At 55.4% G+C, this 57,671-nt stretch carries 34 protein-coding genes and 3 tRNA genes (1 of these 37 running past the window's edge); 28 read left to right on the forward strand and 9 right to left on the reverse strand.

The annotated features are described in order from the left end of the window. The first annotated feature begins 499 nt into the window (after positions 1–499). The 3 genes from ACFY5D_RS00005 (at position 500) to ACFY5D_RS00015 (ending at position 6,373) form a co-directional block, all read left to right on the forward strand. A complete protein-coding gene (locus ACFY5D_RS00005) occupies positions 500–2,074 on the forward strand; it encodes an SH3 domain-containing protein (RefSeq protein WP_387523274.1) in 1,575 nt (524 codons plus the stop codon). Positions 2,075–2,672: 598 nt separating this feature from the next. Then, complete coding sequence (locus ACFY5D_RS00010; RefSeq protein WP_387523276.1) at positions 2,673–4,265, forward strand: ABC-F family ATP-binding cassette domain-containing protein; 1,593 nt, start codon at positions 2,673–2,675, stop codon at positions 4,263–4,265. 1,361 nt (positions 4,266–5,626) lie between these two features. Next, complete coding sequence (locus ACFY5D_RS00015; RefSeq protein ID WP_387523279.1) at positions 5,627–6,373, forward strand: hypothetical protein; 747 nt, start codon at positions 5,627–5,629, stop codon at positions 6,371–6,373. Between the two features lie 422 nt (positions 6,374–6,795). Here the strand turns inward: ACFY5D_RS00015 and ACFY5D_RS00020 are convergent, their stop codons facing one another. Both ACFY5D_RS00020 and ACFY5D_RS00025 read right to left on the reverse strand, forming a co-directional pair. Continuing rightward, positions 6,796–8,124: a hypothetical protein gene (locus ACFY5D_RS00020; RefSeq protein ID WP_387523282.1), complete on the reverse strand. Its 1,329-nt coding sequence runs from the start codon at positions 8,122–8,124 to the stop codon at positions 6,796–6,798. Positions 8,125–8,276: 152 nt separating this feature from the next. Then, positions 8,277–9,296: a glycosyltransferase gene (locus ACFY5D_RS00025; RefSeq protein ID WP_387523285.1), complete on the reverse strand. Its 1,020-nt coding sequence runs from the start codon at positions 9,294–9,296 to the stop codon at positions 8,277–8,279. A 985-nt stretch (positions 9,297–10,281) separates the two neighbouring features. On the opposite strand from ACFY5D_RS00025, the gene serA reads away from it, so the two are divergent. From serA to ACFY5D_RS00055, 6 genes are all read left to right on the forward strand, one after another. Next, entirely contained in the window at positions 10,282–11,877 is a 1,596-nt protein-coding gene (gene serA / locus ACFY5D_RS00030) for a phosphoglycerate dehydrogenase (protein ID WP_387523288.1), read from the forward strand. 248 nt (positions 11,878–12,125) lie between these two features. After that, on the forward strand, positions 12,126–13,169 hold the full coding sequence (locus ACFY5D_RS00035) for an NYN domain-containing protein (protein ID WP_387523290.1): 1,044 nt from the start codon (positions 12,126–12,128) through the stop codon (positions 13,167–13,169). A 46-nt stretch (positions 13,170–13,215) separates the two neighbouring features. Further along, the gene (gene metG / locus ACFY5D_RS00040; protein ID WP_387523292.1) at positions 13,216–14,769 is read left to right on the forward strand and encodes a methionine--tRNA ligase; all 1,554 of its coding nucleotides are present in this window, start codon (positions 13,216–13,218) and stop codon (positions 14,767–14,769) included. A 233-nt stretch (positions 14,770–15,002) separates the two neighbouring features. Further along, on the forward strand, positions 15,003–15,668 hold the full coding sequence (locus tag ACFY5D_RS00045) for a hypothetical protein (protein WP_387523295.1): 666 nt from the start codon (positions 15,003–15,005) through the stop codon (positions 15,666–15,668). Further along, positions 15,661–19,164: a glycosyltransferase gene (locus ACFY5D_RS00050; protein WP_387523297.1), complete on the forward strand. Its 3,504-nt coding sequence runs from the start codon at positions 15,661–15,663 to the stop codon at positions 19,162–19,164. Before ACFY5D_RS00045 ends, ACFY5D_RS00050 begins: the two co-directional genes overlap by 8 nt. Positions 19,165–19,223: 59 nt before the next feature. Continuing rightward, on the forward strand, positions 19,224–21,407 hold the full coding sequence (locus tag ACFY5D_RS00055; RefSeq protein ID WP_387523300.1) for a heparinase II/III family protein: 2,184 nt from the start codon (positions 19,224–19,226) through the stop codon (positions 21,405–21,407). A 343-nt stretch (positions 21,408–21,750) separates the two neighbouring features. Here the strand turns inward: ACFY5D_RS00055 and ACFY5D_RS00060 are convergent, their stop codons facing one another. The 3 genes from ACFY5D_RS00060 to ACFY5D_RS00070 all read right to left on the reverse strand — a co-directional run bounded on the left by ACFY5D_RS00060 (position 21,751) and on the right by ACFY5D_RS00070 (position 27,882). Then, positions 21,751–21,987 carry an ATP-binding protein gene (locus ACFY5D_RS00060; protein WP_387527495.1) on the reverse strand — a complete coding sequence of 79 codons (237 nt, stop codon included), beginning with the start codon at positions 21,985–21,987 and terminating at the stop codon, positions 21,751–21,753. Positions 21,988–22,170: 183 nt separating this feature from the next. Then, positions 22,171–26,592: a glycosyltransferase gene (locus ACFY5D_RS00065; RefSeq protein ID WP_387523302.1), complete on the reverse strand. Its 4,422-nt coding sequence runs from the start codon at positions 26,590–26,592 to the stop codon at positions 22,171–22,173. A gap of 558 nt (positions 26,593–27,150) precedes the next feature. After that, on the reverse strand, positions 27,151–27,882 hold the full coding sequence (locus ACFY5D_RS00070) for a DUF6270 domain-containing protein (protein WP_387523305.1): 732 nt from the start codon (positions 27,880–27,882) through the stop codon (positions 27,151–27,153). A gap of 685 nt (positions 27,883–28,567) precedes the next feature. Between ACFY5D_RS00070 and ACFY5D_RS00075 the strand changes: the two genes are divergently transcribed. The 6 genes from ACFY5D_RS00075 (at position 28,568) to ACFY5D_RS00100 (ending at position 39,049) form a co-directional block, all read left to right on the forward strand. Next, positions 28,568–30,427, forward strand: coding sequence for a glycosyltransferase (locus ACFY5D_RS00075; RefSeq protein ID WP_387523308.1), 1,860 nt, complete (start codon positions 28,568–28,570; stop codon positions 30,425–30,427). 240 nt (positions 30,428–30,667) lie between these two features. Then, positions 30,668–31,786: a glycosyltransferase family 4 protein gene (locus ACFY5D_RS00080; protein ID WP_387527498.1), complete on the forward strand. Its 1,119-nt coding sequence runs from the start codon at positions 30,668–30,670 to the stop codon at positions 31,784–31,786. Continuing rightward, positions 31,755–33,560: a glycosyltransferase family 4 protein gene (locus tag ACFY5D_RS00085; RefSeq protein ID WP_387523311.1), complete on the forward strand. Its 1,806-nt coding sequence runs from the start codon at positions 31,755–31,757 to the stop codon at positions 33,558–33,560. The genes ACFY5D_RS00080 and ACFY5D_RS00085 overlap by 32 nt, the downstream gene beginning before the upstream one ends. Positions 33,561–33,678: 118 nt before the next feature. Then, entirely contained in the window at positions 33,679–34,911 is a 1,233-nt protein-coding gene (gene wecC / locus ACFY5D_RS00090; protein ID WP_387523313.1) for a UDP-N-acetyl-D-mannosamine dehydrogenase, read from the forward strand. A 53-nt stretch (positions 34,912–34,964) separates the two neighbouring features. Next, positions 34,965–36,149: a non-hydrolyzing UDP-N-acetylglucosamine 2-epimerase gene (gene wecB / locus ACFY5D_RS00095; RefSeq protein ID WP_387523315.1), complete on the forward strand. Its 1,185-nt coding sequence runs from the start codon at positions 34,965–34,967 to the stop codon at positions 36,147–36,149. A gap of 767 nt (positions 36,150–36,916) precedes the next feature. Next, positions 36,917–39,049 (forward strand): hypothetical protein, encoded by a 2,133-nt coding sequence (locus tag ACFY5D_RS00100; RefSeq protein ID WP_387523318.1) that lies wholly within the window; start codon positions 36,917–36,919, stop codon positions 39,047–39,049. A gap of 82 nt (positions 39,050–39,131) precedes the next feature. Here the strand turns inward: ACFY5D_RS00100 and ACFY5D_RS00105 are convergent, their stop codons facing one another. Both ACFY5D_RS00105 and ACFY5D_RS00110 read right to left on the reverse strand, forming a co-directional pair. Next, positions 39,132–39,821, reverse strand: coding sequence for a response regulator (locus ACFY5D_RS00105; RefSeq protein WP_387523321.1), 690 nt, complete (start codon positions 39,819–39,821; stop codon positions 39,132–39,134). A gap of 6 nt (positions 39,822–39,827) precedes the next feature. Continuing rightward, positions 39,828–41,027, reverse strand: a complete 1,200-nt coding sequence (locus ACFY5D_RS00110) for a sensor histidine kinase (RefSeq protein ID WP_387523324.1) — start codon at positions 41,025–41,027, stop codon at positions 39,828–39,830. A gap of 164 nt (positions 41,028–41,191) precedes the next feature. Here ACFY5D_RS00110 and ACFY5D_RS00115 point away from each other — a divergent pair, with 164 nt between their 5' ends. Both ACFY5D_RS00115 and ACFY5D_RS00120 read left to right on the forward strand, forming a co-directional pair. Then, entirely contained in the window at positions 41,192–42,250 is a 1,059-nt protein-coding gene (locus ACFY5D_RS00115) for a 3-isopropylmalate dehydrogenase (RefSeq protein ID WP_387523327.1), read from the forward strand. 99 nt (positions 42,251–42,349) lie between these two features. Then, positions 42,350–43,444, forward strand: coding sequence for a branched-chain amino acid aminotransferase (locus ACFY5D_RS00120; RefSeq protein ID WP_387523330.1), 1,095 nt, complete (start codon positions 42,350–42,352; stop codon positions 43,442–43,444). A gap of 90 nt (positions 43,445–43,534) precedes the next feature. Here ACFY5D_RS00120 and ACFY5D_RS00125 read toward each other — a convergent pair whose 3' ends face one another. Continuing rightward, on the reverse strand, positions 43,535–45,685 hold the full coding sequence (locus ACFY5D_RS00125) for a hypothetical protein (RefSeq protein WP_387523332.1): 2,151 nt from the start codon (positions 45,683–45,685) through the stop codon (positions 43,535–43,537). A gap of 560 nt (positions 45,686–46,245) precedes the next feature. Between ACFY5D_RS00125 and galE the strand changes: the two genes are divergently transcribed. The 10 genes from galE to thiL all read left to right on the forward strand — a co-directional run bounded on the left by galE (position 46,246) and on the right by thiL (position 55,576). After that, positions 46,246–47,361, forward strand: a complete 1,116-nt coding sequence (gene galE / locus ACFY5D_RS00130) for a UDP-glucose 4-epimerase GalE (RefSeq protein ID WP_387523335.1) — start codon at positions 46,246–46,248, stop codon at positions 47,359–47,361. Between the two features lie 3 nt (positions 47,362–47,364). Continuing rightward, positions 47,365–48,126: a fumarylacetoacetate hydrolase family protein gene (locus ACFY5D_RS00135; RefSeq protein ID WP_387523338.1), complete on the forward strand. Its 762-nt coding sequence runs from the start codon at positions 47,365–47,367 to the stop codon at positions 48,124–48,126. 145 nt (positions 48,127–48,271) lie between these two features. Continuing rightward, on the forward strand, positions 48,272–49,777 hold the full coding sequence (gene gltX / locus ACFY5D_RS00140; protein ID WP_387523341.1) for a glutamate--tRNA ligase: 1,506 nt from the start codon (positions 48,272–48,274) through the stop codon (positions 49,775–49,777). A gap of 14 nt (positions 49,778–49,791) precedes the next feature. Further along, the gene (locus ACFY5D_RS00145; RefSeq protein WP_387523344.1) at positions 49,792–50,574 is read left to right on the forward strand and encodes an HAD family hydrolase; all 783 of its coding nucleotides are present in this window, start codon (positions 49,792–49,794) and stop codon (positions 50,572–50,574) included. Between the two features lie 102 nt (positions 50,575–50,676). After that, positions 50,677–50,748, forward strand: a tRNA-Gln gene (locus tag ACFY5D_RS00150). 67 nt (positions 50,749–50,815) lie between these two features. Beyond that, a tRNA-Glu gene (locus ACFY5D_RS00155) sits at positions 50,816–50,888 on the forward strand. A 49-nt stretch (positions 50,889–50,937) separates the two neighbouring features. Beyond that, a tRNA-Glu gene (locus ACFY5D_RS00160) sits at positions 50,938–51,013 on the forward strand. A gap of 117 nt (positions 51,014–51,130) precedes the next feature. Further along, positions 51,131–52,933 carry a dynamin family protein gene (locus ACFY5D_RS00165; RefSeq protein WP_387523347.1) on the forward strand — a complete coding sequence of 601 codons (1,803 nt, stop codon included), beginning with the start codon at positions 51,131–51,133 and terminating at the stop codon, positions 52,931–52,933. After that, positions 52,930–54,570 (forward strand): GTPase, encoded by a 1,641-nt coding sequence (locus tag ACFY5D_RS00170; protein WP_387523349.1) that lies wholly within the window; start codon positions 52,930–52,932, stop codon positions 54,568–54,570. The genes ACFY5D_RS00165 and ACFY5D_RS00170 overlap by 4 nt, the downstream gene beginning before the upstream one ends. Continuing rightward, complete coding sequence (gene thiL, locus ACFY5D_RS00175) at positions 54,542–55,576, forward strand: thiamine-phosphate kinase (RefSeq protein ID WP_387523352.1); 1,035 nt, start codon at positions 54,542–54,544, stop codon at positions 55,574–55,576. The genes ACFY5D_RS00170 and thiL overlap by 29 nt, the downstream gene beginning before the upstream one ends. Before the next feature lie 49 nt (positions 55,577–55,625). On the opposite strand, the gene ACFY5D_RS00180 is transcribed toward thiL, so the two are convergent. Further along, the gene (locus ACFY5D_RS00180; RefSeq protein WP_387523355.1) at positions 55,626–56,345 is read right to left on the reverse strand and encodes an IclR family transcriptional regulator; all 720 of its coding nucleotides are present in this window, start codon (positions 56,343–56,345) and stop codon (positions 55,626–55,628) included. Between the two features lie 112 nt (positions 56,346–56,457). Between ACFY5D_RS00180 and leuC the strand changes: the two genes are divergently transcribed. Continuing rightward, positions 56,458–57,671: the 5' portion of a 3-isopropylmalate dehydratase large subunit gene (gene leuC / locus ACFY5D_RS00185; RefSeq protein ID WP_387523358.1), read on the forward strand. Its footprint extends 244 nt past the window's final position; 1,214 of the gene's 1,458 nt are visible here — the first part of the coding sequence; the start codon lies at positions 56,458–56,460; the stop codon falls past the right edge of the window.

The following is a 57,671-nucleotide window of genomic DNA, read 5'->3' on the forward strand; positions in this document are numbered from 1 at the left end:
CGTTGTCCATCGGAACCGTCCAAGGTCGATACGGGTAGTAATTCGAGTCTGGACACCCTTGTCTGCGCTGTCACCCCTTGGAATCAATCATCTAGATGACAACTTCAACCTTCAGGCACTGTGACGTACGTTACCAGTCTTCGCCCTTTTTGCATCCGGGTCGATTGCAAGCGGTGTGGCGGAGCGAATCTCCGGAGGCTCCCATGGCTGCCCCATTGAATCGCGGGGTGCCGAGCATAGATTTCCGCCTGATGAATGGTGCCAACCGTGGCTGATCCAGCCGGAAACCAAAAAAGACCGAGAGTTTGCCCGGTTGCGGCGCATCCTTGCCGTATCTGGGGCCGATAAAGGGGCTGGATAATCGGTACCTTTTGCAACCAATCTGGGATTTTTTGCGATGGTGAAGAGAATGTTTCAGGATTTCTACCCATGAACAAAAGTTATTAGATACTCTAAGGATCTGTCCGCTCGCCGCAAACACCTTGTCAGGAGCCCTTGGATGACGCGTAAGCACATCGGAGTAGTGCTGGCCCTTGCCGTTTCACTAATAGGTGGACCTACAGTTGTATCTGCGGCGCAATTGCCGGTCCCGGTTTTTTCGACGAATACGAACGTCAAGTTAGCGCCAGCAAAAGCGGTCAAAAAGACAACCGCGAATCTAAACTTACGCAAGAGCGCCAGTACCTCTTCAGCATCGTTGGCGCTAGTTCCGAAAGACACCACACTCAGCGTCCTGAAAGTCAGTGGAATCTGGCATCAGGTGACCTACAAGTCGAAAACCGGCTGGGTCTCGGGAGACTACCTGACGAAAGTTTCGGCGGACAAGGCCAAGGTTTACAACTACACCAAGGGCTACACCACGCTGAGGTCCAAGGCTTCAAACTCGTCAAGTGCCACCATTTCGGTGCATCGTCGCACGAAAGTCGAGGTAATCGGCATGAGCGGCAATTGGGTCAAGGTCAAGGCCTCAGGCAAGACGGGTTTCGTTCCCGCAAGCTCGTTGTCCCGCCTCAATCCTTCCGTTGTCAATCGCTGGGTCAACGGCAAGCATAAGGCATTTGTGAAAGCGAGCGCCTCGAGCAAGAGCGTGACCACATTGCCATCCAATACCAGAGTCGAATGGCTTCGTACTTCGGGCTCCTGGCAGCAGGTTAAGACTGCCGTTGGCGTTGGATGGGTGCCGTCGAAGTACCTATCCACCAAAGCCATCAAGCCGTCGGCGCCCGACATCAAGCCAACGTCCCCCAAACCGCCCACGCCACTGCCCCCGACGCTGAACTACAGCACCCCGAGATGGACCACCAATGCTGTCAACGTTCGCATCGCCGCTGGAACAAACTTCAAGAGCCAAGGGGTCATTCCGGCCGGCGAAAAGGTGCTCCAGGCTCGCTCCGCCGACGGCTGGGCAAACGTGAAAACCAGCAAGGGGGCCGGCTGGGTGAGCGAACAGTATCTTTCGGAAGTCGAAAACAAGCCCGTTGAAGTCCAATACCGCTGGGCCAGTGGCAACATCAACTTGCGTGCGGGGAACTCGACTGCGTATGAGGTGCTTGACGTTGTCCCAGCGGGCGAAAAAGTCACTTTCCTTGAATCGAAGAATGGCTGGGCCCGGGTTATTTCCAGCAAGGGCATCGGCTGGATGAGCGAAGCACTGCTCTCAAAGACAATGATTGCCACCCTGCAACCCGACACCTTGGCGGTTATGAACGCAGTTCGGGTCCGCTACTCAAGCTGGATTTCATCAATCGGCGGTATTCGCCCGGGCTCGGTGGGACACAGTGCCGGCAAAGCCGCTGACATCATGATCAAGGATTACCGGAATCCGATTAATGTCGCCAAGGGAAATGAGATGGCCCAGTTCCTGATCAATAACCGTTCGTCGCTTGGCATTTCCTACTTGATATGGCAGGACAAGATCTGGCTCGGTCCTGCTAGAGGTTGGGAAGAGTACTCAAAATCCGGCAAATACGGGCAGCAATTTTCCGGCAACTGGAACGACACCACTTTGCACATGGACCACATCCACGTGGAGACCTATGGGAATTCGGGGAGCCGCGCACCGCTGTACAAATAGATGTGGATTCTAGCCGGCGCGGAGATTGATTTCACGCAGAATTGCGCTCTGAACCAGTCGGCTGCGAACCTTCTGGGTGATCGGGCTGCCAGCTAGCAACCGTCCATGGGCGATGCTCTCAACTTTGGCTTCGGCGTGCAGCATTATCGATTCGACGTCTTGAGCCGACAGATGCTCCAAGTATTTCCAGACGAGGGCATCATGGGCCGAGCTGTCTCGTGAGCTGGTGAAATCACTGTTGGCCTCGGCGCACCTCCTTGTTCACGTGTGTCATCGGGTCCGAGTCCCCGCCAAGACCGGCATCATGCCCGGCCCGGTGATCCATTGTGTCAGCTTGAGGTGCCCGGGCGGCTTTGCCGCCGTAGAACACAAGCCACAGAACGTACCGGTGGAACCATCGAACTATCCAGGCCGGACCGATGGGGGTGTGTGTCTCGTCGGCCGGCGATCTACGTGTGGCGTCGCGGCCAGTAGAATTGATGGTGGTGTTTGGGCTCCGTGATTTGCCCATCAACACCGGACGGACTCTTACGGGAACGTGCACTCTTCAAAGCAGCCTTGCGTGTTGCCAACGACCTTCTCGATAGGACCCAACCCCATGAGCCTGATCCGGCTAAACGATGTCAGCGTGCGATTTGAAAACAACCAGATCCTGCGTGAGGCCTTCTTCAAACTTGAGGCAGGGGATCGTGTCGGTCTCATTGGCAAGAATGGCTCGGGCAAATCGACATTGCTGAAGCTCGTCCTGGATCAGGTCGAACCGGATACCGGAACAGTTGCCGTGGAGTTGGGAACGAAGATCGGTTACTTCTCGCAGTTCTCCGAGCTCAACGGATCGTCGACCATTTCAGAGGTGCTCGACGAATTGTTCGTAGAGGTCAAGGACATCGAAGTCGAGTTGGCATCCATTGACCTGGCCATTGCGGCGAACCCGAACGCCGATGAGATGGACCGGCTGATCCACCGCCAGTCCGAGCTTTTTGAATCGATGGATCGACTGGATGGTTGGGACTACCAACGTTCCATCGACACCGTGCTCACGACCCTGGGGTTTGATGAAGCGCACCGTGTTTGTTCCATTGACTCGCTTTCCGGCGGCTGGCGCAACCGGGCGGCATTGGCCAAAATCCTGCTGGAGGATCCTGACGTCTTGTTGCTCGACGAGCCGACCAACTACCTGGATGTTGCAGGCGTTGAATGGCTGGAGAACTGGTTCAAGTCCTTCAAGGGCGCCGCGATCATCGTCTCGCACGACCGCAAGTTCCTCGACTCTGTGGTGACCCGGATCATCGAGGTGGAGAACTTCCACCTGCACGAGTACCCCGGCAACTTCGCCGAGTATGTGGTTGCCAAGCAATTCAAGCTCAAGACCCTCGAATCCCAGTTTGTACACGAGTCAGAGCTTCTTGCGTTCGAGGCCGAAGGCATCTCCGATCGTCGCGAAGCAGCCAAGGCCGCCAGCAAGGGACTGGACAGCAAACTCTCCAAGATCAAGAAGTCCCGTGCCCCGCGCCCGGTGGACAAGATCATCACCGAAATCTACGGCGGCCTGCATATCAAGGACACCCTGTGCCGCGTTGAGGGGCTGAGCAAGTCCTACGGAGAGAAAACACTGTTCAACGACCTCAGCTTCGAGGTCCGCCGCGGCAACCGCCTGGTCATTCTCGGATCCAACGGCAGCGGCAAGTCGACACTGCTACGCGTCCTGACCGAACTGGAAAAGCAGGACGCCGGTTACATCACGTGGACCAAGGGCGCCGCGGTTGTCTCCTACAACCAGGTCCTTGAAGATCTGGACCCGGAAGACACGGTGACCCATGCGGTCAACGCGATGCCGAACTCGCTTGCATTCTCCGCGACCAAGAAATCCGTTAACCGTTTCCTGTCCATGTTCCAGTTCTCCGAGGCAGACCTGAAGAACCGCATCGGCAACCTTTCGGGCGGTCAGCGCTCACGCGTGGCCATGGCCATGTGCCTGCTTTCGGGTGCCTCGGTGCTGATCCTCGATGAGCCGACCAACCACCTGGACATGTCCAGCACCCAAGTGATGGAACGCGCGTTGCTGCATTTCCCCGGCGCGGTCGTCGTGGTCAGCCACGACAGGTTCTTCACCGAGAAAATCGCCACGCGGCACCTGGTCTTCGGCGCCGAGGGCGCAAAGTCGGGGGAAATCGCGGTTCGCGGGGCGTAAACCCCGATCCGCGATTGCGCCGGCGCCGTGTGTACTGCCTGCTATTCCATGCTGGCGGTACTGCGGGGTTCCAGCCTGACACAAGCTTTCGCTGATAGTGGGTAGGGGATTCCTGGCCAGGGTGGTTTGATGGAACCCGATGATCCTGACTGCCCTGCCTCTGACAGACCGTGAGAATCCCCAAGGCAGCCGTTTTTCGCAGCAGCGTTTGAGTTCGCGGTTGGCGAGCTCGCAGCAGTCGTCCTGGCCACTGTCGATGGCGCGGAACTGAAAGACGAGGTGGCTCATTTCAGGGGATAGGTACCCGTCTCTTGGCCTTGATTTTTCTCGAACGGTTCGACCTTCACGTGGCGAGAAGGACGGTGAGGGCGAAGCGGCGCCGTCAGCTGGTGTTCCAGCACTCCGGACCCACCAAATCTAATTCCACGAATCCGGGTAGCGTATCCTCAAGTCGCGCCCAGTCCTAACCCCACAAATCTCGACAGCACAGGGCGCAAATTCTTCAGACTATACCGATTCGCGGAATAGTCTGCGCAAGAAACGGTTCCGTACAGCGTGTGCATTTCCGATGGCGACGTCGTATCCACACGGGCGGGCGGGGTCCGGGAATCCGGTGTTAGCAGTCCTGAATCTCATCCCAGGTGCTTGGCGTTGATGCGTCGTTGTTGGGGAACCGTGTGGCTTATTGCTTGCTTCCAGCGCGGTTCGCTGGGCTAATGCAGGGCGCCTCCAAACGACAACTAGGGGAAAACGGGGGCAAGGACCCCGGTATCGGTGATTCCGCCCGATCGCCGGATTACCCCGGTTATTCTCGGTGAGGTCAAGGCCGGCCGAGGCGATTCGAATGAGTGAGCAGGATTTGAATGTCGTCTGATTTTCGTCGGTTTGAAGCGTTTCCCCTGGGACCCTGATGTCCTTCGTCGCCTCGCGGATCCGCTGTTCATATCGGCGACCCATAATGATTTGTCGATAAGTCTGTTGTTGTCGCGCATTGGTGTGTGTTATACACGACGTTAGCCTGTTTGAACTTGGGGTCTTAATAGCCTGGGGCCCTCTTCGGTTCGGTATTTCTCTTGGGGAGAAGACTGATGAAAAAGTTGAGAATGAGGGTCACTTCTGCGATCTTGGTGCTTTTGTTCGTAGCGTCGAGCGCACCTGGAAATACGGCAAGTCCCGCATCTTCGCGTACATTGACGCCTGATAGGTCCCTTCGGTTCGGTCCACCTGTCTCAGACAGGGTGATTCAAACGTTCGACTACGGATCCGGTGGAGATGTCTTTTTCGTGCAGCCGTCGGGCGCGGACACTTTGCTCTCAAGGTGTTCGCGCACTGCTTCGGGAAATTGCACACAGCGTGACAGTGTGAAGCTGCCGGGCTATGGACATGGCGAATCACTTGAGGTGTATACGGAAAATGGCCGAATCTATGCGTGGCTAGGGAGCGGGTCCGGGGAGACACCGCCGTTCTACCATTCGCGGGAGGTTTCACTCGTCGAGTACATCAAGGCACCCGAGGGCTCCACGAAAGCGAGATATCGCCGAGTCGGCACGCTGACAAACCTTGCGGCCGTTGCCCCGGGGAATTCCGGTCCCGCGGTACGCAGTGCAGTGGCATTGGCCGACGGAAGCAATCGGATAGCGATTCGGGTTCAGCTCGGCGGACTGCGTTCGACCACCTATTACGGCATCTACAATACGGCCAAGCTCAAGGCACTCATGAAAAAGGCGCCGGGCCAAAAGCTTTCGATTGAAAAAGCCAAGAGCCTTCTGGTGTCGCAATTCGTGGAGCCGGTTACCCCGAACAATTCCTTTCAAGGCTTTGATATCAACGGTGTGGGAACGAACACAAAGAACCTCTATGTTTTTGGCGGCTATTCAGGCCAGCCGCCCACGGTGTACCGCTACACCTGGACCAACACCGGACTTATCGCTCATGTTCGAACCTATGTCCTGACTGGCCCCTCCATCAGTCTCATCGAAGCCGAAGGCATCAAAGTCGAAGCCGATCCGATGAGCGGAGGAAGTACGCGAGTTCAAGTCGGACTCTTGCCGACCGAGCGTGACAGTGCCGGCCGAAGGGTCTCTCGACTATACCGATTCGCCGAATGAGGTGCCCACGATTCGGTCAATGGATTTGGTAGGGGCCGCATCCGTTGAAGGGTCCAAGGACTTTTCATCGACCTTTTGGCGACTAAAGCTTTCCTGCCGGAGACACGGATTTGCCCCGGAACCTTTACGGTTCCGGGGCAAATCCCAGAGATAACGTAAGTCCAGCAAGCAGACGGACAGTGCGCAAGCCTTGACAGGGCTTCACGGTCCGTTGAAACTGAGAAACTGCTGCTTAGGAACATCCATTCTCAGTTAGCGGCTGCATCATTTGTTACTCAACGTTCGGCTCGGATAAATGCGCGAGTCCAGCGTCAAATATTCTGACAGCGGGAGTCAGAGTCAAAGGTACTATCCAAGTCGGTTTCGTAGATCCGTATTTGTACCGGTCTTGGGCAGCGGCACGGCTACCAATAGGAATCTACTCAATTTGAAGCAATTTTCGAAACTTGCCTTTCTGCCACTTCCCCATCCTGCAGTGATCGCTTGGAGGCCAAGAATCGATCCGCAACAATCATGACAACGGCCATACTTGTGGCCACTGCCGCCCAGTAGGAGTACCGGTAGTCAGAAGCCGGGACTATCGGGAAGTAACCGACCAGGTACAACGCAGCTGAGCTTGCAAGCGCCACAATTTGAACGCGGAGATAATTTGCGCGCCAACCAAAAGTGATGGCTGCAATGGAAGCAACCAACCAGAACCAAGCAGAGAAGAGCCAAGGGAACGTCTTGTAGCCGAACTTGAGAACGTAGTCGGTAAGGACACTGTCAGCTTTGCCAGCGTTTACTTGATATTCGGCAGGTACGGATTCGATGTTCTGGGACGGGCGGTACACGCTTCCAGTGTCAAAGAGGAACCGAGCAAAAGTCTGCGTACGATATGCAACGTAACTCACAGGGCTTGTTACGACCTCTTGGAGCCAAAGGTTTCGAAGCTCGGTTTGCATGGCAATTGGTTCGAAAGGTTTCCCGGTCGCGCCCCTTCCATAGCATTTCCAATATGCATCCCAGATAATCCCCTTCGACTCACAGTCTCTTTGGGCGGCTATGAGTTTAGATTTCAACTCTTCTGGGGCTTCGGAACTTCGGATTCTATCGGCCGACATGGTGAAGATGACGTCATCCAGAAAAACTTGTGACAGTTGTCCGGCAGGTTCGGGTTTTGCAACTGCCGTAAATGCAGCGCCTGATAGCAAAGTCACGATACCGAAGATGGCAATCGCGGCTATTGGACCGAGGAACCGGCGTTTCCTCGACGCAGTCAACCAAGGCTTGAACCGCGAGTGGTTGCGCCAAACGACAAACAGCAAGATCACCAACGGGAGGATGGCGAATACTGCGTTCTTTCTAACCAGTACTCCGTAGAGCAAGAAGAGGAAAGCTGCCGTCAATAGAGGGGCACGGAATTTTCGAGCCCTGTCAGCCAGAAGGGTCAAGGCAACGCCGATGAAAAGTGCAATCATCATCTGGACGTCTTTCCACATAACGCCGAGGAAAGTAATGACATATGGCAAGAACACTATTCCGATGCCCAAAATAGAAACAGACCATCGGCGTGTCAAATCGTGAAGATAGATGGAAAAGAGGGTTCCAGCGAGGAATGCCAGAAGAATCTGGACCAGAGCCATTGCACCAATTTGCCCGGTTACCGTGTAGAGCAGGCGCCAGGTCTCCGTCATGATGGCCGGGTGCCAGTCATTAAGTGGGATATTCCCGAGTACTTGCTGTAGCTGAAAACTGGAATCATTGCTCATGCGGCCTGGCTTGTTTGCAGCCCACATGAACACGCTTCCCAGTAGCGCAAATACCGCTACGACCGAGATCCAAATATAGTCATTTCGCGACCATGGAACCCCATGCTCCGTTTCGATCGGGTTTGAGACGCTGTCTACGTTGGACCTGGCCTTCACGAGCTGGGCACATTTCTGTAGAGCATGGTGTCTTCAGCGGGAACGTGGGCCGGAGGGTCCAAGCGTAGATAGGCCAGGCGCGCAGCTTCCCGACGTGCCCTTCTCACCCCACTCAATAGAACGCCCACTGAACTCACCAACACGGCCATACCCATCAAAGCGGCCGAAAGGATTGCAGTCGGAAGGCGCGGAACAAGTCCCGTTTCGAAGAATTCGAATACGACAGGCAACCCCAAGATCAGCGAGAGTGCACAGGCGAGGATGGTGACAACGCCATGGAACAAGTTTGGTCGTTCGTTGCGGACCAGCTGGAAGATAACGTTGAGGATCTTCAGTCCGTCGGAGTACGTGTTGAGCTTGCTTTCGCTTCCAGCGGGTCGATCCCGGAACCCCACTTTTTCCTCCACCTGAGGAAGGCGAAGAGCCATCATGTGGACGGTAAGCTCTGTTTCAATCTCAAATTCCTTTGAGATTGCAGGGAAAGACTTGACAAATCGACGCGAGAAAACACGGTAGCCGGACAGCATATCGGATACCTGCGAATGGAACAGGAAGCTAACGAGTCTATTGAACATCCGGTTGCCCATCTCGTGGCCCGGTCGGTACGATCCCGTCTCGCTGCTGTCCTCACGAACACCAAGCACATGGTCGTACGGGCCTGCGAGAAGCGTGTCGATCATGCGGGGCAGATCCGCAGCTTCATAGGTGTCGTCCCCGTCGATGGTCACGTAGATATCCGCATCGATATCGGCGAAGGCCCGTCGGATAACATTGCCCTTACCCTTGCGGGTTTCAGACCGGACGATAGCGCCTGCTTCACGAGCAACGCGGACCGTTTCATCGCTACTGTTGTTGTCGTAAACGTAGACTTCCATGCTTGGGACGGCGGCCTTGAGGTCACGTACAACCTTCGCTACCGTTTGCTCTTCGTTATAGCAAGGTACGATTGCTGCGATCCGGTGCGCTTCGTACCGATCGTTATCGGACAATATCTTCCCCATTTTCCAAATAGTCATACCCAAGGACTGTTAATTGGGCATGCAAAACTGTGCCGCATTTTACGGAGGCACCTGTAGATATTATCCATGTCGACGACATGCGATCCAATTAGGGGTTCTGGCTTCGATGCCTACCACTTGGATTGAGCATGTGGCGTATGCAGGACAGTTGAGTATTTTGGCACGGGATCGCACCGACTTTCGGCCTGTACGATGCCATTCGTAGTGATGACAGGGACCTTGACTCTTCGTCAGGGCATGTGCCGGGGCACGCCTCGCGACTCGCAGGCTGTCCGAGAACAGTTTGTGGTTGGAATGCTTCGGCGATTCCCAAACGACAACAGTTGACGGGTGCTCCGTTGAGCTCGGGCTATTGGTGGCCGGGACATTGTTTCCGGGCAGAGCCGCTCTCGAAACCCAGGCATGCAGCTGGCGCAGTAGGCTCTCGGCGGCTACCGAAATCTACAGTTCTGACGATTTAGATGACTCTCGAAATTGCGATGGAGCTCATGCGTCGAGTTGGTTTCCAGTAACGGTGGCGTGTCAGTACCCCCCCACAGCGGGCCAATAGTGAATGGCATCAACTCATAGTGGGATTGGTAGTTGGCTACTTGGCGTGCGGCCGAGGCATTTATCTATTGTCCTATGGTTGGGGACTGCCTAAGAAAAATATTTCGCGACTACGGGTCCCCGCAATCCAGCGCTAACGTCCATGAGGTTCCCGTCAACGAACTTCGCCCGGGTGATGTGCATTGGCTAAGATTTTAGGCCCATGCCTGACGGGAAGGACAACAACGCCTACTGAGTCTTTGCTGCTTTTCCCGGCCATGAACGCACCGCAATTTCAATTTCATGTGAAGAAGTTCACAACGCGAACCTTTGGGTTCGTAACATCCTGCAGTGAACCCCGGACTATGACGCGGTGGGCGATAATCTGGCATCTGGTCCGGCTGTCGTTCGGGCCAAGCATCCAGCCCACTGAAATAGCAAAGGTGCCACCCCCGTGTCTGTAAAAAAGCCAGTCGTCCTTTTGGCCGAAGAACTCTCGCCCGCAACCGTTGCGGCCCTGGGTCCCGATTTCGAAATTCGCCAGACCGACGGTGCGGACCGCTCCCAGCTGTTGGCAGCCATTGCTGACGTTGATGCAATCCTCGTGCGTTCGGCAACCCAAGTGGATGCCGAGGCCATTGCCGTTGCCAAGAACCTCAAGGTCATTGCCCGCGCCGGTGTCGGCTTGGACAATGTTGACATCAAGGCCGCTACTCAGGCTGGCGTCATGGTCGTAAACGCCCCGACCTCCAACATCATCTCCGCTGCCGAACTGACGGTGGGGCACATCGTATCGCTGGCGCGTCGGATCCCCGCGGCAAACGCTTCGTTGAAGGGCGGCGCCTGGAAGCGTAGCTCTTACACCGGTATCGAGCTGTTCGAGAAGAAGGCCGGAATCATCGGTCTTGGCCGCATTGGTGCCTTGGTTGCCGCCCGGCTTCAGGGCTTCGGCATGGACATCCTCGCCTATGACCCATACATCACCCCTGCCCGCGCGCAGCAGCTTGGTGTCACCTTGGTTAGCCTGGATGAGTTGTTGGCCCAGTCTGACTTCATCACCATCCACATGCCAAAGACACCGGAAACCCTGGGCATGCTGGGCGCGGACGCGTTTGCGAAAATGAAGAAGTCGGCTTACGTCATCAATGTTGCCCGCGGTGGCCTCGTTGATCAAGACGCCCTTTACACTGCATTGAAGAATGAACAGATCGCTGGCGCTGGTATTGACGTTTTCGTCAAGGAACCAAGCGTCGATTTGCCGTTCTTTGAATTCGAGAATGTCACTGTCACCCCGCACCTCGGAGCATCGACCGATGAAGCCCAAGAAAAGGCCGGGGTTTCGGTTGCAAAGTCCGTACGCCTGGCATTGGCCGGCGAGCTCGTGCCTGACGCGGTCAACGTAGCGGGTGGCGTCATCGATGAAAACGTTCGCCCGGGCATCCCGCTGATTGAAAAGCTGGGACGAATCTTCAACGCATTGACCGTTGGTTCGTTGACCAGCATAGACGTTGTGGTTGCCGGTGAAATCGCTTCCCTGGATGTGAAGGCCCTCGAGCTTTCAGCTCTCAAGGGTGTTTTCATGGACGTGGTTTCGGATCAGGTCTCCTATGTCAACGCTCCGGTGCTCGCCGAACAGCGTGGCGTGGCAACACGCTTGCTCACAAGCCCGGATTCCCCTGAGTACCGCAACCTCCTCACCATCAAAGGCGCATCCTCGGAAGGTGCCCAGCTTTCCGTTGCCGGTACCCTGACCGGTCAGAAGCAGATTGAAAAGCTCGTAGGCATCAACGGTTACGAAATCGAAATTCCCGTCACCGATCACATGATCGTTTTGGGCTATGCAGACCGTCCGGGTGTCATCGGCACCCTGGGCAACGTCTTCGGCGAGCAGGGCGTCAACATTGCTGGAATGCAGGTGGCTCGCAAGGAAGAACGTGGAGAAGCCCTGGCCGTACTTGCAGTTGATTCGGCGCTGCCGGCCGGAGTGCTCGACATCGTCGGTGCGGCAATCGGCGCCACCGTGGCACGCGAAATCAACCTCGAACGCTAAACGAGTCAACCATTAGCGCATAGCGTGCCTCGCATCTGCCAGGACTTTCAGGGAACGACGTCCCGTGAGTAGTTGTGGCGGCGTGCGGGGCACGTTTTGTCTATGAGTGCTATCCGGCCAGACGGTAATAGAGCCTATGAAGCGCGGAGTGTTGGCCTGCCCCGCGGTTTACTGGGAACTCCCTGTGTAGACATGAGGTGATCCGCGCGTTTCCCCAACTCAACTGCCGAAGAGCATAGGATCAAGGCATGATGTCACAGAGCGCTATTTTCGTGGACGCAAGCTTTCTACTGGCTATCGGCGGGCACCGAACCTCTGGGACAACTCTGCGCGCAGCCTTCACCGTGAACTACGAGGCCCTGATTGAAGGAATCCTTAAGACAGCCAAGGATTTTTCCGGCTTGGAGAACCTTCGCGTCTATTGGTACGACGCCGCGAAGGACGCCATCTTCACCGACCAGCACAAACGCATTGGCCTACTACCCGGCGTCAAGGTTCGTTTGGGGCGTATTTCCTTCAACGGCGAGCAAAAAGGCGTAGACCTGAAACTAGCTCTTGACCTGGTCGGGATTGCCCGAAATCGTGCCGCTTCGGTGGCGTTCCTCGTATCTGGCGATGATGACTTGGCCGAGGCCGTCGAAGAAGCCCAGGACTTGGGCATGAAGGTGGTGCTTATCGGCGTGGAGAAGGCGGATCACCGCTTGGGCGTCGCTTCGGTTGCTGAACACTTGGCGCTACGGGTGGACAGCATTATCACCCTGCCCGAAGAACTCATTGCCTCATCCTTCATGAAGGCCGTGACTTGGGATCCGGAACATGCGGCCCAATCTGCCGCTATTGCGAGCGCAGGCACCCAAGCCAAAGGCGCCGGAGACGAAGCGGAAGAATTGCGCGCCGCGCCAAAGCCGGGAGTCCCGAAGCCGCCCTCACCGGCGCTGCTGCAATCCCGCCCCAAGGCTCAGCCCATGGCGATGTCAACGCCGCCCGATTATCAACTGGTCTACAGCTCAACACAGCAGAGCTCGGGATTCGCAACCGGCACGTCCCATGACCCTTCGGACATGGACGTGGCCGAGGAAGTCGGTGCCAGCGTCGCGCGGAACTGGCACGCCAGCACCACGCAAGCGGAGCTCAAGGACTTGATTGCAGATCGACCGCTGTTGCCTGCGGAAATCGACCGTGTGCTGCTCAAAGATTGCGCCCAGCGTATCGGCGAGTGGAAGACCGACCTGCAGGAAGTCCGCAGGGCACTGCGCATTGCTTTTTGGGACCAACTCGATCAGCTCACATAGCGATTCCGATGGGCAGATTACTGCCAAACTACGGTAGATTTCTAAGGTGACTTCTGAGCAGACTCCGTTTTATATCACCACCGCCATCTCCTACCCGAACGGCGTGCCACACATCGGGCATGCCTACGAGGTAATCGCGACTGACGCCATGGCTCGTTTCAAGCGCCTCGACGGCTTCGACGTGTTCTTCATGACCGGTACCGACGAGCACGGCCAAAAGATGTTGCAGACAGCGGAGAAGCAAGGGATCACCCCGCGCGAGCTGGCCCAGCGGAATTCTGATGCCTTCCAGGCCATGAACGACGAGCTGGGCATCAGCTACGATCGCTTCATCCGCACAACCGACTCCGACCACTATGCCGCTGCCCAGGCCATCTGGAAGCGCATGGAGGCGAACGGCGACATCTACCTGGACAAGTACGCAGGCTGGTACTCGGTGCGCGACGAAGCCTTCCACGCCGAGGAGGATACCGAAGTCCGTGAGGACGGAGTTCGATACTCCAAGGAAACAGACACCGAGGTCACCTGGACCGAAGAGGAATCGTACTTCTTCAAGCTCTCCGCTTACCAAGACAAGCTGCTTGAGCTTTACAAGTCTCAGCCCGATTTCGGCGCGCCCCACTCGCGCTTCAATGAAGTCATCCGCTTTGTTGAGCGCGGTCTGGAGGACCTGTCGATTTCACGCACGACCTTTGACTGGGGTGTTCCGGTCCCGGGCAACAAGGACCACGTCATGTACGTGTGGGTCGACGCGCTGACAAACTACCTGACCGGCACGGGGTTCCCCGACGTCGAGTCAGATTCCTTCAAGAAGTACTGGCCCGCAGACGTCCACGTGATCGGCAAGGACATTTCCCGCTTCCACGCGATTTACTGGCCCGCCTTCCTGATGTCGGCGAAGCTGCCGTTGCCCAAGCGAGTGATGATCCACGGCTTCCTTCACAACAACGGCGTGAAGATGTCCAAGTCCCTGGGCAACGTTGTTTCACCCACCGATTTCATTTCGCAGTACGGTTTGGATCAGGTCCGCTACTTCTTCCTGCGTGAGGTTCCGTTTGGCGCCGATGGCAGCTACAACCATGAAGTCATCGTGGCCCGTATGAATTCGGACCTTGCAAACAATCTGGGCAATCTGGCACAGCGCTCGCTGTCCATGGTGGCGAAGAACTGCGGGGGAGTGGTTCCCACTCCGGGCGCATTCTCGGAAGCCGACCAAAAGATCTTGGCCGAAGCAGGCAAGCTCCTCGATATCTGCCGTGACTCCTATTCGCGCCAGGAATTCAGTAGGGCCCTCGAAGCCATCTGGACCGTCTTGGGAGACACGAACGCCTACTTTGCAGACCAGGCACCGTGGGTTCTGCGCAAGACGGATGTAGAGCGCATGGAAACTGTCCTGTACGTGACCTTAGAAGTGGTTCGCCGTGTGGCGCTTCTGGTCCAGCCGGTAATGCCGACAGCTGCCGCCGCGTTGCTCGAGGTGCTGGGACAGGCCGAGGGGTCAGCGCGGGAGTTTGGTGCTTTTGACATCGAGCTTAAGGCCTCCACGGAGCTGCCGGCACCCGTACCCATCTTCCCGAAGTACGAAGCGCCAGCCAACTAAGCGCCTGGACGGCAACATTGAACGTAAACCAGATTAAGATCACAACGGATATGATTTCTATGGATTGCATACTTATCGACTAAATCTTATGGCTAATTTGTGCATGTGGCACAAGATTAAACGCAAACGGAGTTGGGCTAAATCGATCAAACATCGCACGTATCAAACTGAATCTTCGAGTAGACAACGAAACATCAAACTTGAGAATATAGAAATATATGGGGATCCAAACGATGACAGATTACGACGAAAGCACTACACCTAAGCACAGCAGAGTTCAAGAAGTAACACTCTTACATCAGCTAAACGCTCAAACAGAGGACCTACAGCGCATTCAATTGCGCAATGCCGAACTCGAGTCTCAGGTAGATAGACTTTTGTCTCAAATAAACTCTTTGCAAGGGACCCAAGAGGGCACCCTTCGTGCGCAGAGAGATGCCCTTGAACTGTCTCAACGACTGTCTGATGCCTCAGAAAATAGGACGACTCAAATCTTACGACAGGAATTGGATCTCACTGTCGAAGAAGTAATCGACGAGTGGAGAAGCATGATGATTCGTAATCAGAATCTAACTGCTGAACTCGCCGCCTCGAACCTCAAAAATGACAAGTTTATCGAAAACGTTAAAGAATTGACCATTAGCCGCGGACTATATGCGCGCAAGCTGAATAAGGCAGAAAAAGATATTTCTGCGGCCTCAAAGCGGATAGCTAGTTGCATTTCAGAAGTCGACAACTACGAACGCAATTTTACATCAATGAGTAATAGTGTTAGCTTTCAAATCGGAACACTTATCACTAAGGAAAGTAAATCACTTATGGGGTTTATTTCGCTGTTGTGGAAACTCCCAATGCTCGCCATTGAAGTGAAAAAGTCGAGAGAAGTGCACGATGAATAGTAATGAAATTTCACGAGAAAATTTGCTTTCTGAACTAGAGGCGTCCGAACGAAATTCTGTATTGCGTATGGAAATTGGACGCATCAAGGACCAACTAAATCGTACACAAGCAGAGCAGGAAAAAGTCGAGAGCCGGCTCGTTAGTGAAATTGAGTTACTGACCAAGCAGAATCAAGACTTGTCGATTGACTTGGAAGCACTTGGCCTCGTGATCAAGAGTTCAAAGAAGCGCTTGACCGAAAACACCGAGTATATCGATGGAACTTCGCTAGATTTGGGATCACGTCAGGTTCAGGCCAATGACATTTCAGAACTGCGAATCGCTGGAATCATGGACGAATTCACTGGATCTGCATTTGCAAGTGCTTGTATTCTCAACCTTCCTAAACTCGAAACTTGGCAGTCGGAGTTCATCGAATTCCAGCCAAATTTGATAATTGTCGAATCGGCCTGGCAAGGCAACGGTGGCAGCTGGGCTGGTAAAATTCATCGTATCTCCCCTGAGCTTCAAGAATTGTTGCGGTGGAGCAAAAAGAACAATGTTCCGACGGTCTTTTGGAATAAAGAGGACCCGGTTCATTACAATTCGTTCTTATCCACTGCGACACTTTTCGACTATGTTTTTACGACCGACATAGGTTCAATCGAAAGATACAAGATGAGCCTAGGCCACAATAATGTTTACCTTATGCCATTCTTCTGCCAGCCAGGACTGCATTCCCCCGTCAATTCCATAGATCGAAAATCTGGTGCAAGTTTTGCCGGCGCCTACTACAACCGCTATCCCGAGCGCTCACGTGACTTCGACAGTATTACTAATGCCTTAGATGGTCTAATGGATACTACCATTTATGATCGAAATTTCGGAGAAAATAAGCCTGAATTTACTTTTCCTGAACGTTACAAAAAGTACATTAAAGGAAAGTTGCCATATTCAGAAATTGATAAATCGTACAAAGGGTACGATTTTGGAATAAATATGAATTCAGTAAAGCAATCACAATCAATGTTTGCTCGTCGTATATTTGATCTAATTCTGTCTAATACTCATGTAATTAGTAACTACTCTCGCGGGTTACGCCTAATGTTCGGAGACCTTGTTACATCAAGTGACTACGAGCCGGACATTCGCAGCAGCGTTAAAGCATTGATTGATGAGTCCGGTAGCACTGCCATGAATGCATACTCTGCATTTGTTAGGTATGTCGCGCTTCAGAAGGCTCTGCATGAGCACACTACAGCTGACCGCCTTGAATACATGGCCAGCAAGATTTGGGTCACCCCACCAGTCAAAAGAATCCCGACGATCACCGTAATCGGTCATGCTTCGTCAAAACTCGAAGCAGAGCGTTTGCAGAGTATGTTTGAATCTCAGAAATGGGTGAACAAGAAACTCGTCATCGTCGCTTCGGGATTGACCAGGCACGACACGGTGAAAATTGATACCAGTACACGAATCATATTTGAACAGAGCGGTCAAACCATTGACCAATTGGTTGATTCTGAATTTGTTACCATCTTTGACCCTAGCGCCCGGTATGATACGGAATTTCTAAGCAATTCCATCTATATGTTTAGTTTCGGGGAACATGAAGCCGTTGTGCGTTGTCCCAATCCAGACGACAAATATGGGCTTAGGTCTGCCTTTTCCTCGATATCCAGCGCAGTAGTCTCCAGGGCAGTGTGCCGTACGGACGCTTTGGCTGGCCACAGGGTGTGGCGGTGCGAAGACAGACAGGACCGCATTGCAGGCGGTGAGTATCTAGTGATTCCTTCATTTGACTACAGCGAAATCAATGAGGATTTCAAAGAAGTTGACGACTGGGGTCAAAGTCTAAACACCGGAATTTCAATGAGCCGGCTGCTCACTGCCGCTGAGCAGATTCCACAAGTCGAACCAATCACTTCATTTTCTAGGGGTTTGAACAGTCGACAGATCCAGGAAATGTTCTCCCGAAGAGAAGTCAACACTAATTTGAGCACTGCGAGTATTGATTCCGGAGCGCGTCTTACCTCAATGCTTGATACTGAATCTCACATGTATGTTTATGCGGATTCGATGCTTACAGTAGAGAGCTTCTTGGCCCATGGAAACAATGACGGGGCAATCCATGCGGTAATGACATTAGGCCTAATGTCGTCTCTAGTAGTTCTCTATTTCGATGAATCAAGAAATCGAATTGGCAATGAGATTCTAAGCGTAAACCAAAATCACAAATTAATTATACCCGACGACTCCACGCATATTCATTTGGGAATCAGGGTGCAAGGTTCGGGTACCGCAGACATACTTGGAATTGCATTTGAGGAAATTCATTCCAGAGAGACAACTACGCCAGAGCTTAGTGTTAGTCGTCATCTCGTACTAACAAATGTTTATCCTTCGCCGTCAGCACTCTACCGAAACGGCTTTGTTCATTCAAGAGTCCGCCGTTACCAGGCGAGCGGTGTTGACGCATCAGTTTTTGCCTTCAATCCTAGAGCGAAAGCCGAGTCTTATACTTTTGATAATGTTGATGTTCAAATTGGCGGTTCTGCAGAACTTAGGCGCCTAATCGAATCAAATAACTTTGATTCGATATTAGTGCATTTTTTGGACACCGCAATGTGGGCAGTGTTGAATGACTATATTTCCCTGACAAAGATAATTGTTTGGGTTCATGGTGCGGAGATTCAGCCTTGGTATCGTCGTGAGTTTAACTACGCTAATGAAAACGAGCGCGATAAGGCTAAGTTCATTAGTGATATGCGTATTGACTTCTGGCGATCAGTTTTTCCGTACAAGCACCCCAATCTGCATTACGTGTTTGTGTCGAAATATTTCTTCGAGGAAGTCAGCGAAGATATCGGGATACGCCTTGACGAGTGGCAATATTCAATTATTCACAATTTTATTGATACTGAAATTTTTAAATATGAAACAAAACCTGCAGATCAAAGATTTCGGATTTTAAGCATTCGACCATTTGCATCTAGAAAATATGCAAATGACCTTAGTGTTGAGACTGTTCTTCTCCTTAAGGAACACCCCATGTTTAATAGTTCAGTCTTTCATTTCCTTGGCGACGGTGCTCTATTCGACGAGGTCCTGGCCCCTCTACAGGGACTTGAAAATGTCAAAGTCGAACGAAAATTCTTGAGTCAACCGGAAATCGCAGGTCACCACAAGGATTATGGAGTATTCCTCACTCCTACACGAATGGATTCCCAAGGTGTTTCCCGTGACGAAGCAATGTCCTCAGGACTTGTCCCAGTGACTACGTCCGTGACAGCCATTCCGGAGTTCGTTGATACGACGTGTGGCGTGCTAGCAGATGGCGAGAGCAGTGAAGATATGGCTCTTGGAATCATTGCACTTTGGGAGGATCCTGAGCTATTTGGGAAGATGTCAAAGGCTGCGGCCGAGAGGGTACGTCGACAAAGTGCATTTGAACAGACGATTGGGGTTGAAGTCGCTCTGATCAGTGGTGGCCCGATTTCAATTTCTGGACGTTAGAAGATACGAATTGTGCATTGTTTTCCCATACCAGGCGACTGTCCGAACGGGGCGACTGAATGCTGGATAATTTAGTATCCCGAATTGATCGGGAGCTTCTCGGCCGTAATGCGGTAGTCAGCGGATATATTGTTGCCGATGGCATTGGGGATGCTTCTGTAGGAATTCACTCATTTGGTGCACATAATCTTTCCGGTAACGGGAAATTGATTTGTGACCCATCGGCCGCATATATGAATTTCTCTGGCCCCACGGGAATATATGAACTACGTGTCAGTTTTGATGATTTTGAAGAATTAGCAAATGGGTTGACGTGCACCTATCGCTTGGACGGTTGGGATTCGATTTCCTATCTTGCCATTGGGTATTCAGCAGCCGATGGGAAATTTCGTCATATCAAGATCACGCACGTCCTTCAAGGAACGTGGCAAGACTGCAGCTATTCCGTCAATGAATTGGCGTACTTGATACAGAACCACTACGAAGTATTGCTACCAGAAGATATTCCGAATTTGCGTCTTTATGTAAAAGGCAAGCCATCGATAGATGGTGCAACAATTTCCATAAAGACTGCCTGTAAATGGTTTGCGGCAGATAGATTTCTGAGGGATGAATCCGTTAACGCTGCTTTCGTTCCGAGCGATGAACTTTGGCGATGCTTGTTAATTTTCCTTCGGAATACAAATAGCGAGTTGGAATCTCAAGTTGAAACATTCTTGAAAAGCGGCGGATTTCCGATTCATGGAAGTATAGTACTTGAATGGGATCTAGCCAACTCAATGCCCACTGGTATTGAAGAAAATCCGACATTTAGATATATCTGGAATTCGCTGTATCCAGCGGCATATATGGCCGTCTTTGCCGAAAGTTCTGGTTCTGACGCTGCTCTTTGTTCGGCTCGAGATCTCGTCACGTCCTGGCTTCGCGATAATTATTATGAGAGATCTTCAGATTTGCGTTATGCATGGTACGACCATGGAACGGCAGAGCGGTTGATCACTTTACTTCTAATCCGGGGGAGTTTTGACCGAAAAGGTGGCGATGCTCGTTTCCTTGCGCAACTTGACGAGGCGATTAGAAGCCATGCACAACTTTTGGAATCGGATTCATTCTACGCAGCGAATCAGAATTCAAGATTCCACAATCATGCCTGGTTCCAAGACATCGCTCTTCTTGCCGCCGGATTGGCGGATACAGATAGAGCGGAAGGCTTACGCTGGATTCAGAAAGCAGAGGATCGAATTCAGCTACAGTTCTCGAATCTAATTGTCCGAGATGCTGGTTATGCTATCTTTGTTGAGAATTCCATCGGTTACCATCAGGTCGTTCAGAGGCTTGTAGCTCTTGCAGGCGAAATGATTCAACTTGCGGGCGGGGCGAATAGTACTTCACAGCTTGCTGTGGAGCTGAATCTTTGGTCTCAGTATTTTCGGTATCCTGATCGAAGGCAACCGTCGCAAGGGGACACTTTCCATGTCGCAAATCCGCCGGTAGTCGCGCTTCACGGACGTACACCTTACAGCGATCCCCACGCGACCATTCTACCAATCGCCGGATATGGTGTGGCCAAGGGAAATCATATGGGTAAGCCTTTCATGCTCAGCTTCTTGGCGACATCGCTTTCTAGCACACACAAACATGCTGACAATTTGTCGATTACACTCTTTTTCGATGGGTTGGAATGGCTGGTTGATCCGAGTTTTTACTCCCATGAATATGAGGACAATATCCCGGCATATTTGCGCGGGCCTTGGGCTCATAATTCCATTGTTCTCCGAGGTCTTCAGCCCTCCATAAATCCAGGTCTTGTATCAATGGATGGTTGTCACAATGGAAGCAGGTTTATTTTTACAGGTGAGAGCATTGCTTATCAGGATTATTTAGTCCGTCGTGAAGTGCTTGGTTCTGTAGATGAATTATCTTTAACAATTACGGATTCTGTTTCTCTCGTTGAATCCATGAGAGATGCGCTCGAAGGTCGAACCGTGTTTCATCTAGCTGAAGGGGTTTCTCCACGCGCGTGTATTGAGGGAACTATTTTGACGCATGAAGAGTCGCAATATGGATTGCTGATTAGTTCCTCTGTCGAGCCATTAATTGTTTTTGGCCTCGGAGATGTTGATGAAGATACAAGTGTTATTGGTACAAGTTATGGCACTTGTGTTGAAAGCTATTCGTTAGTTTTTGTGCACAATTTCAATCACGCGTTAACGTTGACACTTTCCGCGTTTGAGGTTATTTGACAATGAATAAAATCCAGAACCCTATAGTGAACCGTGCCCGGTTTGATGGCTCTTGGGATTTGAGCGTGGCGGAGGGTCTTTGAACTAATAATCCGGCGGGTGGTTTCCCGCAGCGTTCGGCGTGCCGTGGCGTGGATAGACGGCAGGGGCTTTTTGAATGGTTATCGACTAAGAAAAACCTCCAGAAAGACCCTGTCAGCGAACCATCCTAATGCTTCCTGCGTGCTGCCCGCCGCCCCGGAGAAACCCCGCCCCGGGGCGTCAACCGATCCCGCTGTGGATGCTGACGGCGCTCAGGGATTCTCCCCGGTTTCGCTCACCGGAATTCCCCAGCTCGCGTGAGCTAAGTTAGCAGGTTTGTCGGGGTCCCGGTAGTGGCCTTTCTGAGCTGTTCGGCCGCCTCGTGGTGGTTGCGCAGCCGGTAGGATTCCCCGTCGAGGTTCAGCACCACGGACCGGTGCAGCAACCTGTCGAGCATCGCCGCAGCGACGGTGGTGTCCCCGAGGATCTCGCCCCAGGTGCTGAATAGCGCCTCTTGGTAGTGGTGTTCCGGCGACTTGGTAGTGTCCCCGCCGGGTATTCGAAGCCTTGAGACCCGATGCCCACGAAGTCATAGGATTCGGTGTCCACGAAGTGACGAGGTTACACAACTAAATCGTCAGAACAGCAGTACCTTCAGACGCTATCTGGCAGTTCGCAGAAGTGGCTGGAAAAGGGTGATTTGGTCCGAAAGCGGGCTATCTACCAACAACTTGGAATCAACTTATTTTGGATCTGCGCTGATGAGTATTTCCATCAAAGAACCGAGGGTCTTGGCATAAGAGAATTCATGGCGAGCAAATTTCACTGCATCAGCCCCTTCGTTAGCAAACTCATTTTCTTGTCCGGTTGTCTGCAATATCCGCTTGGCAAGCCCTGCAACTGAGCTTGAAAGCCACGATTCCGGATAAATGAACTCTGCACCTGCCCAAGCCAAGCTCACTGGTACTGCACCCGACGCGGCCCCATCGGCAAGGGTGTAGTGGAACGATTCAAAGTCACTAACCGAGAGTGCAACACCAATTTTGCGATACCACTCGGCCATATCATTTCCATGCCCATCAAAGGTCACCGCTCCACGGAGCAACGGATCATTTTGGATTCGTTCATACTGCTCTGCATAAAAAGCCATTTCCGCAGGCCGGGCAGCCATCCACGGGTAGTCCTCCGGACGGCGTCCCTTAATGAACAACTTGTAACGATCATCAGTGGCCCGTAGCGTTGCCAGAAGATCAAGGGCGACATCCAATCCCTTTCGTTCGGGAACGATTCCGACCAGACCAATGTTGAAGCGAGCGTCAGCAGTCTTGGGCAGGTCAAGCGCCTCGAGGTCCACAGCGTTTGAAATAACTGAGGTCAGTGATTCCGGAATGCCAAACTTGCGAATGGCCACGCGCCTGATGAACTCGCCAACAAATACGATTTGATCGACCTTGTCGAAATCGGTTTGGGCTGGATACGTGGTGAAGAGTTCCTGCAAGTGGAACCTTGAGATCAGGCGTTGCCCAGGTCGCTTATGGCGCGAGTACCAAGCAAGGTTGCCAAGCGACCATTCACAGAAGATGACGTCCGCGTCTTCGAGGAGCACAAGACTTTCATTCGGGTCATGCTGAGCGTGGCCAGTCCAGTGGTCCACGACAACGGTGTGTCCTGCGGCTTCGAGTTCCTTCATGATGCCGGTGGCGAATTTCAGGTCGTGTCCGGCCACCAATATCGTTAAGGGTTCAAGGACATCCATATCGATGGATTCATTAGGGCCATTTTCTATTTGAACCTCGTTCGGCATCCGTCGAATGGAAACGCAGGATCCATTCTTGCCAGAGCCCTTCGCCATTGTTGCCGATGAGTGTGTGGGCCAGCCGAGCTGCCACAGCGATTGAGTTTTTCCGTCTGGCTCGCCGACGACAACTGTGGCCGTTTGTGCTCCGGTGTAGTGCAATGCCGTTGCCAGGTCTTCGGCGGCAAACGGATCCTTTAAGGAATCCCCGAGGCTGCCAATGAATCGGCTTGGTTCGGCCGGTGTGGATTCCAACACCTCGATTCCATGCCTCGCCATGAGCGCGGTTGCTTCAGGGGTTGAGCCCTTTACTGCGACGACCGCGGATGGCAAGTGGCTTTGGCCCAGGACCTGAATGGCCAATTGCTCATTGAGCTGTTCCAGCTGCAATATGTAGTCGGGCAACTTCGGAATGGTGACAGACAGCCCTGCAACACGCATTACGTAGGCCAGACGGTGAATTGATAAGTGCGAGCGGTATACGGTGCGGAAGGCCGTCCACGCTGCATCGATTCGTGTGCGCTCATCGGTCATCCAACGCGAGACAAGTTCTTCGGTGGATTCTTCTGTCAATGACGAAGGAATTGCTGTCCCAAAGAGTCCGCCGATTTCAAGGCCTGGGCCGGAAAGTACGGGTGTGCCGCAGGCTGCCAGCTCAAATACACGCCGGGAGAACATAGTGGGGGAGTTCGATACCGAATTAACGTTGATGTGTACGGGGTGGTTCTTGTAAGCCTTCAGCATCCCCGTGTATGGCAAGCCGCCTTGTACGTACCGCTGCAGGTGCTCGGGGAAGAGATAGGGTGAGTCTGGATTGTTGAACTGCCGGTCATAAATGGTCAGGCCCTGCGGAACGGCAGTATCAAGGAGTGTTACAAGTTCCTTGGACCGCTTTTCAAAGCGGTCGCCATAATAGGTCCCGCCATAGGCGACGGTGTGCTGCTTCTCGTCGCCAGATGGCAGCGGATTGTGAATGCCTGGCTGAGCCCAGAAGGGCAGCGACGCCAGCGTCTTAAGGTGGCTGCCTCGGTGGGCCCAGTATTCCTTCAGGCAGTTGGCGTCGGTGGTGAAAACATGGTCGAAGAACTTTGCGGTTTTCCGGAAACGGTTGAAGTGGACCGGGTCTTCCTTGTTCCAAAAGACCGTTGGGATTCCAGCAGACCGGCAGTGTGAAACAAGAGCCCTGAGTTCGCGGCACTCTTCGTCGTCGTAGTACCCGACCTTGCGGGTCCACGAGCCGCCATTGCCCTCCCACGCCGACTCTACGAAAAGCAGATCGATCCGGGTTTCCTCAAGGAGAGCTTTCCAATTGGCCGGAGTCGGCAGGACGAGATTCACATCGCCTTGCATACTGCTTCGGGTGAATTCATCCGAGATCAGTGCGACCGTTACTTCGCTCAGTGGTTTGCCGCTCGGGTTATCGGGGTTCTTTGAGAACCGCAACAAATCATCGATTTGGCGTCGGGCGATCTCGGACCATGAGCGGTTCTCAACGATCCAGCGACGTGCTGTCCGTCCAATCTCCTTGCGCTTCGGCTTGTTATCCGCAAGTTCTCGAATTGTACGAGCCAGATCCGCTGCGTCGCCCGCGTTGAATAGCGCGCCACGTGAACCATCCGTGCCCAGCAAATCAACAAGCGGAGCAACATTTGAAGCGATAACAGGCCGGCCGGCCGCCATTGCCTCCAACGGCTTCAGCGGGGAGACCATTTCAGTGACTACGGAACTGATGCGCGGGCACAATACGATGTCGAAGAGCTCAACATACCGGGGGACATCCTTGGCAGGTACGCGCCCAACGAACTGGACCGATTCAGTGACGCCTAGCTTGTTTGCCAATGTCTTCAAATCAGCTAAGGCAGGCCCGTCACCGACGATGACCAGGTTTGCGGCCACGCCGCCCCTCATTAGTTCCGCCAGTGCGTGTAGCGCGAGATCAAGGCCCTCATAGGCCAGCACGCTGCCCGCATAGCCAAGCGTGATTCCACTTTCAATAGAGTATTTGGCCGAGAGCGCCATGTCTGGCGGCAGGGGAGCAAACTCATAAACATCAGCGGCGTTGGGCAGCAAAGTTATCTTAGCTGGATCAGTTCCACGTTGGACGAGCTCGTCCTTTACTTGCGAAGTGATGGCGAATACGTGGTCAGCATTATTGGCCACGGCTGTTTCCAGCTTTGAGGCAAGTGCAAATCGTTCACTATCTGCATAGCCCTCCTTAGCAGAAGCCTCGGTGATCTCCCATAGGCCACGAACTTCATAGGCAAACGGGATTCCCAGCCTTCGAGCGGCAATGAGAGCAGGCAAGGCTGTGACATGGTTCGAGGCGGCAACGATCCATGAGGGGCGATTGATCATCGCCTCCCGGGCGTAAATGTCCGCAGCTTCATGAATGTACTGGTCTAGAGCACGTCCAGACCAAGAAGTGCCAGGGTTGTATACGGTACGAACTCCATTGATCTCATTCTCGAACCGGGAATTTGATTTTGGTTCGGCATTCGTCTTTGCATCCCATGGATACCCGGGCCGTGCAGCAACGAAAATGTCGCACCCCAGGCCGGCCATCGCCTCTGTCAGCCCGGCAGTTCGAGTCGAGTAGCCATTGCTGTTAAAGCCGCCGGTGCTGTGGGCGCAATACATGATGCGACCGGGCTGTGCCACGTAGCCAGCCCCGCTTTGGGGCGTTGGGATGGTGGGAACGGCCGCGAGCAACCTGAGCACACCATCGATCTGGTCGAGCAAGATTCGGTCTGACTGGGCGGGTGCGAACTTTTCCGGCAACTTGGACGCAAGATCCTGGGCCCTCGAGGCATTCCCACCAACACGGTAAGCAGTTCGGATTTCATTGAGGAGCCGTTGGTTCCGTGTGGGGATCTGAAGAGGTGAACTGGTGGCGCCGCCAAGCTGCGCGATCTTTCTCGATAGCGCCTGTGGAAGATTCTTACGTAGGCCTGCGTCACTAAGCTTATTGACGGGAGTTGTAACCGCTCGTGCAAGACGAATTACGGGATGGGATTTCAGCCGTTCATAGGCAGTCTTGTACTTAATTGTCCGCGCGCGCTCAGCTGCCAAGCGCTTCTCCAGCCCGACTCGGAGCGAATGCTCGTCACGCCGCCCAATTGATTGCTCGTCTCTTTCCCGCTCTAACGTTGCGATTTGCACGAGTAGTTCATTGCGTCGATTGCGCAGAGAAGTGGTTTCGGCTAAGAGCCGCTGAACGGATTCGCGAGATTCTGAAAACTCACTACCAAGTTCCCGGTTGTGGAGAGATACCTGAGCGTCAGCCGTATCCGCTCGGAGTGAATGCGTTGGTTGGTCTAGTTTTCTCCCGGACGGATGCCCCTCAAGCTTTTCCGTTTCGTCATTAACCAATGCTGCCAGCCTCCAAAAGATTCCACTGCGTACCATGTCATGTTAACAGCCGCCATTCTCAAATGTGTTTGAAGGAGTCCATGGCGGTAATGATCCCGGTGGGTGAAGGGCTGACTCTCACGGTTGCCTGGACCAGAACTGGCGAAACCATACGGATTGGTAAAGGCAGCTAATCATGTCCATCAGCAACGATTCGCATGCCAGCGAGCTGATGCTCTACTTCGTTACTGCGAACCAGCGCTACAGACTTCACTGACTGTCCGCCGTAGCCGTTCTGTGCTGGGGTCGAGTTGCAAAGCAAATGGTGGACGATGACCGAACTTCACCATGCGAAACGCCGTGTAAACACAAAACCTTTTGTTTCAGGAGATATTACGGGGCACCAACTTTTTGGTTGACCATTCATGTGTGCCTTGAGTTGAGGCTACTGCGAAACCTGACGCAGGATTCGATACAGGCATTTAATGCCAGTTCTAATACGGGACGCTGGGCGATGAAAGGTGCAGTGGCGTTTCGGTGTGGATGCAGTCCTGCCTAATTGGTTGCTTGCGTGCCGGGTTAAGCAATCGAGTCCAGGAAGTTTTGTGCCTCATCTCTCATCCACAAGTACGCGTCGCCAACATAGTGATAGGGCGAAGGTCCCCACTTGTGAGATGCAGTGGAAACTGCCATGTCCGCTGGAATCCTCCTAGTGTGGAGTCCCCGGCTTTGTAAGTATTCGTAGTATCGCGCATACAGGGCGTTTGCTTCGGCTGCTGACCAACCACGAAAACGGGGGACTGGTTCGCCAAGTTCGGTTACATCCGTCCAAGGGGCCTCAAACAACATCGTTTTGTGGAATATGTTGGCTGTTTTAAGCTCGGTTATGAATTTGTCAGCAGCGATTTTCCAGAGGTCAAAGTGGGTATCCGTACCAAAATTGACAACGACGGCTGCACCCGGAAGGGCATCGAGAAGCTTTGATTTTGCAAGTTCTACGGAGCGCGTTATGTATGTTTTGCCAGGCAAACGGTAGACGCCGAGCCGCTCGCTCAAAATATCGAACATGAACATGTCAGCGGTTGCACCTCGAGACCGAATCATTGAGTGCAACGTAGAGTCGAGATCGTTGCGCACTGCTCTGTCTTGGAAACTTGTGGTGAGGACGCTCGTGCGCAAGGTTCTGGTCGGCTGAGAGTTTGCACTAATCAGCGACTGGCGAGCGACATACTGGACGAGCGTGTGTTCACCCTTCATCAGTTCAAAAGCGTCTCTGGTGACGCAGCCCCCGTATACAAATATGCGTGCCACCGTACCTACTTTCAACTAAATATGAGCATCGACGATGCACCGAGGTTCACCAAAACAAAGTGCGTAGAGGTTCATTCTAATAGAATTGGCGATTCAGATTTCCGGTGAGTGCTGCTGCCCTCTTCCCTGGATCTCTTGCGGACCAACAACGTGGCGGTCCTTCTCAACGCTGGAATAACGCGAAATGATTGAACGCAAGGTGCCGAGGCGGATTGCATTGCGATTGTGCAATACCGAAAGATGGCAGTTGGATGACTGGTGGTGCTCTCGCCCATGATATGGAGAATGGCTTGCTCTTGCCGCGAGCGAACTTCCCTGGAGGAGTGAAGTCGTATTCGCTGGGCACGTTCGGGCAATAGACCAATTCGCCGGGGCCCAGAGCTGACGCGGTAAGAATTGTTTGCTGACTGGAGTAGGCAATAAACTTGGAATCTAGTCAGCGCGTACCGAAAATGATGTTTGAAGTGGATGGATGATTTTCTGGAGCGACTTATCCGATCTCAAGGTACGGCTATCTATGGTGGCTCGTAGTCCAGCCGTTGTAAATCAATGGACTAGAATATTAGGGGAAGATCTATGCCACCGATTTCGAAACCACGTGGGTTTCGCGCTAAGCGAGGAAGCAATCATCAAAACCCTGCGTACCGCGATCTGGCATCTTAGGCGAGGGGGGCCCGCGCAAGTCGTGATCTGGAAACGCCGCCAGACTGCCATTTCTCAAAACGGCTTGAAGGACATATCGGCAAGGCCGGTGGCACATTCGTCGAAGCGCAGACGCTTCCAACTTGATTTTCCAGCTTTCAAACCCAACAGAATTGTCGACTTCTCTCCAAGGATTCCTGTTGCGGTTATTTTGGATGACTTCTCCGCTCAAGCCTGGGGGTACGAGTGGGAGTGTGTCGCCATCACCCCTGAGGGTTGGAAGCGCGAGTTGCAGACTGACCCTGTTGAGATGCTATTCGTCGAGTCTGCCTGGGCAGGAAACGGCAATTCGTGGGCACATCACCTGACGGGGAGTTCTGCACCCCGACCGGCTCTTGTTGAACTTCTGGAATGGTGCAGGTTTCAAGGTATCCCGACTGTATTTTGGAACAAAGAAGATCCGCCCCACTACGATGACTTTCTTGCCACCGCTCGATTATTCGACACTGTTTTTACATCCGATTCAAGGAAACTCGGGCGCTATAAGGAAGATCTGGGGCATGACCGCGTGGCGCCCTTGAGCTTCGCGGCCCAGCCTCGTGTTCACAATCCTGTCCGTCCGCAGCGCGGGTTCCAATCGAGGAATGTTGCTTTTGCGGGGATGTTTTTTGCCCACAAATTCCCCGAACGTCGTGAACAGATGGAAATGCTGCTGGGTGCCGCACAGGATGCCACTAATGGCGTAGAGCTTGGACTAGAGATATTTTCTCGACAGCTCGGCGGGGAAAAGAAATACCAGTTCCCGGCACCATTTGATGTGAATGTCGTAGGTAGTCTGCCGTACGAGAAAATGCTCACAGCATACAAGGCATACAAGGTCTTCCTAAACGTCAACTCGGTGGTTGATTCACCCAGCATGTGTGCAAGGCGAATCTTCGAGATCACAGCTTCGGGAACGCCCGTTGTCACGGCCCCAAGCCGTGCGATCGCCGAGTTCTTTGACAAGTCGGAGGTGACCGAAGTGCATACGCGGGAAGAGGCCGTTGGCTCAATCCGTTCTTTGGTACGCAGCAAGGAACTTCGTGATCGCACAGTGCACCTGGGGCAGCGAAGGATCTGGCAGAATCATACATATTCGCATCGTGCCGCGCAGGTTTTGCAAGCCGCCGGCATCAATAGCGAAGCAACCGACGACCGCTCGATGACAGTGACACCCAGCATCTCGGCACTGGTATCAACGATTCGGCCCCATCAGATCAATCACGTTCTTGAGACCGTGGGTAAGCAACTAAATGTCGAGACCGAATTGGTTCTGTTGACCCACGGATTCGAGATTGACGAAGATGAGATTCGGACCAAGGCCAAGGAACAAGGCATTGAAAATCTGGTCCTACTTAACGCTCCGCGTACAGCTTCACTTGGCAGCTGTCTCAACCTTGCAGTTTCCGCGTCGTCGGGGACGTATGTCACCAAGATGGATGATGACGACCTCTACGGATCCCACTATCTGCAGGACCAAGCTGCGGCATATCGGTACAGCCGCGCCGATGTCGTTGGTAAGCAGGCGCATTATGTGTATCTGGGTGAACGCAACGCAACCCTGCTGAGGTTTGAAGAGCAAGAACATCGATTCACGGATCGTGTCATGGGGCCGACCATCTTCACGACTAGTGAAGTTATGCGTTCCGTGCGTTTCCCTGAAATGAACAGGGGAGAAGACACCAACTTCTTGGCGGCGCTGACCGCGGCAGGCGGGACGATCTATTCGGCCGACCGATTCAATTTCTTGCAAATGCGTTCCAGCGAGAAACTGCGTCACACATGGTCTGTTGAGGAAATCGATCTGATGGCCACCGGGGTGATCACATCATTCGGGCCAAACGAACAACACGTCATGTTCTAACTATCAGGTTCAGGATCGATGAAACCGTTCGCTTGGCACCAGCTGGCGAATCAAACAGCACTGTTTGTACATGGTCCTGAAATCGGGTGAACGTGGAATCAAACAATCAACGACGGAGCCACGCCTCCGGGATCAAGGAAGGCGATGCAAGTGGGGCCCATGCGAGTTCTATTGCTGACGCATTCCTACGCGCCTGAAGTTTCACCGCCGCAGAGGCGGTGGGACTCTTTTGTGTATGTAATGCGGCAAGCAGGGTGGGAAGTACACGTCGTTACCCCCCGCGCCCACGACTTCCGGAAGCCAAAGGGGACGCGATACCCTTTCCCCGAGACCGGTTCGCATGGTGAATTCGTTCGCAGCTACCCTTCGATCGCGAAACCTCGTAGTATCCCCGGAAAGATCATCAAGAATGTCCTTGACGGTGCGCTTATGTTGCCAAGGGCACTATTACAGGCCAGGCCAAATGTTGTTATTGCCACAGTTCCGGCTATTCCAACGATGTTCGTCGGATTCATTGTCGCGAGAATTTTTCAGCGCCCGTTCGTCCTTGAAATGCGGGATGCATGGCCGGATCTAATCTCCGATTCCCGTATTTTGAAATGGGATTGGCTCATTAATCTGGCCCACCGGGCCGTCCGGTACATACAGCGGCAGGCAACACTTGTGGTAACCGTTACTACCGGATTCGCCGATGTTTTGGAGAAGGACGGTATCCGATCTGTTCAAACCGTTCATAACGGCATTAGCACTCGGAATTTTGTACCGCTTCAAGTACAGGAAGAACCAAGTGACGCTAAGTTGCACGTTCTTTACTTGGGGAACGTGGGCGAGAGTCAGGGGCTCGAATCCATCATTCTGGCTTCGACCTTGGCTACGGAAGATGTGCTGGTACGCATCGTTGGAGATGGAACAGCAATGGAACGCCTAAGGCGATATGCATCCAGCGTTGGCGCCGCGGTTGATTTCCAAGAGCCGGCTCGAGACGACATGCTCAGGGCCCATTATCTCTGGGCAGATACTTGTGTGGTGAGTTTGCGTGATGACTGGGCGAGTTTTGACCATACTGTTCCGTCAAAAGCCTATGAATTGCTTTCACTAGGCCGCCATGTCACTGGCATAGTCAAAGGTGAAGTCGCGAAGATCATTGAAGATGCGGCGGCCGGCGATGTTGTGGACCACGATCCAAGCAACATAGCTGCACTATGGAAGCAGTTGGCAGCTGACAGAAAGCGTCTCAATGTAGGCCCATCGGGCCAGCAGTGGGTTTTTGAAAAAGCTTCATTGGAAAAACTGGGTGAAAAGTACATGAAACTTATCATCGCCATAAATGAGCAAGGTTCAAACTGTGAAAAAAACTGACGGCATGCACCAAAGCGATGGACATTCGCGTTTTCTCCAGAACCTCCTAAAGATCACCCGAATCGCAACGGCCAACTTAATGGATGACCCACTTCATTTCTTGTTTCAAGTGGGTCGAAGGATCGATTCCCCCGTGGTCTCGAAAATATCCCAAGTTGCAGTTCTCGCGCTGCCGCAGAGAGCTATAGTCTCACATGCCTTTGCTTGTTTGATGTCGGGAAATTCCACGGAACTTAGTGAATACGCTCAGCAACTTGATGTGCTGGAACTACCCGATCGAACGGTCGCCAGAGTTGCGGACATGCTTCTTGCCATTCAGGACTCCGAAACAGCTGGGATCCTCCTCCAAGGCAGGGCCCACAACACAACCACATTGAATCGCACACGCGCTCGCTACGCTTGGTATTTGGGTCAGATGGATTTGGCCATCGAAATCCTTGCAAATACGGTTCCCGGCACGAATAAACAGTTGCGGCATTATCGCAGTGAGCTGGCTGTTTTTGAAGGAGCGTTAGCCTGTATCCCGCGAATGACTCCTGCAACGGACGTCCGGACAAATAAGACAGCACTGCACTTTCTCACCAATTCACTGCCGCATACGGGTAGCGGCTATGCACAGCGTACTCACTCAATCCTTACGGCTTTGCACGCAGCAGGGTGGAATACCCAGGTATTCACGCGAGTCAACTATCCACTTGTGGTTGGGAAGGCCACAGCCAAGAACCTGGACACTGTATCCAGCATTGAATACCGGCGCATTCTTCCGAGGAAATTGAAAACTGAAATGCTGGCGAAGATCCAACAACAAGCCGAGGCATTGGCCGACGCTGTATCCCGTAATCGCCCCAGTATTCTGCATACGACCACCGATTTCACCAATGCGCTCTCGGTAATGGCCGTGGCCGAGGCCTACGAGTTGCCATGGGTTTATGAGGTGCGTGGACAGCTTGCCGACACCTGGGCTTCGTCCAGACCTGAGTCGGCGAAATCATCGCAACGCTACAAGCTATTCAAGGAACGCGAGGCCTTTGTTGCGGCGCGAGCCTCCCATGTAGTCACACTTGGCGAAGCTATGAAACAGGAGCTAATCGCCCAAGGAGTGGCCCGTAACAGAATCACCATATCCCCGAATGCGATCGGGGATGATTACCTTGAACCTCCAATTTCTCGCCTCGCTGCACGGGAGGCCCTAGGACTATCGTCCGAGCACCAATACGTTGGCACCGTAAGTAGCTTGGTTGCCTATGAAGGCCTAGACCTATTGGTCCATGCTTTCGCAGACTTGGTTCCGCGAAATCCCATGCTCCGGTTGTTGGTTGTGGGCAGTGGTGTCGAACGTAACAATCTCATTGAATTGAGCGAAAAACTTGGCGTCGGCAAATACTGCATTTTCCCTGGGCGTGTACCGCGCGAAGAAGCCCGAACCTATCACTGCGCGATGGATATTTTTGTGGTTCCGCGCCGCGACCTTTCAGTAACTCAAGTCGTAACTCCGCTGAAGCCGGTTGAGGCGTTGGCCTGCGAAGTTCCAGTTGTCGCAGCGGACTTACCAGCACTGCGGGAAATAGTTGTGCACGGTCGCACAGGGCTTCTCGTTGATCCAGACAATGCAGGAAAGCTGGCGCAGGCGATTGAGAATTTGCTGCGCGACTCATCGAAAAGAGCTTCTATGGGGGTTGCCGGCAGGGCTCGGGTATTAGCCGAACGAACTTGGGGCCGAAATACGCACAAGTTGCTTAAGGTTTACGAAGAACTGGCTGAAAAAATGCGGTGAATTGATGAATGAAGTAAACTCGTCGAGGTCGCTAGTCCAAGAATCGTCATTCAAAAGCACTTTCCGCGTACCTTTACACGCTTGTGCATCTTCAATCGAACCAAGGGGAAACGTCATAGTGACGAGCATTAAAGAAGTCGTTGTTGTTGGACTCGGCTATATTGGGTTGCCAACCGCTGCCATATTGGCTTCCAAGGGCATCATCGTCAAAGGCGTCGATGTCAGTCCCCGCACCGTTGAAGCGGTGAACCGCGGTGAAGTTCCGTTCGTGGAACCGGCGCTGGGCGAATTTGTTGTGGCCGCGGTAGCGAACGGTACACTCAGCGCAAGCTTTGATACCCCAACGGCCGACGCATACATCGTTGCGGTTCCTACCCCATTCAACGCCGACCGCTCCGCAGACCTTTCGTACATTGAAGCGGCAGCCGACAAGATTGCACCACAGCTACGTGGCAACGAACTGGTTATTCTGGAATCCACGTCCCCTCCGGGTGCTACCCAGCACATGGCGGATCGCCTGCTTTCGGCCCGACCGGACCTCGACCCATCCACGTTGCACATCGCGCACTGCCCCGAACGTGTGCTTCCGGGCCGTGTTATGGAAGAGCTTGTTACAAACGACCGTATCGTTGGCGGTATCACCCCCGAAGCGGCTCAAATGGCCAAGGACCTCTACAGTGTCTTCTGTGATGCCGAAATCCACCTCACCGATGCAACCACCGCGGAAATGGCGAAGCTGGTAGAGAACTCCTACCGCGACGTGAACATCGCGTTTGCCAACGAGCTCTCTGTCATCTCCGACAAGGTCGGCATTGACGTGTGGGAGCTCATCGAGCTTGCCAACCACCACCCGCGCGTAAACATTTTGCAGCCGGGCCCAGGCGTCGGTGGCCACTGCATTGCCGTTGACCCGTGGTTCATCGTGGCCGCTGCTCCGGAGGAATCAAAATTGATTCGCCAGGCTCGCGAAACCAACGATGCTAAGCCGACTTGGGTTGTCGACAAGGTGATGGAATCCACCAAGACGAAAGACTTCAACGGCAAGGTTGCCGTCTTGGGGCTTGCCTTCAAAGCCAACATCGATGACCTTCGTGAATCCCCGTCGATTGCAATCGCGCGCTCGCTTGCCGAGATGGCGCCGGGTGTGGAGTTCCTGCTGGTCGAACCGCACATTGAAACCCTGCCCGCGGTCTTGACCGGAATCGACAACGTTCAGTTGGTGAGCACCGAAGCCGGTCTGGCTGGTGCTTCGAGTGTCGTTGTGCTCGTCGATCACGACCAGTTCAAGTCAGTTCCTGCCGTGGCACTTGCCGGCAAGGAGATCATCGATACGCGCGGACTCTGGCGCTAAGTTCTAGGTTTGTATCAACTCCCTCCATCACCCGCGCAAACGAATAGGTAATCGTGAAGAAAATCATGCCGATTTACGGCACCAGGCCGGAGGCCATCAAGGTTGCGCCCATCGTCAAGGCTCTTAAGGATTCCGAGCTCTTTGACTGCGTGGTCACCGTCACCGGCCAGCACCGTGAAATGCTGGACCAGGTTAATGAGCTCTTTGATATCACCCCGGACTACGATCTTGATGTCATTCAGCCACGCCAAACCCTGAATTCGCTGTTGACTCGGACGATTTCCGGTCTTGATGCGATCTTCGAAAAAGAGATGCCCGACGCCGTGGTGGTGCAGGGCGATACCACGACCTCCACCGCCGGTGCGATTGCCGCTTTCTACCGCGGTATCCCGGTGGTCCACGCCGAAGCCGGGTTGCGTAGCTACGACATTTTCTCTCCCTTCCCGGAAGAAGCCAACCGCAAGATGACTTCGCAGATTGCAAGCTTGCACTTGGCCCCGACCTCCCTGAGTAAGTCGAACCTGGTCAACGAGACGATTGATCCGGGGACGATTGCGGTTACCGGTAACACTGTCATTGATGCGTTGTTTACCGTTGTCGATAAAAAAGTTCCCTTCACCGACCCGGTTCTGGAGGAGTTGGTTGCCGCGAGCCGGAAGATCGTTCTCATCACCACCCACCGTCGTGAAAACCAAGGCGAACCCATGCGCGGGATCGGCCGTGCCATTGCGCGGTTGGCCGCAGCCGAGCAGGACGTCGAATTCATCCTGCCCTTGCACCGAAACCCTGCCGTCCGCGAAGCCTTGCTGCCTGAAATCGACGGTTTGAAGAACGTCACACTGACCGAGCCTTTGGCGTACGGTGAATTCACGCGCCTCATCGCGGCTGCGAACATTGTGCTCACCGACTCCGGTGGAGTCCAGGAAGAAGCACCAAGCCTAGGCAAGCCTGTTCTTGTCATGCGCGAAAATACAGAACGCCCTGAAGCCGTTGTTGCTGGGACCGTAAAGCTAATTGGCACCAATGAAGATATGATCTTCGATTCGGTTGAACTCTTGCTGAACAACAGCGAAGCCTATTTCGAAATGTCCGCCGCAGTGAATCCATACGGCGACGGCATGGCTGCGGATCGAACAGTGGCTGCGATTGCGGAGTTGCTCGGCATTGGCAAGCGCCTGTCCGATTTTGTATCTGATCTCCCGGAGGAATCACAGCTGGTTGGTGCGGCTAGCATCTAGCCGCAATGCCGTTTCGTTAGATTCCTAGATTTACCCCAGGACAACGCCTTGTGGTCCGGTTCGGATGCATCGAACCGGACCACAAGGCGTTGTCCTGCTGTTTTTCATACTTGAAGCCCCGAAACAGGCCCTGAAAACGGAAAATGCTAGACGTTCTCGCTCACGGGGTGGTGGAAACTGGGATGCCACGGTGTCCTCCGATGGCAGTGCTTGCTGACGGTTGTGCCTTGTCGCCTGGGATTCCTGGAAACCGTGCTGCTTCTTGCAAATTTCGATCAGTCAAACGTGGATGCAAAGAACATTCACCACAACGATTGCCGACCCAAGTCCAGACCGGGCCCCGCTTAAATGAAATCGAACGAATCTTATCCAACCATGGATAAGGGCGCAGATGAGTGTAACAATGTGACCGTGGACCGGAGGTGAATGAAGCCGATGGTCCTAGATTCAGGGTTGGGGGCCAACCCAGACTATTGATCTTGGGGATCATCTGGGTGAATCGGTAATAGTTCTAGCCAGCCTGTTCGGTGCGGTTTGGGAAAACCGCCGTCTAAAGGGAAATATCGGTGGCTGATCTCCGATATGACTCGAATAAATGCGAACGGTGAGGATTGCGCAAATCATCCGGGGCCATTCGCGTTTCCAATTTCCGGGCGTTACTTTCCTCGATTTTCGGGTGAAGTTTCCCCGATAATTTTGGCGCGAACACGATTGCACGTATCAGGCAGGATTCCGATTGTTGGCTCGCGCCAATCGGAAAGATGAACATGGGCAATTCATCACGGCCCCGACAGGCTATTGGGGAAATAAGTCAACAAACCATTGGGGACAGAAGTCTTGGCAGGCGCACCTTTTTGGGGCTGAGCCTTGCCACGACGGCAGGCCTCATCACGGCAGGAACAGCACCTCCGGCTAATGCTATGGCTATGCCCGGGCTGGTCCCCGCGGCTGTCGAGCGGCTGTGGCCAACCAGGCTGAAAGTGCTGCAGTCGACGGGCGGTATCGTCAGGACCCACAACGACGTCTACGTGATGACGTCGATCGGGCAGACGGCAACCATGACCACCGCATCAGGGAAGCCCCGGCTGGCGATCACCATGTTGGGCATGAGCAACCAACTGCAAATCATTGACCCGATAGGCGGTATCCGAGAGAAGGTGATCAACCTGCCTCTTGATTCGACGGCGAGGGGCTTAGTGTGGGATTCGAGATCTCGGTCCCTGTTTGTCGGAGTGACGACCGGGAGGATTTTTTGTTATCAATATGACAGCGGGAAACTAACCGATCTGGGCAGGGTGGCACCGAAGGCTACAAGCCTTTACGGGCTGTGTATGGATTCAACAGGTCGGTTGTGGGGCGGAAGCTACCCCGGAGGGATCATCTGGAATTACACGCCAAGGACCCAAAAATTCAGCCAGCTTCCGCGCATTGACAGCAAGACCGACTACATTCGCGCTTTGGGCATCACAGCGGATGACACTGTTTACGTGGGCACAGGAAGCAAATCACCCAGGGTGATCTGTTTCCCCGCATCGGCACCATCAAAAAGAACGACGCTGAAATTGCCGGCGCTTCCCGATACCGGGTTCGTTTACCAGATCTGCGCCCGCGGAGACCTGGTCATGATCAGCGCAGACGGGGTAGGGACACAACTCATCTGGAACCATCGGACCAAGACGCTAACGACGGCGGCCAGGCCCAAGGCCATGCGTATGTGTACTGGGAATCCTCGGTCACTGACAAGCTATTGGGTCAATGGGTCGAAGCTGTACGCCACCAGCACCACCACCGGACGGGATACATTGCTCGGGGAACTTGGGCGCAACGACCTGCAACATATTTGGGCTGGTTCGGGCTGCATTTACGTGATGACACGGGAAGGCGCCCAGGTAAGGACCCACCGATTCGACTTGGAAACCAAGGAGGTAAGCGTCCAGTCCGCTGCCACGCTCAAGGGTGCAGGAGTGGGGGTGCTTTCACTGTTGGCACATGCAGATGGAAAGATTTATGTCGGCGGATACCAAGGCAAAGGGATCTCTACCCTAAATCCCGACACAGGAAAGCGGTGGCAGTCCCTAGACACAGTGGCCCCGAACCAGATTTGTGGCATGATCCAATGGGACAGTGCGAGGACGTTCATCGGGTCCTACGGCTCCGCGGACGTCATCCGCTTCATGACGCCGCGTGCGTTCGAAGGACAGCCGGCTTTCAAGCTCATGGAGAGGCTGAAAACCAAATACGACCAATCCAGGCCGTTTGGTTGGGCGGCGAACAGCAGCCGGGTGTTCTTCGGCACCGTGCCCGAATACGGCTTGGCGGGCGGGGCCATGGGGATCATCAATCCCCGCACCGACACCGTAGAGCGCGTGTACAACAAGCTGATTCCGAATCACTCGATTGTTGGGCTGATTGCGAATGACAAATTCGTCTTCGGGACAACCTCCACACGCAACGGCTACGGCATTCCTGATACTAAGGGAAACGCCAAGGTTTTTGCATTTGATTTGGCTGCCGGGAAATTGGCATGGGTGCGCGACGTGCCGGGTCATAAGGCCGTAATGTCCCCAATTATCGTGGGCGGAAAAATCGTTGCAGCGACATTGGAGGGAATAGTGGTCTTGAGCGCTTCCAATGGAGCATTGCTGCGGGATTACTCCTTCACCGGGCTGGAAGACGCAAGCTACCGTCCCGGATGGATGGACGTAAGTGTCAAGCGTGTGCGTTACAGCTACCTCTTCGTTCATGCCGGGGCGGGTAAGGTCTACGTCGTGGATGGCCTGAAGGGGACCGTGCGAAGCGTGAGTGGCACCAAAAACACCGGATCGGCGTTGGCGGTCACGAAGGCCGGCCGGGTATTCGTTAGCCACAAGAACCGGGGGGTTGCCGAGGTTTCGATATAGCAAACCGTGCCCGCAACATGGGCTGTCTTAGGAAGCGGCATCGGATTCAGCGATGGATTTACCTGGATGCTTGGAAAATTGACTACGGTGTAACTACTCCGGTCTCGTAGGCAATGACCACCGCTTGGACGCGGTCGCGTGCATTCAGCTTGGCCAGGATGTGGCCCACATGCGTCTTGACTGTGGCCTCGGAGAGGAACAAGCCTGCGGCGATTTCCGGGTTGGATTGCCCGTTTGCGATGAGTCCGAAGACTTCGCGTTCGCGCGGAGTCAACGACTCGACAGCCTTGACATGTTGGCTGTCCGGCAGAGTCGAACGGCGGAGGATCGGTGCGACATGGTCCAGCAACCTTCGTGTGGTTGATGGGGCTATGACGGCGTCCCCGCGGAACACCGTACGAATGGACTCGAGCAACTCCTCGGGCGGTGCGTCCTTCAGCAGGAACCCGCTTGCACCCGCCTGGATGGCCGAGAGCGCGTATTCGTCCAGATCGAAGGTGGTTAGCACAATCACCTTCGGCCCGGGTGATTCCTTGGTGCGGCCAGCCAGCAGATGTTCGGTTGTTTGGATGCCATTCATCTCCGGCATGCGAACGTCCATCAGGATGACGTCGGCGCCCGCCAGCGCGGGGGAGGCAAGTGCCTCGCGCCCGTTGGAGGCTTCCGCGACAACTTCAAGGTCTGGCTGGGAATTAATGAGCATCCTGAAGCCGCTGCGAACCAGTAGCTGGTCATCCACGAGGGCCACTCGGATGGGGTTGTCTTTCAACAAGATTCTCTAGTCCTCCGTATATGGGATGAATACAGCAACAGTGAAACCGCCGCCGGGGCTGGGCTTCGCTTCCACTCGGCCATCATAGAGCGAAACCCGTTCACTCATTCCACGTAGCCCCTGGCCGGCATCGGCTGTACTGAGCGCTCCGGCCCCGCGGCCATTGTCCGCAATCTCGATGTTCAATCCGCGGTGGTCCCATGAAAGGGCAACTGCTGCCTGAACGGAAGGTCCGGCATGCTTGACCACATTCGTCAGCGATTCCTGGACGGCGCGGTAGGCCGTCAGTTCGGCCCCCGCCGGCAGTTCCCTGCGTGATTGACCGGATTCCGAGTAGCTGATGTCGAGGCCTGTTTTGCGTGTTGCGTCCAGCAAGTCCGGGATGTCTGCAAGTGTGGGGAGTGGCCGGGTGGATGCTTCCTCGTCGTTGCGGAGCACACCCAAGAGACGTCGCATCTCGCGTAGCGAACCGCGGCCCGTGATGGCAATGGTGGCAAGAGTCGTCCGTGCGATTTCCGGGTCGTGTTCACTTGCGTATCTGGCGCCGTCAGCCTGGGTGATGATGACGGAAAGCGAATGAGCCACAATGTCATGCATTTCACGTGCAATGTGGCTACGCTCGTCTGCGGCAGCCAGGTCCCGCTCTTGCTGCCGCTCAATTTCCAGCCTTCGAGCACGATCTTCCAGGGTCTGCATCGCCAGTCGACGAGTGCGGGCCAGATCGCCAAAAGTCCAAGCGACCATGACAATGAGGCCAAGACCCACAAAGCTGATGAGAGTTCCCTCAATGGTGAAGCCGTTGGTTAAGCTCAACTTCAGAGTCACCAGCAGTGCGCCGAGGAAACCGGCAGCCATGCCAGTGATGGATTGCCACCTTTTCGCATAAGCCGCAAGGGTATACACGGTGATGGGAACCGCGATCTGTGAGGGCAGGTAAACATCGGTGATGCCCACCTGAACTAGGTGGGCGGCTACGATTACACCCGCAGAAATGCCGGGATTCCGTCGACGCCAGATTAGGGGGAGGGTTTGGGCCGAACCCAACAACAACGCCGGAATGAACTGATTGACGCCGTTGTGGGTGATGCCTGACATCGTAAATGCGCTGGTGAGTCCGAACGCAAGCCAGATGGCGATGCCCAGAATGAGGTCAACCTTATTGGGGTTTTCTCGGATCCAGCGGTCGATGGTGCGATGTGGAGTCATATGATCCTGCATGTTCGGGGAAAGGGCTCTGTGGCAAGCCTACTCGCGGACTTTCCTTCGGGGCATCATGCCAGGGGTTGATTGGTGGACGTCACAATTACTTCGATATTCCACATTATGAGACAGGGTGATCACATAGTGATACGAATAGCTATCATGAGACCATGAGCGAATCCTTGAATATTGCCGTCATTCCAGGTGACGGAATCGGACCTGAAGTTATTGCCGAAGCCGTAAAGGTCTTGAAGAAGGCGGCGGAGCTTAGCGAAGCCCCATTGATGCTGACCGACTACAGGCTTGGTGCCGAACACTGGCTTGAGACGGGGGAGACCCTGCCGGACGAAACCCTCGAGGCCTTGAAGTCCCACGACGCCATTCTCTTTGGTGCTGTCGGAGCTGCGCCCGGTGATACCCGGATTCCTTCCGGACTCATTGAGCGGGAGTTCTTGCTCAAACTTCGCTTTAGCTTGGATCACTTTGTGAATCTGCGCCCAGCCAAGCTCTACCCGGGAGTACCGAGCCCGCTTGCTGAACCCGGCGATGTTGACTTCATTGTTGTACGAGAAGGAACCGAAGGTCCTTACGTGGGTAACGGCGGGGCCCTGAGGGTAGGCACCCCACATGAAATTGCCACGGAAGTTTCGGTGAATACGGCATACGGTGTGGAGCGTGTGGTTCGAGACGCGTTCCGTCGCGCCAATGAACGCCCACGCAAGCATGTGACGCTCGTCCACAAGCACAACGTCTTGGTATATGCCGGCCACTTGTGGCGCCGGACGGTTGAGGCCGTTGCTTCCGAATTCCCGAACGTCACCCACGACTACCTGCACGTCGATGCCGCAACCATCTTCATGACAACCAACCCATCGCGCTTTGACGTGATCGTGACTGACAACTTGTTCGGCGACATTCTCACGGATCAGGCCGGTGCAATCACCGGCGGGATTGGCTTGGCCGCTTCGGGAAACATCAATATGGATCGTACGGCACCTTCCATGTTCGAACCCGTACACGGATCGGCACCGGATATCGCCGGACAGCAAAAGGCCGACCCGACCGCGGCTATCCTGTCGGTTGCGTTGCTGCTGGACCACGTGGGGCTGCCGAAGGCGGCGCGTCGCGTTGAAGAGGCAGTGGAAAGCGACATTGCTTCGCGCGATGAAATGACCGATCCGCGCACCACCACTGAAATCGGCGATGCAATCGTAGCGGCACTGGCATAGGCTTGAGTCTAGGTTCGCTACGGAACCGAATCTTAGGGTGGCAAGTCATGATTGACTTGCCACCGCAAAAACCTTTCGAAGAGGAAGCCTGACGGCATCATGGAATTCACCGAAGAACTTTCACACCAACGCAAGAGCGACCAGGACCGCGCCGCCATCTTGGCGAATCCCGGTTTTGGCGACTTCTTCACCGACCACACGGCAGTCATTGACTGGACCGCCAGTGAAGATGGTGTGACGGGAACCTGGGACAACGCTCGTGTTGAGCCTTACGGTCCCATCTCCTTGGATCCTGCGGCTTCGGTATTGCACTACGGCCAGGAAATCTTTGAAGGTCTCAAGGCGTACCGCCACGCGGATGGAAGCATCTGGACCTTCCGCCCATATGCAAACGCCGCCCGATTGAACCGCTCGGCCGAGCGCCTTGCGCTCCCGCAACTTGATGAGGAAGCCTTTGTCGAGTCATTGCGCCGTTTGGTCAAGGCGGACGTCGAGTGGGTCCCGTCCGGTGACGGAGAGGCACTCTACCTGCGTCCCTTCATGATCGCCACCGAGGCCTTCCTGGGTGTCCGTGCCGCACGGGAGGTTTCCTTCCGTGTCATCGCATCACCTGCTGGAAACTACTTCGGCGGTGAGCTGAAGCCGGTTGGGATCTGGGTTTCGCATCACTACGCCCGCGCTGGGCGCGGCGGCACCGGTGCGGCCAAGTGCGGCGGCAACTATGCAGCTTCCTTGGTTGCGCAGCTCGAAGCCGAACAAAACGGTTGCAAGCAGGTCCTCTTCCTCGACCCGTTCAACGACGAGGCCGTGGAAGAGCTTGGCGGCATGAACGTCTTCTTCGTGATGAAGGGCGGCAAGCTGGTCACCCCGCGCCTTACGGGAACCATTCTTGAAGGCGTTACCCGCTCCTCGATCATCCAGCTTGCGAAGGACCGTGGGATGGAAGTTGAAGAGCGGACCATCACCCTGGGGGAATGGCGTGCGGGAATCGCCAGCGGCGATATCGAGGAAGTCTTTGCCTGTGGCACGGCCGCGGTAATCACCCCGATCGGCGTCCTCAAAAACGGAGAAGAGCACATCGGCAACCCCGAGGCTCCCGCCGGTGAGGTAACCATGGCACTGCGAACCGAACTGCTGGGTATTCAGACCGGCGTGGTTGCCGATCGCCACGGTTGGCTGGAGAAACTCGCCTGATTCCCTGAGTGATCAATGGTGGGTTTGGATTGCGTGTCGAATTCAAGCCCACCATGTGGTCGAGTGACAACGGTCCTGCGGGGGAAGTAATCAGGATTCCCTGTTTGGATCAGTCGATACTTCGGCAATCCCAAGTACCTCATGGCTCACAAAGAGCCGTCCGTTAGGGGCCACCGCCATAGCGGTTCCAGTCCCGGGGACACCTTCAATCCTTTGGACAGTGCCATCCTGGAAGTCCAGGACTTGAATCGAATTGTCCGCAACGTGTACGAAACGATAACTGTCACCCAAGCGCCTGACGCTTGCGTTCGACCAGCCCGGACGAAAGTGCCTGTCCAATCGACCGGTGAACGAGTGCTCCGCGACAAGCCCTCCATCGGAAACTCCAAGAACCACGACCCCTTCAATGGTTGCTGCAACGATTTTGTCGTCTACAAGGGCCGGTGTCATAACAGCCCTGTGACCGGGGACATCCCGGACCCAGGCCAGTTTCCTTGAAGCCAAATCGAATGCGAAAACCTTAGCGTTGCCGCCGGTGTCGGGTTTGCCGTACCCATTGCGAGTAGAGGTCGTTCCGTAGACGTACTTCTCGTTCGCGGCAAGTCCGATGATGGAGTGATTCGGGACTAGTTTGTTGTAGATCGCTTCAATGGAGTCATTGTTGGGATTGATGATTCCTAAAGCGCCTCCAGCCTTTCCATAATCGGGCACAGTTCCGAAAAACACATGTCTGGAGTTCATTGCCCACCCGATCGGCCTCGACTGGCCATACGAAGTCTGCAGCCGCTCCATGTGCTTGAACGCGTTCCGACCCTCTTCGGCGCGCGTTGTATCGAATCGGATGATATCCGCGGAACTGTAGGACCCGATGTAGGTTTTCTTCGCATCCCACTGAAGCATTCCCGTAATTTGATTCGGGGCAACTGAATCCAACGACTGCCAGCGTTCACCAGTATTGGGATCCAAGCTGGCGATGCCCTGGCCTTGGAAGCCACCAATATAGATTTTGCCGTCAGTGTGGCAAAGCAGGCTGTGGACCCCAATGCCTGCACCCGATAGCTTCACGGTGGATTGGAGTGTTACTTCCTTGGTTCGAAGGTCAAACCTGTGGGTTGCAACTTGGGCGCCCTCCCGGCTGAGCACGTAAACACAGTCTGGACTGGCCCAGATATGTTCAGGAGCTTCAACGTCGAGTTCGCCCAGATGCGTATCTTCCCCTGTCGTGGAGTCGGTGGAGTAGAGAGCGCTTCCGTGTACCCAATAGTTAGTGTGCCCGCTTGGCGACTCGGCGCTTCGTCCCCGGGAGATTGATAGGACGGCCGCGGACAGCTTCTTGGTGCGGTGGTTCCAAATCAAAGGGGTCTTTAACGTGTCCGCGCTGATCAGAACATGGTCCCCGTTGATCTGGATCCCTCGTACGAATCCCGTTGGGGGCAGTGTCGGGAGCTCCAAAGTCGTACGATGGGCCGGAGAAGCGGCAGGAAAACAGACCACCTTGGGTGCAACGGTACCGGTGCCGACGTATACCGTGTCATCGGAGGTGATTGCTAAACTCCGGACGTAGTCTGTGCTTTCGTCGAATCGCGGAAATTGCACGAACTTCTTTGTATCTGGCGTGTAGTTCCACACGCGCCCTTCGGGGTAGCTTCCGCCCCAGACCCTTCCTGTGGAGTCCAAAGCCAGGCCATACAGGCTTGAGGCATTGTTGGTAGCGCGGCCTAGATCAAGTAGTTCCGCAGTGTCGTAGTCGTAGCTGAAAAGATGCCCGCTATTAACTCCAATAAGGAGACTGCGTTCTACTGGGTCCCAAGCCATGCAACGCGCGACCAATCGATCAGGTAGATCGATAACTCTTTCGAGAAACCCGCCGATGGGATCCATGAACTGGAGTTGGTTGTTCAGTCCAGTCATGATGACGGCCAGGGCCGGTGAACCTGCCTGATTGGCCAGGGTGGCAACCTGCACAATCGACGTCATCACGAAAACATCTTCAAAGGTCTTGATCGAGCCGTCTATCGGCGCAAGCGTCTGCAACTTGCTTTTCCAAGGGATTTCCCTAAGAGGCTCCGCCGCGGTCGGTGCTGGCGTTTCTGACGACTGGCGCATCGTGCAGCCTGCTAGGAGTCCAGCCGCTGCCGCGACTCCGAGAGTCAGGGCAGTGCGCCTGCCCAACAATTTTTCGTCGGTGTGTGGCCAGAAGGTGTCCTCGGCCCATTCGTCCGGGAGTGATGAGTTTTCCATGCTTCGCTTTCAGAAAAGTGACGATTCCCGGTCGGCATGCCACGATTCACTGTGGGATGGCTCGCCGTCGCGTTGTAATGCACCGCAGATTCCAACACTACTAACTTCTCAGTCAATCTGGATTTACTTCAGCAAGCTCGGCCTAGTGCCCAACGATTTCAGTCAGTCGATCGCCTTGATCAAGCCGGATTCTTGGGAAGTACTCAGATACAGCAGGCACCCAGTACGCAACCCAGCCCAATTTTCCTCTCCATTCCAGCTATGGGGATCTGCGCACCTCGTCGGGCAAATAGGAAGAGGAAAGTCCAGATCGGACCGAAGCAATCGGATCATTGGTGATAAGGGCGGGAGCCCTTCGACAAGCGACTTAATGGCTGCCGGAAAAATCAAACGCCCATAGCAGCGGAGCTCGGCTGGAAGATTCGGCAGCGACCAAGATGCATGCCTTTGATAAGAAGTATGTTCTTATCCTGACTACGTCGAGCCCGGTGCTAAGCGAGGGGGCGAGCAATGACAAGTTGGATCAACGAAAATTCCAAAACATATCTAGAATGGATTTCATGCGCATTTTGGTCACCGGCGGTGCCGGCTATATCGGATCCCACACAGTTCTTCTGCTTCTTGAAGAGGGACACGAGGTTCATGTATTCGACAACCTAAGTAACTCTTCGCCCGAGGCCCTACACAGGGTCGCCGAATTGACCGGAAAGAATGCCGTCCTTCACGTGGGGGACCTGCTGGACACGGGTCGTCTGGAAGAAGTATTTGAATTGGCTCGCCCGGAAGCAGTGATCCACTTTGCAGGGCTTAAGGCAGTGGGGGAGTCCGTGGCCAAGCCGCTCACCTACTACCGCAACAACGTGACAGGCACGCTTAACCTTCTGGAGATCATGGATGCCCACGATGTCCGCACATTTGTGTTCAGTTCCTCTGCGACGGTTTATGGAGAAACGCAGGAGTTGCCAATCACCGAAACCACCGCACTTTCAGCCACCAACCCCTATGGGCGCACGAAACTGCATATTGAGTTCATGCTGGATGACTTGGCGGCGTCCGACCCTCGCTGGTCGATTGCCAAGCTCCGCTACTTCAATCCCGTTGGCTCCCACGAGTCGGGGCGGATCGGCGAAGACCCTCAGGGCATCCCCAACAACTTGATGCCTTTCATCGCACAGGTAGCTGTGGGTGTGCGCGAAAAGGTCAGCGTCTTTGGCAGCGATTACCCGACGCCGGATGGCACCGGAGTGCGTGACTACATTCACGTGGTCGACTTGGGTGCCGGCCATTTGGCTGCTCTTGAATACCTGCAGGACCACGGCGGGCTTCATGCCTGGAACCTCGGAACGGGACACGGGTCCTCGGTCCTGGAAGTTATCCAGGCGTTCGCGCGAACATCAAAGCAAGAGATTCCCTACGAGGTTGTTGACCGTCGTCCCGGTGACGTCGCGGCAAGCTATGCAGACCCGAGCCTGGCCCGCGAAGAAATCGGTTGGAAGGCTGAACGCGGCCTTGAACAAATGGTCGAAGACATGTGGCGTTGGCAATCGACCAACCCAACTGGTTACCCGGACGTGCCAGGGGTTCCTGTCGGGGACGAAGACCCGCTGCTTCCCTCCAACGAGCCGAAGACCCCGGCAACCGACGAATCCGATCCAGAAGAAACGACTAAGGTATAACGCATGCGTATTGCTCGTTTTGTAGTTGATGGTGACCCGATGTACGGAGTTGTTGAAGGCGATGACGTTCTTGTCATCGCCGGTGACCCCTTCTTTCAGGGCATCAAGCCCACCGGTGCCAAGCACAAGCTTGAAGATGTCCGCTTGCTGGCGCCGATCATTCCTCGTTCCAAGGTCATTGGCTTTGGACGCACTTATACGGATCACGCGGCCGAACTCGGGAACGAGGTTCCAGCCGAACCCCTGATGTTCCTGAAGCCAAACACAGCGGTGGTCGGTTCCGGTGACCCGATTACATTGCCAAGCTTCTCAGATGAGATTTCTTACGAAGGCGAACTTGCCGTCGTCATTGGAAGAATCTGCAAGGATGTGCCGGCTGAAAAGGCCGGCGATGTGATTTTCGGTTACACCGTTGCCAACGACCTCACCGCTCGCGATGCACAACGGACCGACGGTCAATGGGCGCGGGCCAAGGGCTGGGACGGTTCCTGCCCGTTGGGTCCTTGGATCCAGACGGAGCTGGACCAGGACGATACCCAGTTGACCACCCGCCTGGACGGAAAAGTAGTTCAGGACAGCAACACCTCGGAAATGGTCTGGAGCGTAAACGACCTGGTTGCCTATGCTTCTCAGGCCTTCACGTTGCTTCCCGGCGATGTGATTCTCACGGGTACGCCGGCAGGCGTCGGACTTGTCACCGATGGTCAGCGTGTGGAGATTGAAATTGAGGGAATCGGAACCCTCAGCAATCCGTTCCGTCGCTAATCTTGCGACAGTTTCGATTCCGATGCGGGCCCCGAGTAAACTCATTGAGTTCTTGGGGCCCGCGTTGGTTTCCGGGAAGGCTCGAACGGCCGCTCCTGTAAGGTTCAGCAGACCATCGCCCGTGGCGGCATAGAATAGACGCATCATGACTGATGTAGCCCTCATTCCCACTGTGACCGATGAAACTCCCGTCCGCGTACGCTTCTGCCCGTCCCCGACCGGCACCCCGCACGTTGGCCTAATCCGCACCGCCCTGTTCAACTGGGCATATGCGCGCCACACCGGCGGCAAGATGATCTTCCGCATCGAAGACACGGATGCCAAGCGTGACTCCGAAGAAAGCTACAACCAGTTGCTTGACGCACTGGATTGGCTCGGTATCACCTGGGACGAAGGCGTAAACGTTGGTGGCCCGCACGAACCGTACCGCCAGTCCCAGCGCGGTGACATCTACCAGGATGTCATCGCAAAGCTGCGCGAGGCAGGTCACCTGTATGAGTCCTTCTCCACTCCGGAAGAAGTGGAAGCCCGCCACAAAGAGGCCGGCCGCGACCCGAAGCTGGGTTACGACGGATTCGACCGCGACCTGTCCGAAGAGCAGATCGCCGCGTACCGCGCGGAGGGTCGCGAACCGGTGTTGCGTGTCCGCATGCCGGATGAAGACATCACCTTCACCGACCTTGTACGCGGCGAAATCACGTTCAAGCCGGGAACCGTCCCGGACTTTGTGGTAGTTCGGGCCAACGGCCAGCCGCTTTACACCTTGGTCAACCCGGTTGACGACGCGCTCATGGGGATCACCCATGTTCTTCGCGGCGAAGACCTGCTCTCCTCGACCCCGCGCCAGATCGCGCTCTACCGGGCCTTGATCGACGTCAAGGTTGCCCAGTACATGCCGCTCTTTGGCCACCTGCCGTATGTCATGGGTCAGGGAAACAAGAAGCTCTCCAAGCGTGATCCGGAATCAAGCCTCTTCCTGCACCGCGACCGCGGATTCATTCCCGAGGGCCTGCTCAACTACCTCTCGCTGCTGGGTTGGTCCCTGAGCGCCGACGAGGACATCTTCACGCGTGAGCAGCTCATCGAGGCATTCGACGTCCACAACGTGCTGTCCAACCCTGCGCGTTTCGACATCAAGAAGGCCGAAGCCATCAACGGCACCCACGTGCGCATGCTGGACGCCGCTGACTTCCGTGATCGCCTGATTCCCTACCTGCAGGCCAACGAGCTTGTCGGCGCGGAATTGACCGAACGTCAGCAGGAAATCCTCGCCGAGGCCGCGCCTCTTGTCCAGGAGCGCATCACCCTGTTGGGCGAAGCCCCCGAGATGCTGGAATTCCTCTTCCGCGAGGACTCGGAAATCATTCCGGCCGCGGATGCCCTGAAGGGACTTCCGGAAAACACCGCCGAAATCCTTGACGCAGGCATCGCCGCACTCGAGGCCGCACCCGAGTGGACCGCAGAGTCCATCCAAGAAGCGCTGAAGTCGGCCTTGGTCGAGGGGTTGGGTATCAAGCCGCGTCACGCGTTCGGACCCATCCGCACTGCCGTGTCCGGCAAGCGCATTTCACCGCCGCTCTTTGAATCCATGGTGATTCTTGGCAAGGAATCCTCGCTCGCACGAGTTCGCGCCTTCCGGGCCACTCGGTAGCGAAGACAAAAAACGTGGAAAACACGACTAACGCCCTCAACTCAACTGACGGATTCACGTCCGTCGCCCGAGTTGAGGGCGTTCTTTTTGACATCGATGACACCCTGGTTGACCTGAACTCTGCCGCGATCAAGGGTTTCCACCTTTTGACCGCCGAGGACTTCGAAAACGTCCCTATTGATGACCGCCACCGCATTGCGCAGGATTACGCCGACGACGGCGCCGGCGCCTATGAACGCTACATGTCCGGAGAACTTACCTTTCTTGGACAGCGCGTTGAGCGCATCAAGCGAGCCTATGCGCTTGCGGAGTTGGATGCTCCGCCGGCCGAAGCGCTGGGTGCCTGGAGTGTTGCTTACGAACGAGCGGTGCGCAGCTTATGGGCGCCTTTCCCCGACGTCCACGGATGCCTTGATGAGTTGGATGCGATGGGCATTCCCTATGGGGCGGTGAGCAACAACGTGGAAAGCTACCAGCGTGACAAGCTCAGGGCCTCGGGCCTTGAGCGGATTGCAGTATTAGTAGGTTCGGATACGGCCGGTGCGCCGAAGCCGGATCCGCGTCCGTTCCACGCCGGTTGCCGGCTGCTCGGGACTTCAATCGGAGCCACCCTTTATGTTGGGGATAACCCCATCAACGATGTTCAAGGCGCTCAAGATGCGGGACTGCTCGGAATCCTATTGAACCGTGCCCCAGATCACAAAAGTGACTCTGCGAAGTTCATTGAAAATCTGGCCTCATTACCCCGCTTGATCACCGGAAACACGGGGTTTTTAGGCGCCGCGGGGTGGCGGTAGTCCCCGATTTGTACTTTGCGCCAATCCGCCTGTATAGTTATTTCTCGTGCTGAGGCGCAGGAAAGCTTCCGAAAAGGAAAGCTGGAGAGCGAATCAACGCTGTGGGGTATGGTGTAATTGGCAACACACTGGTTTCTGGTACCAACATTCTAGGTTCGAGTCCTGGTACCCCAGCGCTACGGTCTTCGCGAAAGCGAGGGCCGGTCTGCTTGGGGGCGAAAGTCCCACAAGTGGAGCATACGGCCCCATCGTATAGCGGCCTAGTACGCTGCCCTCTCACGGCGGTAACGCGGGTTCGAATCCCGCTGGGGTCACGATTCATGTGAATCGGACGGCAACAGTCCTAAAACGTTGCAGCTATGCGGCCCCATCGTATAGCGGCCTAGTACGCTGCCCTCTCACGGCGGTAACGCGGGTTCGAATCCCGCTGGGGTCACCAGCACGAATGGTTCCAAACTTCGGTTTGGGACCATTCGTCTTTAACTGACATTCTCTAGGTTGGACCAATTTCCCCCAAGTCACGATAAATCTGCAGACTATTTGGCATGATGTAGTTGTGACTACTAGTAATGTCCCCGAACCGGCCAGCGCCCCAAAGGCTTCCGCTGCGCCTGCGGATGCGGAAGCCATCAGATTGCTCTCCGCCGTTCGAGACCAATTGTCTGGTGAGTTGCTTCCCCTCGAGATCGCCGGGGCGGCTGTTGCCCGGGAAAACGCACGCACGGCAGTTGAGCAGCTGGACGACTACATACTGCCGCGTTACCGTAGCTTGGACGCGCCGCTGCTCGCAGTTGTGGGCGGTTCAACAGGCGCAGGCAAGTCAACTTTGGTCAATGCAATCGTTGGACATCCGGTAACCCGGGCCGGCGCCATCAGGCCAACCACTCGCCAACCAATCCTGCTGCACCACCCGGAGGACCTGCCGTGGCTTGAAACCGATCGCATACTTCCAGGGCTTCGACGCATCGTTGGAACTCAGGTCGCAGAGGGGCGCATGTTGCCCGCAGACCAGGTCGGCGTGGATCCGGATCCTTCCATGGTCGATTCCATCATCCTGATCAGGGACGATGCCGTGCCCCGCGGTGTGGCCATCCTGGACGCCCCGGATGTGGATTCCATTTCCGACGAAAACCGTCGCCTTGCCGGACAGCTTCTGGCGGCCGCCGATCTTTGGGTGTTCGTGACCACGGCAAACCGCTATGCCGATGCCGTTCCCTGGAAGCTGCTTTCCGAGGCTGCTGCGCGAAATATCACCGTTTCAATTGTTTTGGACCGTGTGCCGGCCGGTGTCGAACCCGAAGTCTCGGCAGACCTGAGGGGCATGCTTCAGCGTGAGGGCCTGGGCTCAGCGCGACTATTTGTGGTGCGCGAGTACCAGCTCGACGAATTGGAGATGCTGCCTGCAGGGGCCGTGGGTGACATCAAGTCATGGTTGGGGGAGATTGCCGCCAACAGTGAATCACGTGCTGTCATCGCCCGCCAAACGCTAGCCGGTGTCATGAGTCAGCTTGCCAACCGCAACGACGCCATTGCTTCGGCGATGGTGGAACAAATAGCCAGCGCCGGGCGGCTGGAATCCTATGTCGCCGAGGCGTTTGCTCAGGCCAAGGACGGCATTCGCCTGGCCGTTCAGGATGGCACGTTGTTGCGCGGGGAGGTTTTGGCCAGGTGGCAGGATTTCGTGGGGACGGGGGAATTCTTCCGATCCCTCGAATCCGGAATCGGACGGCTACGTGACAGGATAGGGGCATTTTTCACGGGAAAACCGCAACCCGTGGACCGTGTGGAGAAAGCCATTGAAAGCGGTCTGCACGCGGTGGTGGTGGACCAGACGGCAAAAGCCTGTGAGACCGCCGAGGACCGATGGCGGGCCGACCCTGCGGGCAAGGCGCTCATTGAGGGCGGTGACCTCGGCAGTCCGAGTTCGGACTTCTCGGACAGGGTTGCAGGGCAAGTGCGGGCCTGGCAACTGGACCTCATGGATATCATCCGTTCGGAAGGCGCCAACAAGCGCATGACCGCCCGCATGGTGTCGTTTGGAATCAATGGCGTGGCGGTTGCCTTGATGGTTGTTGTCTTCGCGTCAACCGCCGGCCTGACAGGGTTGGAAGTGGGAATCGCCGGCGGGTCTGCCGTGGTGGGACAAAAACTTCTTGAGGCTATCTTTGGCGAGGACGCGGTACGGCGGTTGGCCAAGAAGGCAATGGAGAGCCTCGAGCAGCGCTGTGAGTCCCTTCTGGAGCTGGAACGAGACAGATTCCTGTCACGGCTAGGAGGCATGCCGGACAAGCAAGTACTCGAGAACATGAATCAATATTCGGCAGCCATTCGCCGACTGGCCCGGGAGCAGGGTGCATGAGCCGTCGTCGATCCGAATCCGTGCTTAGCCCGCTTGAACTTCGTTTGGAGGCGCTCAAGGAAGCTACTGAGCTTGGAAATGAACGCCTTGGGTCGCAGGAAAGTGCCGCCTCCTGGGCTGTACTTGAACGCGCCGCTGCGCGCAGGACGCTGTCTTCCGAACACACGGTTGTCGGATTCTTCGGCGCGACCGGCAGCGGGAAGTCGTCGCTCTTTAACGCAGTGGTTGGGGAAGACATTGCCCGGGTTGCTGCAACCAGGCCGACAACCAGCCGGCCGCTTGCCGGAATCTGGGGCGCGCAGGGGTCTGATCCGCTACTCGATTGGTTGGAGGTCAATGACCGTCGTTTCCTGGACTCGCCATTGCGGCTGGCCAAGAAGGGGGTCTTTGGATCCGAAAAAGAAGCCAACGGTCTCATACTTTTGGACTTGCCGGACTTTGATTCCAAGATTCTTGCCAACCGGGAAATAGCCACAAAATTGGCAGGACAAGTAGATGTCCTGATCTGGGTGCTTGATCCGCAAAAATATGCTGACGCAGCAGTGCACCACGACTTCATCAAACCGCTGTCCGCACATGGTGCCGTCACCCTCGTTGTACTCAACCAAATCGACAAGCTGCGCGAGGAGCAACGAGCCCCGGTCATGACGTCGCTGCGTTCCATACTCGAACGCGACGGGCTCCGGAATCCAAGACTTATCGGCGTCTCAGCGGTGACCGGAGAGGGTATTGAGGGACTTCGCCAGGAAATCGCAAAAGTCGTAACAGCGCGGAGTGCCGCGTCGAACAGGCTTGCCGCGGACGTAGCGACGATTGCCTATCGTCTGGGCGAGGGGCACAGCGTAGAGGAACTCAAAACACCGTCAGACAACGCAAAACGCGAGTTGATACAAAACCTGGCGACCGCATCCGGCGTAGACACCGTGGTGGACGCCGTCCGCACTTCATACCGTCTCGATGCCCACAAGAAAACGGGATGGCCACTGACTAGGTGGCTGTCAAAGATCCGACCGGATCCATTGCGCAGGTTGAACCTGAAAAGCACCGATGTAAACCCGAAGCTCAATCGCACGTCCCTTCCGGCAGCGGGGTTGGCCCAACGCGCACAAGCCGACTCTGCGGTGCGCGCCTTTGCCGATGGCGCAGGAGCTGGCGCACCCGAGCCATGGAAGGCATCCATCCGCCGTGAGGCGCGCCGGCGGGGGCAGGAACTGCCCGACCGCCTCGACCAGGCCATTGCGAACACCGACGTGAAAGCAACAAAAGGCTCATGGTGGTGGCCATTGGTATCGGTGATTCAATGGATATCCCTCGCTACGGCACTTGCCGGAGCGTTGTGGTTGGGGGCTCTTGCCGCAGTGCAGTATCTGCAGTTCAGCCTCCCGCCGGCGCCCAAGGTAGAGGGCATCCCGGTACCAACGTTGATGCTAATCTTGGGGATTCTGCTTGGCCTGGTCTTGGGCGTCCTCAGCGGGATCGCTGCACGGATTGGTGGCTCCGGACGTGCCCGCAAAGCCAGAAAGTCCTTGCTCAGCGCGGTGGCTTCCGTGGTGGAAGAAACCGTTGTCGGCCCGGTCGACGCAGAAATCAATCGACACAATCAATTCATTGGAGCTCTACGACGTGCCAGAGGCTGAGAATCTAACCGTTGGCAATCTAGGCGAAAGTGGACTGTTGGCGCGCATCCTGCCACGGTTGCGCGGCGCGGAGCCCTTGCTTGGTCCCGGTGACGATGCTGCGATGATTGCCGCGCCCGGAGGGGCCTTCGTCATCACCGTTGATACCTTGGTGGAGAATCAGGATTTTCGGCTTCACTGGCCCAGTGGCTTCGAAAGCAGCGGTTTTGACGTCGGCTGGAAATCCGCAGCGCAAAACCTCTCCGACGTCAATGCGATGGGGGCATACGCCACCGCGGCCGTCATTTCGCTGACTCTTCCTCACTCAACACCGGTGAGTTGGGTAGAGGAGTTGGCAGAAGGATTCAGTGCTGCGGTTCGTGAGCTGGGGGCATCGAACTGTTCAATTGCGGGCGGGGATCTGGGGCGGGGGAGCGAGGTTTCGGTCACTGCCGCTGTCACTGGTGCTCTGGCGACGGGAAAACCCATCCTCAGGTCCGGCGCCAAGCCTGGTGATGTCGTGGCCGTCAACGGCGTGCTGGGGGTCGCCGCGGCAGGTCTGGCCCTGCTTGATTCGACTCTGCCCTCGGCTGACTGGACTCAAGCAGAGGCTGACATCGCGCAAGGACAGCGACGCCCAAAGCCGCCGCTCCACGCTGGCCCCGAGGCTGCCCGCGCAGGAGCAACCGCAATGATGGATCTCTCCGACGGGCTGCTTAAAGACGGCCAGCGGATGGCAGCCGCCAGTGGCGCGCACATGTGTTTCGAGCGAAATGCACTGCTCAATGACATTGAAAGACTAGAGCCGATCGCCAGTGTGCTCGGCGGCGATCCGCTCCGATGGGTCCTTGCAGGGGGAGAAGACCACGGCCTTTTGGCCACGTTCCCGTCGGATGCGGCACTGCCACCAGGGTTCAGGCCGGTCGGGTTTGTGCTGGCGCTTGAAATCGGGGAGTCCAACCCAAGGGTCTATCTTGATGGGTTGATGCAGAGCACATCCACTGGATACGACCATTTCGAAGGATAGTTAGTCAGGCTCCGGCGGGCGTGCACAAGGAGTTGCGAAATACGACTGCCTAGTCACCGGTCTTTCGAAGCGCTTCGCTCAGGGCATTTGCGGTTTGAACCACTACCTCCTGGTGGGCGCGACCGGGCTGGCGGGAGAGCCGCTCGATAGGGCCGGACATGGAAACGGCGGCAATGACCCGTCCCGACGGGCCGCGAACAGGCGCCGAAACTGAAGCCACCCCAGGCTCACGTTCGCCCAGGCTCTGGGCCCACCCGCGGCGGCGCACGCCGGCCAGGATGGTGGGGGTAAAGCGCGCGCCCTGGAGTCCGTCAAGGAGACGTTCGTGGTCTTCCCATGCCAGCAAGACCTGCGCGGCGGATCCAGCCTTCATCGAAAGCTGGGTTCCCACGGGAATCGTGTCTCGAAGTCCGACCGGTCGTTCGGCCGATGCGACGCATACGCGGAAGTCTCCCTGGCGGCGGAAGACCTGGGTGCTTTCGCCGGTGCTGTCACGGAGCTGGATGAGCAACGGGCCTGCGGCGGCGATGAGGCGGTCCTCTCCCGCGGCCGAGGCAAGTTCGACGAGCCTGCCGCCCAAGACGAATCGCCCATGGATGTCCTTGCCCACCAGGCGGTGGTGAACCAGGGCCTGGGCCAGCCGGTGCACCGTTGGGCGGGAGATTTTGGTGACGGTAACCAGCTGCGCCAACGAGGTGGGTCCCGCCTCGAGGGCGTTGAGAATTTGGGCCGCTTTATCGATGACGCCGACGCCACTTGATGTGTCCATACTATGATATTGACGTCTCACTATTTGAGATGCAAATCCATGTAGTGGATATTACGTGGCCCGCGGTGGAACAGTTGATGCATAAGACTTTTATCAAGCGAGGGAGTCGGTTATGGCCGCACACCAGGCAGCACAGACGCTGGCCGAAAAAGTATGGAACGCACACGTTGTGCGCAAGGGCGAAGGGGTAGGCGCTGCGCGCCAGCCGGACCTGATCTTCATCGACCTGCACTTGGTTCACGAAGTGACCTCGCCGCAGGCCTTCGAGGGCCTGCGGTTGGCCGGCCGAAAGCTCCGTCGCCCGGACCTCACGATTGCGACCGAGGACCACAACACTCCCACGCTGGAAATCGACAAGCCGATTGCGGACCTGACCAGCCGAACCCAGATTGAAACCCTGCGGAAGAACTGCGCGGAGTTCGGCGTCCGCCTGCATTCCTTGGGCGACAAGGAGCAGGGCATCGTCCACGTGGTGGGTCCGCAGCTGGGCCTGACCCAGCCCGGCATGACAGTCGTCTGCGGCGATTCGCACACCTCCACCCACGGTGCCTTCGGTGCGCTTGCCTTTGGCATTGGCACCTCAGAGGTCGAGCACGTGATGGCCACGCAGTCACTCTCCCTGAAGCCATTCAAGACCATGGCCATCAACGTCGAGGGAACCCTGAAGCCGGGCGTGACCTCCAAGGACATCATCTTGGCCGTCATTGCCAAGATCGGCACCGGCGGCGGCCAGGGCTACGTGCTTGAATACCGGGGCTCGGCCATCCGCGCGCTGTCCATGGATGCGCGCATGACGATCTGCAACATGTCCATCGAGGCCGGAGCCCGCGCCGGCATGGTCGCACCGGATGCAACGACTTACGAATACATCCAGGGTCGACCGCATGCCCCGCAGGGTGCGGACTGGGATGCCGCGGTCGCCGAATGGGAGACCCTGGCTACCGACGAAGGCGCAACCTTTGACGCAGAGGTGTTCCTCGACGCCGATGAACTCGAACCGTTCGTAACCTGGGGTACGAACCCGGGGCAGGGCGTCTCGCTGTCGGCAAAGGTTCCGGCCCCGGAAGACTTCGAGGATGAGAACGCACGCGCCGCTTGTGAGCGCGCCCTCACCTACATGGGCCTCGAGGCCGGCACGCCGATGAAAGACATTCGCGTTGACACCGTGTTCCTGGGCTCTTGCACCAACAGCCGAATGGAAGACCTGCGCGCTGCCGCCGCGATCATTGAGGGCCAGAAAAAGGACCCCAATGTCCGGATGATTGTGGTTCCCGGTTCGGCACGGGTTCGGCTCGAGGCGGAAGCCGCTGGCCTGGACAAGATCTT

The organism is Paeniglutamicibacter sp. NPDC012692, assembly GCF_042901625.1.
Classification (GTDB): Bacteria; Actinomycetota; Actinomycetes; order Actinomycetales; family Micrococcaceae; genus Paeniglutamicibacter.

Coding starts and splice junctions, on each gene's coding strand:
- ACFY5D_RS00005 (WP_387523274.1), top strand. CDS start 500: ATGACGCGTAAGCACATCGGAGTAGTGCTGGCCCTTGCCGTTTCACTA.
- ACFY5D_RS00010 (WP_387523276.1), top strand. CDS start 2,673: ATGAGCCTGATCCGGCTAAACGATGTCAGCGTGCGATTTGAAAACAAC.
- ACFY5D_RS00020 (WP_387523282.1), bottom strand. CDS start 8,124: ATGAGCAATGATTCCAGTTTTCAGCTACAGCAAGTACTCGGGAATATC.
- ACFY5D_RS00025 (WP_387523285.1), bottom strand. CDS start 9,296: ATGACTATTTGGAAAATGGGGAAGATATTGTCCGATAACGATCGGTAC.
- ACFY5D_RS00035 (WP_387523290.1), top strand. CDS start 12,126: ATGATGTCACAGAGCGCTATTTTCGTGGACGCAAGCTTTCTACTGGCT.
- ACFY5D_RS00045 (WP_387523295.1), top strand. CDS start 15,003: ATGACAGATTACGACGAAAGCACTACACCTAAGCACAGCAGAGTTCAA.
- ACFY5D_RS00050 (WP_387523297.1), top strand. CDS start 15,661: ATGAATAGTAATGAAATTTCACGAGAAAATTTGCTTTCTGAACTAGAG.
- ACFY5D_RS00055 (WP_387523300.1), top strand. CDS start 19,224: ATGCTGGATAATTTAGTATCCCGAATTGATCGGGAGCTTCTCGGCCGT.
- ACFY5D_RS00080 (WP_387527498.1), top strand. CDS start 30,668: ATGCGGCAAGCAGGGTGGGAAGTACACGTCGTTACCCCCCGCGCCCAC.
- ACFY5D_RS00085 (WP_387523311.1), top strand. CDS start 31,755: ATGAGCAAGGTTCAAACTGTGAAAAAAACTGACGGCATGCACCAAAGC.
- ACFY5D_RS00100 (WP_387523318.1), top strand. CDS start 36,917: ATGGGCAATTCATCACGGCCCCGACAGGCTATTGGGGAAATAAGTCAA.
- ACFY5D_RS00110 (WP_387523324.1), bottom strand. CDS start 41,027: ATGACTCCACATCGCACCATCGACCGCTGGATCCGAGAAAACCCCAAT.
- ACFY5D_RS00115 (WP_387523327.1), top strand. CDS start 41,192: ATGAGCGAATCCTTGAATATTGCCGTCATTCCAGGTGACGGAATCGGA.
- ACFY5D_RS00120 (WP_387523330.1), top strand. CDS start 42,350: ATGGAATTCACCGAAGAACTTTCACACCAACGCAAGAGCGACCAGGAC.
- ACFY5D_RS00125 (WP_387523332.1), bottom strand. CDS start 45,685: ATGGAAAACTCATCACTCCCGGACGAATGGGCCGAGGACACCTTCTGG.
- galE (WP_387523335.1), top strand. CDS start 46,246: ATGCGCATTTTGGTCACCGGCGGTGCCGGCTATATCGGATCCCACACA.
- ACFY5D_RS00135 (WP_387523338.1), top strand. CDS start 47,365: ATGCGTATTGCTCGTTTTGTAGTTGATGGTGACCCGATGTACGGAGTT.
- gltX (WP_387523341.1), top strand. CDS start 48,272: ATGACTGATGTAGCCCTCATTCCCACTGTGACCGATGAAACTCCCGTC.
- ACFY5D_RS00170 (WP_387523349.1), top strand. CDS start 52,930: ATGAGCCGTCGTCGATCCGAATCCGTGCTTAGCCCGCTTGAACTTCGT.
- ACFY5D_RS00180 (WP_387523355.1), bottom strand. CDS start 56,345: ATGGACACATCAAGTGGCGTCGGCGTCATCGATAAAGCGGCCCAAATT.